Origin of the sequence: Micromonospora sp. RV43 (assembly GCF_001029515.1) — a bacterium.
In the GTDB taxonomy this organism is placed as follows: Bacteria; Actinomycetota; Actinomycetes; order Mycobacteriales; family Micromonosporaceae; genus Micromonospora; species Micromonospora aurantiaca.
Genome location: NZ_LEKG01000013.1, coordinates 1 through 54,146, shown reverse-complemented (window position 1 = coordinate 54,146; position 54,146 = coordinate 1). Strand labels below are relative to the sequence as shown.

The 54,146-nt window shown below is 69.7% G+C and carries 70 protein-coding genes (1 of these 70 running past the window's edge); 55 read left to right on the top strand and 15 right to left on the bottom strand.

Annotated elements, in window-relative coordinates:
• From ABD52_RS05560 to ABD52_RS05505, 12 genes are all read left to right on the top strand, one after another.
• Positions 1-1,633: the 3' portion of a type IV secretory system conjugative DNA transfer family protein gene (locus tag ABD52_RS05560; RefSeq protein WP_047891014.1), read on the top strand. Its footprint begins 833 nt before the window's first position; 1,633 of the gene's 2,466 nt are visible here — the last part of the coding sequence; its start codon lies off the left edge, out of view; it ends in the stop codon at positions 1,631-1,633.
• 206 nt (positions 1,634-1,839) lie between these two features.
• The gene (locus tag ABD52_RS05555) at positions 1,840-2,697 is read left to right on the top strand and encodes a replication-relaxation family protein (RefSeq protein WP_235437356.1); all 858 of its coding nucleotides are present in this window, start codon (positions 1,840-1,842) and stop codon (positions 2,695-2,697) included.
• Positions 2,698-3,008: 311 nt separating this feature from the next.
• Positions 3,009-3,719: a hypothetical protein gene (locus ABD52_RS05550; RefSeq protein WP_047891013.1), complete on the top strand. Its 711-nt coding sequence runs from the start codon at positions 3,009-3,011 to the stop codon at positions 3,717-3,719.
• Between the two features lie 83 nt (positions 3,720-3,802).
• The gene (locus tag ABD52_RS05545; RefSeq protein ID WP_047891012.1) at positions 3,803-4,510 is read left to right on the top strand and encodes a hypothetical protein; all 708 of its coding nucleotides are present in this window, start codon (positions 3,803-3,805) and stop codon (positions 4,508-4,510) included.
• Positions 4,511-4,519: 9 nt separating this feature from the next.
• A complete protein-coding gene (locus tag ABD52_RS05540) occupies positions 4,520-5,110 on the top strand; it encodes a hypothetical protein (protein ID WP_047891011.1) in 591 nt (196 codons plus the stop codon).
• Positions 5,111-5,295: 185 nt separating this feature from the next.
• The gene (locus ABD52_RS05535; RefSeq protein WP_063778293.1) at positions 5,296-6,756 is read left to right on the top strand and encodes a helix-turn-helix domain-containing protein; all 1,461 of its coding nucleotides are present in this window, start codon (positions 5,296-5,298) and stop codon (positions 6,754-6,756) included.
• 104 nt (positions 6,757-6,860) lie between these two features.
• Positions 6,861-7,850 carry a DUF932 domain-containing protein gene (locus ABD52_RS05530; protein WP_047891010.1) on the top strand — a complete coding sequence of 330 codons (990 nt, stop codon included), beginning with the start codon at positions 6,861-6,863 and terminating at the stop codon, positions 7,848-7,850.
• 66 nt (positions 7,851-7,916) lie between these two features.
• Positions 7,917-8,354: a hypothetical protein gene (locus ABD52_RS05525; RefSeq protein WP_047891009.1), complete on the top strand. Its 438-nt coding sequence runs from the start codon at positions 7,917-7,919 to the stop codon at positions 8,352-8,354.
• A complete protein-coding gene (locus ABD52_RS05520; RefSeq protein WP_047891008.1) occupies positions 8,351-8,791 on the top strand; it encodes a hypothetical protein in 441 nt (146 codons plus the stop codon). Before ABD52_RS05525 ends, ABD52_RS05520 begins: the two co-directional genes overlap by 4 nt.
• Positions 8,792-8,875: 84 nt before the next feature.
• Positions 8,876-9,205, top strand: coding sequence for a hypothetical protein (locus ABD52_RS05515; RefSeq protein ID WP_047891007.1), 330 nt, complete (start codon positions 8,876-8,878; stop codon positions 9,203-9,205).
• An 87-nt stretch (positions 9,206-9,292) separates the two neighbouring features.
• On the top strand, positions 9,293-9,634 hold the full coding sequence (locus tag ABD52_RS05510; RefSeq protein WP_047891006.1) for a hypothetical protein: 342 nt from the start codon (positions 9,293-9,295) through the stop codon (positions 9,632-9,634).
• Positions 9,635-9,714: 80 nt separating this feature from the next.
• A complete protein-coding gene (locus ABD52_RS05505) occupies positions 9,715-10,734 on the top strand; it encodes a C40 family peptidase (protein WP_047891005.1) in 1,020 nt (339 codons plus the stop codon).
• Between the two features lie 223 nt (positions 10,735-10,957).
• Here the strand turns inward: ABD52_RS05505 and ABD52_RS05500 are convergent, their stop codons facing one another.
• Entirely contained in the window at positions 10,958-13,675 is a 2,718-nt protein-coding gene (locus ABD52_RS05500; RefSeq protein WP_047891004.1) for an ATP-dependent RecD-like DNA helicase, read from the bottom strand.
• Between the two features lie 679 nt (positions 13,676-14,354).
• Positions 14,355-15,167, bottom strand: a complete 813-nt coding sequence (locus ABD52_RS05495) for a hypothetical protein (RefSeq protein ID WP_047891003.1) — start codon at positions 15,165-15,167, stop codon at positions 14,355-14,357.
• A gap of 277 nt (positions 15,168-15,444) precedes the next feature.
• Here ABD52_RS05495 and ABD52_RS40635 point away from each other — a divergent pair, with 277 nt between their 5' ends.
• Entirely contained in the window at positions 15,445-15,891 is a 447-nt protein-coding gene (locus ABD52_RS40635; RefSeq protein WP_152748188.1) for a hypothetical protein, read from the top strand.
• Positions 15,892-16,077: 186 nt separating this feature from the next.
• On the opposite strand, the gene ABD52_RS37375 is transcribed toward ABD52_RS40635, so the two are convergent.
• The 12 genes from ABD52_RS37375 to ABD52_RS05430 form a co-directional block, all read right to left on the bottom strand.
• Positions 16,078-17,457, bottom strand: coding sequence for a hypothetical protein (locus tag ABD52_RS37375; RefSeq protein WP_053065295.1), 1,380 nt, complete (start codon positions 17,455-17,457; stop codon positions 16,078-16,080).
• 42 nt (positions 17,458-17,499) lie between these two features.
• Positions 17,500-18,219, bottom strand: a complete 720-nt coding sequence (locus tag ABD52_RS05480; protein ID WP_047891001.1) for a prepilin peptidase — start codon at positions 18,217-18,219, stop codon at positions 17,500-17,502.
• The gene (locus ABD52_RS05475) at positions 18,216-20,960 is read right to left on the bottom strand and encodes a BTAD domain-containing putative transcriptional regulator (RefSeq protein ID WP_053065294.1); all 2,745 of its coding nucleotides are present in this window, start codon (positions 20,958-20,960) and stop codon (positions 18,216-18,218) included. Before ABD52_RS05475 ends, ABD52_RS05480 begins: the two co-directional genes overlap by 4 nt.
• 10 nt (positions 20,961-20,970) lie before the next feature.
• Positions 20,971-21,399 carry a pilus assembly protein TadG-related protein gene (locus ABD52_RS05470; protein ID WP_047891000.1) on the bottom strand — a complete coding sequence of 143 codons (429 nt, stop codon included), beginning with the start codon at positions 21,397-21,399 and terminating at the stop codon, positions 20,971-20,973.
• Positions 21,396-21,764, bottom strand: coding sequence for a hypothetical protein (locus ABD52_RS05465; protein ID WP_053065293.1), 369 nt, complete (start codon positions 21,762-21,764; stop codon positions 21,396-21,398). Before ABD52_RS05465 ends, ABD52_RS05470 begins: the two co-directional genes overlap by 4 nt.
• A gap of 152 nt (positions 21,765-21,916) precedes the next feature.
• Entirely contained in the window at positions 21,917-22,309 is a 393-nt protein-coding gene (locus tag ABD52_RS05460) for a TadE/TadG family type IV pilus assembly protein (protein WP_047890999.1), read from the bottom strand.
• Positions 22,306-22,500, bottom strand: coding sequence for a hypothetical protein (locus tag ABD52_RS05455; protein WP_047890998.1), 195 nt, complete (start codon positions 22,498-22,500; stop codon positions 22,306-22,308). The genes ABD52_RS05460 and ABD52_RS05455 overlap by 4 nt, the downstream gene beginning before the upstream one ends.
• Positions 22,501-22,554: 54 nt before the next feature.
• Entirely contained in the window at positions 22,555-23,463 is a 909-nt protein-coding gene (locus ABD52_RS05450; protein ID WP_047890997.1) for a type II secretion system F family protein, read from the bottom strand.
• Positions 23,460-24,284, bottom strand: coding sequence for a type II secretion system F family protein (locus ABD52_RS05445; protein WP_047890996.1), 825 nt, complete (start codon positions 24,282-24,284; stop codon positions 23,460-23,462). The genes ABD52_RS05450 and ABD52_RS05445 overlap by 4 nt, the downstream gene beginning before the upstream one ends.
• A 2-nt stretch (positions 24,285-24,286) precedes the next feature.
• Positions 24,287-25,615: a CpaF family protein gene (locus tag ABD52_RS05440; RefSeq protein WP_047890995.1), complete on the bottom strand. Its 1,329-nt coding sequence runs from the start codon at positions 25,613-25,615 to the stop codon at positions 24,287-24,289.
• A complete protein-coding gene (locus ABD52_RS05435; protein ID WP_053065292.1) occupies positions 25,612-26,310 on the bottom strand; it encodes a hypothetical protein in 699 nt (232 codons plus the stop codon). The genes ABD52_RS05440 and ABD52_RS05435 overlap by 4 nt, the downstream gene beginning before the upstream one ends.
• 1 nt (position 26,311) lies before the next feature.
• Positions 26,312-26,962, bottom strand: coding sequence for an SAF domain-containing protein (locus tag ABD52_RS05430; protein ID WP_053065291.1), 651 nt, complete (start codon positions 26,960-26,962; stop codon positions 26,312-26,314).
• 457 nt (positions 26,963-27,419) lie between these two features.
• Between ABD52_RS05430 and ABD52_RS05425 the strand changes: the two genes are divergently transcribed.
• The 6 genes from ABD52_RS05425 (at position 27,420) to ABD52_RS40625 (ending at position 33,229) form a co-directional block, all read left to right on the top strand.
• Entirely contained in the window at positions 27,420-27,662 is a 243-nt protein-coding gene (locus ABD52_RS05425; protein WP_152748186.1) for a hypothetical protein, read from the top strand.
• Positions 27,663-27,760: 98 nt separating this feature from the next.
• A complete protein-coding gene (locus tag ABD52_RS05420; protein ID WP_047890993.1) occupies positions 27,761-28,345 on the top strand; it encodes a hypothetical protein in 585 nt (194 codons plus the stop codon).
• Positions 28,333-29,208, top strand: a complete 876-nt coding sequence (locus tag ABD52_RS40630; protein WP_235437355.1) for a hypothetical protein — start codon at positions 28,333-28,335, stop codon at positions 29,206-29,208. The genes ABD52_RS05420 and ABD52_RS40630 overlap by 13 nt, the downstream gene beginning before the upstream one ends.
• Before the next feature lie 263 nt (positions 29,209-29,471).
• Positions 29,472-29,729 carry a hypothetical protein gene (locus tag ABD52_RS38085; RefSeq protein WP_235437354.1) on the top strand — a complete coding sequence of 86 codons (258 nt, stop codon included), beginning with the start codon at positions 29,472-29,474 and terminating at the stop codon, positions 29,727-29,729.
• Positions 29,726-31,783: a recombinase family protein gene (locus ABD52_RS05410; protein WP_235437353.1), complete on the top strand. Its 2,058-nt coding sequence runs from the start codon at positions 29,726-29,728 to the stop codon at positions 31,781-31,783. The genes ABD52_RS38085 and ABD52_RS05410 overlap by 4 nt, the downstream gene beginning before the upstream one ends.
• Positions 31,784-31,936: 153 nt before the next feature.
• Complete coding sequence (locus ABD52_RS40625) at positions 31,937-33,229, top strand: tyrosine-type recombinase/integrase (RefSeq protein WP_235437352.1); 1,293 nt, start codon at positions 31,937-31,939, stop codon at positions 33,227-33,229.
• 8 nt (positions 33,230-33,237) lie between these two features.
• Here the strand turns inward: ABD52_RS40625 and ABD52_RS05400 are convergent, their stop codons facing one another.
• On the bottom strand, positions 33,238-33,783 hold the full coding sequence (locus ABD52_RS05400; RefSeq protein WP_047890991.1) for a hypothetical protein: 546 nt from the start codon (positions 33,781-33,783) through the stop codon (positions 33,238-33,240).
• A 116-nt stretch (positions 33,784-33,899) separates the two neighbouring features.
• Between ABD52_RS05400 and ABD52_RS05395 the strand changes: the two genes are divergently transcribed.
• The 36 genes from ABD52_RS05395 to ABD52_RS05235 all read left to right on the top strand — a co-directional run.
• Positions 33,900-34,262, top strand: a complete 363-nt coding sequence (locus ABD52_RS05395) for a helix-turn-helix domain-containing protein (protein WP_047890990.1) — start codon at positions 33,900-33,902, stop codon at positions 34,260-34,262.
• On the top strand, positions 34,259-34,573 hold the full coding sequence (locus ABD52_RS38080) for a hypothetical protein (RefSeq protein WP_082171217.1): 315 nt from the start codon (positions 34,259-34,261) through the stop codon (positions 34,571-34,573). The genes ABD52_RS05395 and ABD52_RS38080 overlap by 4 nt, the downstream gene beginning before the upstream one ends.
• Positions 34,574-34,758: 185 nt before the next feature.
• A complete protein-coding gene (locus ABD52_RS05390) occupies positions 34,759-35,103 on the top strand; it encodes a hypothetical protein (protein WP_047890989.1) in 345 nt (114 codons plus the stop codon).
• Entirely contained in the window at positions 35,100-35,459 is a 360-nt protein-coding gene (locus ABD52_RS05385; RefSeq protein WP_047890988.1) for a hypothetical protein, read from the top strand. Before ABD52_RS05390 ends, ABD52_RS05385 begins: the two co-directional genes overlap by 4 nt.
• Entirely contained in the window at positions 35,456-35,617 is a 162-nt protein-coding gene (locus ABD52_RS39710; protein ID WP_161801607.1) for a hypothetical protein, read from the top strand. Before ABD52_RS05385 ends, ABD52_RS39710 begins: the two co-directional genes overlap by 4 nt.
• On the top strand, positions 35,614-36,015 hold the full coding sequence (locus ABD52_RS05380; RefSeq protein WP_047890987.1) for a DUF3307 domain-containing protein: 402 nt from the start codon (positions 35,614-35,616) through the stop codon (positions 36,013-36,015). The genes ABD52_RS39710 and ABD52_RS05380 overlap by 4 nt, the downstream gene beginning before the upstream one ends.
• Positions 36,012-36,206: a hypothetical protein gene (locus ABD52_RS05375; protein ID WP_047890986.1), complete on the top strand. Its 195-nt coding sequence runs from the start codon at positions 36,012-36,014 to the stop codon at positions 36,204-36,206. The genes ABD52_RS05380 and ABD52_RS05375 overlap by 4 nt, the downstream gene beginning before the upstream one ends.
• Positions 36,203-36,718 (top strand): hypothetical protein, encoded by a 516-nt coding sequence (locus tag ABD52_RS05370; RefSeq protein ID WP_047890985.1) that lies wholly within the window; start codon positions 36,203-36,205, stop codon positions 36,716-36,718. The genes ABD52_RS05375 and ABD52_RS05370 overlap by 4 nt, the downstream gene beginning before the upstream one ends.
• On the top strand, positions 36,715-37,080 hold the full coding sequence (locus ABD52_RS05365) for a hypothetical protein (RefSeq protein ID WP_047890984.1): 366 nt from the start codon (positions 36,715-36,717) through the stop codon (positions 37,078-37,080). The genes ABD52_RS05370 and ABD52_RS05365 overlap by 4 nt, the downstream gene beginning before the upstream one ends.
• On the top strand, positions 37,077-37,268 hold the full coding sequence (locus ABD52_RS05360) for a hypothetical protein (RefSeq protein WP_047890983.1): 192 nt from the start codon (positions 37,077-37,079) through the stop codon (positions 37,266-37,268). Before ABD52_RS05365 ends, ABD52_RS05360 begins: the two co-directional genes overlap by 4 nt.
• Positions 37,265-37,588, top strand: a complete 324-nt coding sequence (locus tag ABD52_RS05355) for a hypothetical protein (RefSeq protein ID WP_047890982.1) — start codon at positions 37,265-37,267, stop codon at positions 37,586-37,588. The genes ABD52_RS05360 and ABD52_RS05355 overlap by 4 nt, the downstream gene beginning before the upstream one ends.
• A complete protein-coding gene (locus ABD52_RS39705; protein WP_161801606.1) occupies positions 37,588-37,746 on the top strand; it encodes a hypothetical protein in 159 nt (52 codons plus the stop codon). Before ABD52_RS05355 ends, ABD52_RS39705 begins: the two co-directional genes overlap by 1 nt.
• A complete protein-coding gene (locus tag ABD52_RS39700; protein WP_047890981.1) occupies positions 37,743-38,039 on the top strand; it encodes a transcriptional regulator in 297 nt (98 codons plus the stop codon). Before ABD52_RS39705 ends, ABD52_RS39700 begins: the two co-directional genes overlap by 4 nt.
• Positions 38,032-38,334, top strand: a complete 303-nt coding sequence (locus ABD52_RS38075; protein ID WP_053065290.1) for a winged helix-turn-helix domain-containing protein — start codon at positions 38,032-38,034, stop codon at positions 38,332-38,334. The genes ABD52_RS39700 and ABD52_RS38075 overlap by 8 nt, the downstream gene beginning before the upstream one ends.
• Entirely contained in the window at positions 38,327-38,722 is a 396-nt protein-coding gene (locus ABD52_RS05340; RefSeq protein ID WP_047890980.1) for a hypothetical protein, read from the top strand. The genes ABD52_RS38075 and ABD52_RS05340 overlap by 8 nt, the downstream gene beginning before the upstream one ends.
• The gene (locus tag ABD52_RS40085) at positions 38,715-39,170 is read left to right on the top strand and encodes a hypothetical protein (RefSeq protein ID WP_047890979.1); all 456 of its coding nucleotides are present in this window, start codon (positions 38,715-38,717) and stop codon (positions 39,168-39,170) included. The genes ABD52_RS05340 and ABD52_RS40085 overlap by 8 nt, the downstream gene beginning before the upstream one ends.
• Entirely contained in the window at positions 39,167-40,183 is a 1,017-nt protein-coding gene (locus ABD52_RS05330; protein ID WP_047890978.1) for a YqaJ viral recombinase family protein, read from the top strand. Before ABD52_RS40085 ends, ABD52_RS05330 begins: the two co-directional genes overlap by 4 nt.
• Complete coding sequence (locus ABD52_RS05325; protein ID WP_047890977.1) at positions 40,180-41,115, top strand: recombinase RecT; 936 nt, start codon at positions 40,180-40,182, stop codon at positions 41,113-41,115. Before ABD52_RS05330 ends, ABD52_RS05325 begins: the two co-directional genes overlap by 4 nt.
• Positions 41,102-41,668, top strand: coding sequence for a hypothetical protein (locus ABD52_RS05320; protein WP_235437351.1), 567 nt, complete (start codon positions 41,102-41,104; stop codon positions 41,666-41,668). Before ABD52_RS05325 ends, ABD52_RS05320 begins: the two co-directional genes overlap by 14 nt.
• 1 nt (position 41,669) lies before the next feature.
• Positions 41,670-42,080, top strand: a complete 411-nt coding sequence (locus tag ABD52_RS05315) for a DUF6205 family protein (protein ID WP_047890976.1) — start codon at positions 41,670-41,672, stop codon at positions 42,078-42,080.
• Positions 42,077-42,472, top strand: coding sequence for a hypothetical protein (locus tag ABD52_RS05310; protein WP_047890975.1), 396 nt, complete (start codon positions 42,077-42,079; stop codon positions 42,470-42,472). Before ABD52_RS05315 ends, ABD52_RS05310 begins: the two co-directional genes overlap by 4 nt.
• Positions 42,469-42,993, top strand: a complete 525-nt coding sequence (locus ABD52_RS05305; protein WP_047890974.1) for a hypothetical protein — start codon at positions 42,469-42,471, stop codon at positions 42,991-42,993. Before ABD52_RS05310 ends, ABD52_RS05305 begins: the two co-directional genes overlap by 4 nt.
• Positions 42,986-43,810 (top strand): hypothetical protein, encoded by an 825-nt coding sequence (locus ABD52_RS05300; RefSeq protein ID WP_235437350.1) that lies wholly within the window; start codon positions 42,986-42,988, stop codon positions 43,808-43,810. Before ABD52_RS05305 ends, ABD52_RS05300 begins: the two co-directional genes overlap by 8 nt.
• Complete coding sequence (locus ABD52_RS05295) at positions 43,803-44,834, top strand: DUF5131 family protein (RefSeq protein WP_047890973.1); 1,032 nt, start codon at positions 43,803-43,805, stop codon at positions 44,832-44,834. The genes ABD52_RS05300 and ABD52_RS05295 overlap by 8 nt, the downstream gene beginning before the upstream one ends.
• Positions 44,831-45,040, top strand: a complete 210-nt coding sequence (locus tag ABD52_RS05290) for a hypothetical protein (protein ID WP_047890972.1) — start codon at positions 44,831-44,833, stop codon at positions 45,038-45,040. Before ABD52_RS05295 ends, ABD52_RS05290 begins: the two co-directional genes overlap by 4 nt.
• 185 nt (positions 45,041-45,225) lie before the next feature.
• The gene (locus ABD52_RS05285; RefSeq protein ID WP_047890971.1) at positions 45,226-45,597 is read left to right on the top strand and encodes a hypothetical protein; all 372 of its coding nucleotides are present in this window, start codon (positions 45,226-45,228) and stop codon (positions 45,595-45,597) included.
• Entirely contained in the window at positions 45,594-46,724 is a 1,131-nt protein-coding gene (gene dnaN / locus ABD52_RS05280) for a DNA polymerase III subunit beta (protein ID WP_047890970.1), read from the top strand. The genes ABD52_RS05285 and dnaN overlap by 4 nt, the downstream gene beginning before the upstream one ends.
• Positions 46,725-46,749: 25 nt before the next feature.
• Positions 46,750-47,202, top strand: a complete 453-nt coding sequence (locus ABD52_RS05275; RefSeq protein ID WP_047890969.1) for a single-stranded DNA-binding protein — start codon at positions 46,750-46,752, stop codon at positions 47,200-47,202.
• Positions 47,203-47,246: 44 nt separating this feature from the next.
• Positions 47,247-47,930, top strand: coding sequence for a hypothetical protein (locus tag ABD52_RS05270; RefSeq protein WP_047890968.1), 684 nt, complete (start codon positions 47,247-47,249; stop codon positions 47,928-47,930).
• 125 nt (positions 47,931-48,055) lie between these two features.
• Positions 48,056-48,442, top strand: coding sequence for a hypothetical protein (locus tag ABD52_RS05265; RefSeq protein ID WP_047890967.1), 387 nt, complete (start codon positions 48,056-48,058; stop codon positions 48,440-48,442).
• Positions 48,439-49,041, top strand: a complete 603-nt coding sequence (locus ABD52_RS05260) for a hypothetical protein (RefSeq protein WP_047890966.1) — start codon at positions 48,439-48,441, stop codon at positions 49,039-49,041. The genes ABD52_RS05265 and ABD52_RS05260 overlap by 4 nt, the downstream gene beginning before the upstream one ends.
• Positions 49,038-50,567: a hypothetical protein gene (locus tag ABD52_RS05255; RefSeq protein WP_047890965.1), complete on the top strand. Its 1,530-nt coding sequence runs from the start codon at positions 49,038-49,040 to the stop codon at positions 50,565-50,567. Before ABD52_RS05260 ends, ABD52_RS05255 begins: the two co-directional genes overlap by 4 nt.
• Before the next feature lie 9 nt (positions 50,568-50,576).
• A complete protein-coding gene (locus ABD52_RS41570) occupies positions 50,577-51,593 on the top strand; it encodes a TerD family protein (RefSeq protein ID WP_304413816.1) in 1,017 nt (338 codons plus the stop codon).
• 86 nt (positions 51,594-51,679) lie between these two features.
• Positions 51,680-52,456: a VWA domain-containing protein gene (locus ABD52_RS05245; protein ID WP_053065289.1), complete on the top strand. Its 777-nt coding sequence runs from the start codon at positions 51,680-51,682 to the stop codon at positions 52,454-52,456.
• 6 nt (positions 52,457-52,462) lie between these two features.
• Positions 52,463-53,557, top strand: a complete 1,095-nt coding sequence (locus ABD52_RS05240) for a DUF475 domain-containing protein (protein ID WP_047890964.1) — start codon at positions 52,463-52,465, stop codon at positions 53,555-53,557.
• 98 nt (positions 53,558-53,655) lie between these two features.
• On the top strand, positions 53,656-54,146 hold a 491-nt coding region (locus tag ABD52_RS05235; RefSeq protein WP_047890963.1), incomplete at its 3' end, for a DUF1643 domain-containing protein.

The following is a 54,146-nucleotide window of genomic DNA, read 5'->3' as shown; positions in this document are numbered from 1 at the left end:
CAAGGCGATTCGGGTGCCGCACTTCGAGATCGCGATCCGGTTCGCCGTCGCGGCCGACGCGGGCAAGACCCCGCCGGACAAGGCACGCACGAAGCAGATCCGCGAGCGCCTCGTCGGGCTCGGGCACACGATCGCCTCGGCCGCCGCGGCGTACACCGGCCCGAACCGGCTGCGCAGGATGAAGATGCCGCAGCCGGTGGCCACGATCGCCGGAAGGCGTCTACGGCGGGGGTTCCTGGCCACCGTGCCGGAACTCGCCGCCATGGCGGCGCTGCCCCAGGACGTGGCGGTGCCGGGCCTCGATCGGGCTCGGGCCAAGGCCGTGCCGGCGCCCGTGGCCGTGCCCTCCGGCGGGCGCGGGGTGAAGGTGCTCGGGCGTTCGCAGATCGGCAACCACTCGGTCGGTCTGAACGTGACGGACGCTCGTCAGCACGTTCACGTGGTCGGCAAAACCGGTGTCGGCAAGTCCACGCTGATGCTGAACATGATCCTGGCCGACATCAAGGCCGGGCGCGGAACGGTGGTAATCGACCCGCGAGGGGACCTGATCACCGACATCCTCGACCGGCTCCCCGCCAGCTACGCGGACCGGATCGCGATCATCGACCCCGACCAGGAGAACCCGGCCTGCTTCAATCCGCTCGACGACCGGGGCGACCCGCATCTGGCTGTGGATAACTTGGTCGGGATCTTCGCGAAGATCTTCCAGGGGCAGTGGGGTCCGCGTATGGACGACACGATGCGGGTGGCCTGCCTGACGCTGATGCGCCACGCGAAGCCGACCCTCAGCCTCGTCCCGTCGCTGTTGCAGGACAAGGACTTCCGGGCCAGGTTCACCAACGGCCTGGACGACCCGGACGGCCTGGGCGGGTTCTGGCTCTGGTACGACGGCATCAACGAGCAGTTCCGGGGCCAGGTCATCGCCCCCGTCCTCGCGCGCCTGCGGGCGTTCCTGCTGCGGGACTTCGTGAAGTCGGTCATCGGGAACACGAACAGCTCGTTCGACATGGGCAAGGTGCTCGACGGCGGCGTACTGCTGTGTCGGCTGCCGAAAGGCATCCTCGGTGAGGAGACCAGCCGCATCCTGGGTTCGCTGATCGTCGCCCGGGTCTGGCAGGCCGCTATCGCACGAGCCAGCGTGCCCGAGGACCAGCGAAAAGACGCCAGTCTTTACGTCGATGAATGTCAAAACTTTTTGACGCTACCGGGCAGCGTGGCGGACATGCTGGCCGAGGCGCGCGGGTTCCGGCTCGGCCTGGTCCTGGCTCACCAGGATCTGGCGCAGCTGCCCAAGGACGTGGCGTCGGCGATCTCGGCCAACGCCCGCTCGAAGCTGTTCTTCAACGTCGACCCGGGCGACGCCCGGGAGCTGTCGCGGCACACGAAGCCCGAACTGGACGAGCACGACCTCGCCCATCTCGACATCTACACCGCTGCGGCCCGGCTGCTCGTCGGCAACCGGGAGCTTCCCGGGTTCACCTTCCTCACCAACCCGCCCGCGCCGACCGTCGGCGAGGCCACCGCGATCCGGCAGGCCCATGCCGCCGCCCACGCCGTCGACGGCGAGGAGCCACCGATGCACCGGCTGGCCAAGACGGTCATGAAACGGCGGCTCGACAAGCGCGAACGCTGATCAAGCCCGCTCGCCTGGGTCCTCGGCCGGGTGCGGCATTGGGGGCTCGTTTGGGGGTGTCTGCGACACGAGACCCCAGGCGAGCCCCCCGACCAGCGCCTGTCAGGTGTCTGAGCTGCCCAAACCTGGCCTGCCGCAGCCCTGAAATCAAGATCAACCTATCCAGACTCCTTACAGGGTTTCTCTCTCCCCGGGGGTATCTACCTATGCCGCAATCGCGCTCTGATGGCCTGCTGGCCATCTACCCGCACATCACCTCTCGTGACCGTCAGCTGCTCCAGCTGCTCGACGACCACCAGGTCCTCACCACCGACCAGATCCACGCCCTGTTCTTCCTGGCCCGGCGTACCTGCCAGATCCGCCTCGGTGAGCTGTACCGGCTGGGGCTCCTGGACCGGTTCCGGTTCGCCCGCGACGGCGGCGGCTCGCAGCCCTGGCACTGGACCCTCGGCCACAACGGACACCGGTTTCAGGCCGCAGCCCAGAACCGGCCCGAGCCCACCGCTCGCACCAGCCGCCAGCAGATGCAACGGCTGTCAGCCAATCCGAACCTGACACACCTGCTCACGGCCACCGAGTTCGGCGTCCGGCTGTCGGCGTACGCCCGCAGCCACCCGGCCGCCGAGCTGTCGCGGTGGTGGCCGGAGACGAAGACAGCGGCGCGGTTCTCACCGGTCACCCCGGACGGGCATGGCCTGTGGAGCGAGGATGGCACGACGGTCGGGTACTGGCTGGAGGCCGACACCGGCACCGAGCCCCTGGGCAAGCTGGCCGCCAAGCTGGACAAGTACGCGGCCCTGGCCCGCAAGGGCGGCCCGCGCTATCCGGTGCTGTTCTGGCTGCCGACCGAGGAACGTGAAGAACACCTCCACGCGTACCTGCGCGGCCGGCGGCCCGAAGGCGTACTCGTCGCCACGGCGACCCACAGCAGCGATCCCGCCGACGCCGTATGGCTTCCCGTAGGCGATACGCAGCGCATATGCCTGGCCGGGCTGCCCAGCGACCACGGCCGCGTGGTCGCCGCCAACTCGAACTACGACGAGAACGGCGTCTTCCTGACCTGACACAACCTGGCAGCCCCAGGCCCGAACCTGTCAGAGCAGGTCAGAGGCATGGTCGGCTTTCCTGACAGGGGTTGTGCTGACAGGTCGCCTCGCTACGGTGCAGCTTCTTCTCTTTCCTCTTGCTTGCACCGTCGCCCGTCTGTCCTTCCTGGACCTGCCCGCGCCAGCGGGATCGAACAGCCCACCTTCTGGTCGGCTCCGATCCCCGCCCCGCGCCTCTCCCGGCAGCACCCAGGCCAGACGTCGCGATCCGGTGGCACCACCAGCACGGCAAACCCCAACCCACTCCTTCGCGAAGGGAGCACCCCGCCATGCCCACCAACACCCCGCTCACCGACCAGGTCGTCACCGTCGTGTTCAACCCTGGCGAGGACGCCGACTGGTTTTCCGCCTCCGAGAAGGTCAACGACCTCCTCAACGCCAATGGCACCCCCGCCCGACGTTTTCACGTCCGGCACCGCCGGTTCATCGGCTGGATCACCCGGTTCCTCGACTACTACCTCCTCGACACCGCGCGCCGGTTCGGCGCCATCACCAAGGCCGCCGGAGGCCGCAAGAGCCGCCTCGACCTCAACGGAGCCGCCGCAGCCGCCGCGACCCAGGCCCGCCTTCGCTGGCACGCCTGGAACCGGTACATGAACTCCACCCCGGCCACCGCTCGGCCCGCCCGACCGTGGGAGGACTACCTCGCCCAGCACCAGGCCGACCCTTCCAAGGTCACCCTCAACGAGGCCCGCCGCCGGTTCCACGCACAGCCTCGCGTCATCGCGATGCTCGCCAGCGCTGGCAACTACGAGTTCGACCCTGCCGAGCTGACCGCCTACCAGGCCGGAGAGCACGCCTACGCCGGACTGCACTGGCGCATGGCCATCGTCGGCGACCTGCTGATCACCGCCGAAGGCAAGGTCCTCAAGCCGTCCAGCGACACCATCGCCGACCGGCTGCGCTTCCTGAACGAGGCCATCAAGTACCTGCGGACGCTGAAGCCCAGCGCCCGCCTGTGCGCGGTCACCATCGCCTAACCCATCCACCAACTCGAGGACCGGTCGCAGCCCAGCTGCGACCGGCCTTCGCCATGCCCACCCCATCCCACGAAGGAGACGACATGTTCCTCGCCGACCCGGCTCTGCGGCTGATCGCCGCCTCCACCAACGACGTGCTGCCCGAGCAGCTGTGGCGCTACGACACCGGCACCGAGGACGCCTTCGGCGACCTCGCCCGTATCCTGCACAAGACCGCCATGGCCTACAACACCAGCAGCGCCGACCTCGACAGCCCGGCCCCGCGGAGGTCCCTCGGCATTCGGCCCGCCGGCACCGGCGCGGCGATGCAGGACGTGCTCGCCACGATCGACCAGCGCGTCGCCCTGGAGCGGCACACCGTCATCACCGGCAGCCTGCTCGACCTGTACCGGGCCTGGCGGCGGCACCGCCCGCTCAACGACGGCGAGCAGCGCCACCTGCTGCTGTGCTCCGGCGACCCGGGCCACGGCGTGGCCACCATGCAGCGCTTCACCCACCGCCAGTGGCGGGTGACCGCCGACGCCGAGGCCGCGCAGGCGTTCGCGGTGCCGTACCCGAACCGGATGGTCGGCGTGCTCGTCGAGACCGAGGACGGGATCTGGCAGCCGATCGCCTGCACCGACGCGGCCCAGATCGCCTCCGGGATGGCCTACCGGCTGCCGGTCCGCGACGACCTCGCCACCGCCTGCCGGTCGCTGCTGCGCTGGTGGGCGCTGCGGCACTCGACCGCCTGGCGCAGCCGCAACCCCGACCAGCTCACCCCAACCGAGCTGGACCAGCTCGCCGAGTAGGAGGCCGCCATGCTCAACACCGACTCGGTCGGCCGCTGGATCGCCCGGCTCACCGGCCGCACCCTCGACCAGCACGCCACGGACCCGGTACCGGCAGCCGCCGATCTCCCCAAGGCCGCCGACACGATGCGCCGTCACCGGCTGGAGCTGCTGCTCACCGTCGACCGGCTACGGACCGCGCTGATCAACGAGGACGACCTGTCCTTATCGATCACGGCGCTGACCGGGCCGCTGGACGCCATCGCGAAGCTGGGCCGCGAGTACCGGTACGCCCGCAACTGGGCCGAAAACCTGCTCGGCGACGACGAGCGCACCGCGTACGCCGACGCCAACCCCGGCGCGGTGCTGCGGCGGCGCTTCGTCAACCCGGGCGACACGATCCTCGTCGTCCTGCCGCACACCGATGCCTGCCGCAAGCAGCACCTGGCCGGGCGGCGCACCCGCGTGCGGATCGGCCGGGCAGACGCCGAACTCGACCTGACGGTCGGCCCCGGCCAGGTGCGCCTCTCCCACGCCGACGCCGGGATCTACCACGACCCGGCCCACGGCTTCTACGTCCTGGAGCCCGCCGCCACCGAGGCCGCCGCCTCCGGCGACTGATCCTCCCCGGCGGCCACCGACCGCCATCCCAGGCCACCGGGCCGCCCCTCGCAGCACCCCATCACGGCAGCGCACCGCCCCACGCGCCTGCCGCGATACCGGCTGCCTGCGACCCGGCGCACCACAGCACGGCACAACGACGTGCCGCGCTGCCAACCCATAAGTCCCAGAAAGGGGACCCCACCATGCAACACGACCTGTCCACCATGACGCCCGCCACCCAGGCGGTCTTCAACGCCCTGCACCACCTCGGCCAGGGCAACGTCCACGAGCTGGCCAACCAGTCCGGTAAGGCCCGATCGACCGTCGACAAGGCGATCAAGACCCTGTCCGACGCCGGTCTGATCGTCCCGGTCGACACCGACGCCGACGCCGCCGAGGGCGTCCCCACCCGCTGGACCATGGCCGAGGGCGTCACGGAAGCCGTCACCTCCGACGAGGCCGACCCGGACCTCGGGCAGGGCGACGACATCAACGACACCGGCCTCACCGGCGACACCGAGGCCGACATCACCCCGGGCCTCGGGGCCGGCGAGGCCGGCGACCCGGAGCCCGGCACGGAGCTGGACGGCGGCGACTCCACCGGCCAGGACGGCGCCGACGACCAAGCCGCCAGTAACCACGGCGAGGACGAGAACCCGGACAGCGCCGACGCCGGGGCGGACAGCGACAGCCAGGACTCGGACCACGAGGACCAGGACGACCACGAGAGCACGGAATCCGACGAGGACACCGACGACGAGGACGACGACCAGAACTCGGACGACGAGGACGACGACGGGTCGGAGGGCCAGCCCGTCCGGGCGGCCGTCACGGTCGTGCAGCAGAGCCGTCCCGGCGACCGCAAGATCATGACGATCAAGGCGGTCATCGCCGAGTACGGCGACGACGGCGCGACCCTCGACGAGATCGTCAACGAGAGCGGCATCGGGCATCCGACCGCCTCCCGGCTGCTGGCCACGATGGAGCAGGCCGACGCCGCCCGCCGTCTGCCCGGTATCCCGCGCCGGTGGATCGCCGGACCGACCAAGGCCAGCGAGGTCGACCCGAACCCGGAGCCGCCCCGCTGCCCGGTCTGCTTCCAAGTAATCAAGGGCGTCACCGAATCGCCCGAGGCGGTCGCCCTGGTGCAGTCCCTGATCCGCCCCGACGGCACGATCCACGTCGTCGCCGAGGACGGCACCGGGCACGTCGTGAAGCTGCCCAAGCGGCTGCCGCCCCGTACGGCGAGCACCGCAACGGCCGGAGCGATCCGCCGCACCGACCTGACGGTCAACGGCGACGGCAGCCAGCCGTTCGCCAAGGGCGAGCTGGAGAAGCTGACCCTGGCCGTGCTGGCGGCCAACCCCGGCCGCTCAATGTCGCCGCAGGAGATCGCCACCACGATCAGCGCCCAGCTCGGCGGGCGCAACGTCAGCTCCGGGGCCGTGCGCAACAACTGCACCAAGGCTGCCGCCAAGGGCGACATCGAGATGGTCTCCGACGCCCCGCTCACCTTCGCCTACCCGGCCCCGGCCGGCGATGGCGAGACGGCCGAGGCCGAGACCTCGAACACCACCGCACAGGCCGACGCCACGACCGAGACGGCCGACGCCCAGGCCAGCAACACCACGGCCGAGAACTCCTCGGACGGCGAGCGGTCCTGATGACAACGCCGGGGCCGGGCAACGCCCGGCCCCGGCCGCGCCGCCACCCATCCCTGGGCCGAGCCATGTGGCTCGGCCCTTCCCATTTCCGAAAGGAGAACCCTGTGGCACACGAACTAGAGACGTTCGCCAACGGGCAGACCGCCTTCGCCTCCGCCCGCGTGTCCGCCTGGCACCAGCTGGGCACCGTCACTCAGGCCACGATGAGCGCCAACGAGATCATGGGCGCCGCCCTGCTCGGCAACTGGGGCGTTCGCACCATCCCCGTCAGGGGCATCGACGTCGTGGACGGGATCGAGGTCCCGATCCTGGCCGACGACCGGCGCATGACCGTCCGCCGCAACCCGGTGACCGGCCAGACCGAGTATCTGGGCATCGTCGGCAACGACTACGAGGTCATCCAGAACGAGCAGTGCGCCGACATGCTCGACCAACTCGTCGACCAGGCCGGGGGCGCCCACTTCGAGACCGCGGGCAGCCTGCGGCGGGGCAAATCGGTGTTCGTCACGATGAAGCTGCCGACCGCGATGGAGATCGCCGGAGTCGACCGGATGGACCTCTATCTCATCGGCACGACCTCCCACGACGGCACCGCCGCGCTGCGCGTGGACGCCAGCCCCATCCGCGTCGTCTGTGCCAACACCCAGCGGGCGGCGTTCGCCCACGCCGTGGGGCACTACACGTTCCGCCACACCTCCAAGGTCGGCGAGCAGATCAGCCAGGCCCGCGAGGCGCTGGGCCTGATGTGGCGCTACATGGGCGAGTTCGAGAAGGCCGCCGAGCGGATGCTGCAGACCGCGATGACCACCCGCGAGTTCGAGAAGATCGTCGCGCAGGTGTGGCCGGTGGCCGACAACGCCACCGACAAGACCAAGGCCAACGCCAGGGAGCGGCTGGGGACGCTCAAGTACCTGATCACCGAGGCCGACACGCAGAAGGCCATCAAGGGCAGCCGGTGGGCCGGATACCAGGCCATCACCGAGTACCTCGACCACTACCAGGCCGCGAGGGACGCCACGACCCGCGCCAACCGGGTGATCACCGGCAAGACCGGTGACCTCAAGTTGACCGCCTTCGACCTGCTGAAGGTCTGACTGCATTCCGCCCTGTGCCGGGGCGGCGGTCACCTGCCGTCCCGGCCCGTCACGAACGGACCACCCATGACCGAGACCAATCCCGTGCCGCCGCAGCGGCCGACGGTCCCGCACATCCGCCATCCCCGCGACGAGCGCCAAGCCGTCTGCGGCGTACCCGCCACTGACGTGACCCGGTGGGAGACCGAGGACCCGCCGCGTCCGGGCTACGCGTGCGAGGACTGCCTGACGCTGCTGGAGGACGCGGCCCGGCCCGACGACTACACCCACCCGATCGGCGACGCGGCTCTCATCGACTCGCTGCGCGCGATCGTCGCCGAACGCCAGCACGCCAAGATTAACGGCGTTCTGGTGGACCTGTGGTCGGCCAGCGTCACCGTCACGATCTGGGACCAGCTCAAGCAGGACAAGCGGGACCGGCTCCTCACCTTGCCCGCCTACCAGCTGATCCTGCGATGCGTCGCGATCTACAGCCGCCTCACCGACGAGGGGCACCGCCGATGACCACGCCGCACCGGGAGCAGTGGTTCCACTACCACCTCTGGGTCTTCGCGGTGCACACCGCGATGTCGCTGATCGACGCCGCACCCCGACCCACCCGGCCGCTCGACGTGCCGACGTGGGCGCAGGCGTTCGGCCTGGCCCGCATCGACAACCCCGATACGGACACGATCGCGCTGCTCGGCCCGGCGCCGGACGCCTTCGACCGCGACTACGCCATGAGCACCGACCTGGCCAAGCCGGTCATCGTCACCCACCTGCTCATCGACGGCGCGGTGCCCTCGCCGCTGCTGATCGACGGCACCCACCGGCTGTACCGGGCCTGGCGCGAAGGCGTGCCGCAGCTGCCCGCCTACCTGCTCACCGTCGCCGAGAGCCGTCAGGTGCAACAGGACCGGTGGCTCGGCCCCGGCCGCACCTGGCGCATCGGGCCGCGCTGACCCCTTCACCCCTCGTACGCCTCGGTGAGCCGCCCCGCCGGCGGCCACCGAGGCGTACCCACCGCACCCTCTGGGAGAAAGCACATGTCCTACACCGCCCCGTGGCGCAAGCTGTGCAACTGCCGCTGCCCGCTGCACCACGGCTTCCCGCGCACCGACTACTTCCAGCCCGGCTGCGCCTGCACCATCACCTGCGACACCCAGCCCATGACCCTCCTCGCTGAGCAGTGGGGCTGCGCCCTGTTCCTCGACCAGCACGGCGACCTGTGGCACGTCAACGCCATGGCCAACGGCCAGTGGGACTGGGAGCACGGCGGCGAAATCGACACCCGCGCCGACACCTACGACGACAGCGTGCACATCGAGCGCCTGCTCCGCGAGGCCGCCCGCGTCCTGCGACGGCAGGCCGCCTGACACAACCCCGACCGGTTCAAGGTGGGCCGCCCGCGTGGGCGGCCCACGACCCTTTTTGCGTTTCACCACTTTCTCAAGGAGACAGCTATGTACCGCACCTACCGCAGCCCCTACGAGCGGCACTGCGACTGCCGATGCCCCGTCCACCACGGGCACCTGCGCACCGACTACACCGACCCGGGCTGCCACTGCCTGGCCACCTGCGCCAGCCAGCCCATGACCCTGCTCGCCCCGCAAATCGGCGGCGCGCTGTTCCTCAACTGGCACGGCACCTTGTGGTTCGTGCCCGCGCTCGAACCCGGGCACTGGGACTGGCGCTACGCCGCACCGGTCGACCTCGGCCACCCCGTGGACCCCGCCGCCGACGTGATCGCAGACTTCCTCCACCAGACCCACGCGGAGCTGCTGCCGCTCATCCACCGCATGTAGCCCGAGCTTTTCTCGTTCCCGCCGGCCGCGCACCCGCGCGAAGCCCGGCCTTTTTCGTTTTCACCGAAAGGCAGGTCGTCATGACCAAAGCCATCATCGGCATCGTCACCGTCGTCATCATCGGCTGCTTCGGCCTACCGATGCTCCTGCTGTCGGCCGTCATGGGCGGCCCCGGCGGCTGCGGCAGCACCACCGGCGTCTCGGTACTGGCCTCCGGGCAACCGCCCGGCGCCGGCAGCTGGGACACCGAGCAACTGGAGATCGCCGCCACCATCATCGACGTCGGCGTGTCCAAAGGCGTACCCCAGTGGGGCTGGACCGTCGCGCTGGCGACCGCCATGCAGGAGTCCGGCCTGCGAAACCTGCCGTTCCTCGGCGACCGCAACGACCACGACTCGATCGGGGTGTTCCAGCAGCGCCCCAGCCAGGGCTGGGGCACCGTCGAGCAGCTGGCCAAGCCCGACTACCAGGCCGGGAAGTTCTTCGACAAGCTGCTGACCATCCCGGGCTGGCAGACCATGCCCCTGAGCACGGCCGCCCAGGCAGTGCAGATCTCGGCATTCCCAGACGCGTACGGCAAGTGGACCGACGACGCCACCCAGCTCGTCCAGCAGCTGACTAGCACCCTGACCGACTGCACCACCGACGCCCTCACGGCCCTGCCGGACGGGTTCACCCTGCCGGTCAACACCCCGCCGCAGGTGATGACCGCGATCTCCTGGGCGGTCGGGCAACTCGGCACGCCCTACCACTTCGGCGGATCCTGCACCGACCCGCACTCCGGCGACCCCGACAAGCAATGCGACTGCTCGTCGCTGATGCAGGCCGCCTACCGGGCCGCCGGGGTCTCCATCCCGCGCGTCACCCTGGACCAGGTCAACGCCGGGAAGGAGATCACCGACCCGGCCATGCTGCTGCCCGGAGACCTCATCCTCATCCCCGGCAGCGAAGGCACCATGTCCAACCCGCGGCACGTCGGCATGTACCTCGGCCAGGGTCTGATCATCCAGGCCCCGAGGACCGGGGACGTCGTGAAGATCACGCGACTCTCGTCATGGATTGACCAGGTGGCAGCGATCAGAAGGGTCGTCGCCTGGTAGCTGTAGGTTCTCATCAAATCTTGCGCCGTCTCACCAGACTTGCCGCCTGAAATCGCCTGCGGCAGATCGGTGAGACGGGTCTACGGCATGTCATCGGCCGCATCCTGCCCGACGGTATCACCATCGACGGTTGTTGCCGGCTTCGGCTGCAGCGCGGCTTCGGCCCTACTCTTGATCGGTCGCGGCCAGTTACAGTAAGTGAGCAGTCCCTCGATTACGATCGTCAGGGGCGTCGAGACCGACCAATCGGCGTAAGGCCGCGGCGATTCGAGAGCAGCGCTACATCCTTCTGGCTGGTGCTTCGCTGGAGACTGCCGACAACAGCTTGCTGGGTCTCGGGTGTCCAGAAGATCCGCAGATCCTCACGTGCCCGGGTGACGGCTGTGTAGAAGATGCTGTGTGTGATGTCATCTTCGTTGGCGTCGGTGATGACGACCTTGACGGAGTCGTACTCGAGGCCCTGCGCCTTATGGATCGAGACAGCGTAGGCGACTTGGAACGGCACGGTGGTGTTGAGCGAGTCATCGTCTTCGTCGCTGGTGTCGTGGTCGTACACGGGGAACCGCACTGTTGAACCTCCTACCCATTCCAGCTCTCCGCCGACGACGTCGACATCGAATTCGCTGAGCGGTCGGTCAAGCTCAACGTCAAACTGAATCTGGCCAGTGGCGTAGGCGATATTGACGATCCGGCCCTTCAAGTTATTGTAGATCACCGGCCGAAACCGCTCGGTCTCGTTGAACAAGACCGGATCGCCCACCTTGTAGGTGGAGACACGCCAGGTGCGCGATGGGTTCGGGTTGCTGCTCTGGAGGAATCGGTTGACGTTGTTAATGCCGTAGAGCCCGTCGTAGTTGAGGCATAGGATGATCTCATCGTCGCGCTGGGCCTTAAACAGGGACTTGTCGAGCACAGTCGAATAGCCGTTGCGCGCGATGACCTCGGCGATGTCGTCGTCGATGTTTCGGACCTTGCCCCAGAAACCTAGAAGAGACTGGCTCTTGGTTCTATACGGCGTGGTCAACTCGAACACCGACGTGCTCGGGATGAACGACCGGATGATATTGAACCAGTTGCCGAACTGGATCGATTCGATCTGGTAGACATCGCCGACCAGCACGAGCAGCTTGAAGGACGTCCGCTCCAGCACCTTGAGCAGATCAGCGTTGCTGACGGTGCTGCACTCGTCGATGACCAGGAGATCGTACTCCGGCTCAGAGGCGGTCCGGTGGATATGGCTGCTGATGGTCCGGAAGGTCGAGTCCTGCGCGGTGACCTTGCGCTTGAGGTTGTCGATCGCTGGGTTGGTGTGGGCTAGGAACAGCTTCGACTTGTCGTTGAAGTAGCTCGCTATGTGGTCCACCATCGTGGACTTTCCCGTGCCGGCCGCGCCGTAGATCAGCGCGACCTTCGACTGGCTGAACAACTGCTTCAGCGCATCCTTCTTGAGTTCGTCGTCAATATCGCGAGGCGTCGCGTCGAGCCAGCGCTCGACGGCCTGGGTGTAGCCGGCGATCCCGGAGGACGAGAACGCCTTGAGCTTCTCGACGATGGCGAAGGTGTCGTCCTCGTACCCCCGCACGAACACATGACCGTTATCCAACAGAAGTTGTCTTGCTGTGTGCAGGTAGTAGAGCTTCCTGTTGTAGGTGGCGATCAGCGTGCTGACATCTCCGAGCTCCTGCAGGTCGGCCACTGGCGTATAGAGAACGCCGTGGCGCTCGACATTGTTCTTCACTCGCCGGGCGAGCAGCTCATGGCTGCGTTGGGATACGTCGAGGCTCTCGGCAAGGTCCCAGTACCGCGGGTTGTGTCCCGGCAGCGAGGTACAGAAGGGCATGTCGTCGAACGGGATGCACCCGTACTGCAGATTCATTCCGGACAGGCGGTTGCAGCTGTCCCAGTTGTACTGAGGCTTTAGAACTTTGTTGTGCATCCGGAGCATGAGGTAACGGATGACGTTGTGGCCCGGCAAACCTGAGCGCACGATGCGGCGTGCTTCGTCAAGGGCGGCGAAGATCTGCGGCTTGGAGACACGGGCTGTGCCTGCAGCCCTCGTCGCCTCGTATTGGTCGTCGGACATATCGATCAGGTCTAGCAGACTGCCCGAGCCCACCGTCAGCCCCCGCATCAGGTAGCCATACTCCGCGGAGCTGGCTCGGACGTAGGTATCGATGCCCAGGAGACGCGCGAAGTTATCGAACTCGCATGGGCGAATCGAGACCTCCCAGCCGCGAATGATCGTGATCGGCATCGTCTGGTCGAGCACCTCGATCGCATCATGCTGGAGCGTCAGCATCGCGGAATACTTGTCGGTCATGTCGATGTGAGTGAATGCGATGATGCGATCGAACTTGCTGACCTTGTTGATCGCTCTGTAGAAAGTGACCTCGTAGTAGATCCGCCCTCCGACAAAGAACGGCCGCGTCTTGTGGATGTAGTAACGGGCACTTGAGCTGCCGTCCGTCCGCGTAGAACGAACCGCCTCGATCCTCGCGGCAATCTTCTCGTGGTACTCCCGCAGCGACGGATCCAGATCGACCGGAAACGACTCGAGGTTGGCCAGGACCGAGATCCCGCAGCTGTCCTGAAGCAGGGTGCGAATGCGGTGAAGGTACTCGTAGTACTTGAGCATCAAGCGCTCCGAGGCGTCGCTATCCAGGGTGTAGTGGGAAGCGACGATCTGGATGAGCTTGTGAAACTTGCCGAGGAAGTTCAGCTTGCCCTTGGCCCTCACGAAGTCGAGACCCGGGTCCACCGCCGCATAATTGAACTCAGCGTCACCACTACCCGTGTGGAGGCGGACGGCGACACCTTCGACCAGGTTCCGGAGCTGGGCAAGGACATTCTGCGAGAGCAGACCGCGCTGACCAACGAGCGATTCGATGTTTTGGCAGATCGCCCCATCCGCTCGCTGGATCTGTTCGTAGACCGTGGTCATGAAGTATCCGTCTCCATGGTGGAAGGTGAGTCCAAGGAATCGCTCAAGGCAGCCGTGAGCTTATCGAGCTTCGCCAGCACCAGGCGAGGACCTATCGGCCGGCGTGGTCACGTTTCGAGCTGCTACCCGACACCAGGCTGAACCCGACGCGCCTTGTTCAGTTCAGAGCGCGAGACACTCGCGCCACGTCGTACCATGATCATGGTAGGTCTGGACTTCCGGGTCAGGGATACGACCTGGTTCGGATATGGACACTCCGCCCGGCCCGCAACGCCCGGGCGACCAGCTCGTCGTCGCCGGTTTGACCTTCTGTAGGTTCTCATCAAATCTTGCGCCGTCGACGACTCCACCGCGCGCTGGACCAGTTTCCAACGAGTCGCCGTCACGATGGCACAACCCACCAGCACGCCGCCGCGCGCACCATCGACATCAACCGCACCACACCCATCGGGCAACTGCACCGCCTCGAAACCAACCTCGGTCAACTCTCTACCACCGGACCACGGCTGACGGCGAACCGCAACACCCCCCGAGACCGGCGCTGCACTGCTCCAAACCCTGGCCCAGCCGAACATCGAGGCACTGCACGCCGCACGCACCAGGCGCTCGCGCACCGCCGCCACCTGATTTACCGCCCAGTAGTCCGGCAACGTCAGGGCAGCGGCCAACAGTTGCAACGTCAGTACGGCGGCCGGTTACGGATGTCGCGGAGCAAGAACGCGGACTTAATGACGGCCACCGCCTCAACCACCATCGTGGTCAGAACGTTCGTGGAGGCGGTCGTCCTCAACGTGACCACATCGTTTACCCGGCTGGCCTCCTCGCGGTCGTGCAGGCTCAGCACCGCCCAGGTGTCGCCATGGGCGGCGGCACTGCACGCCCGCCACACCACTTCCGCGTGTCCGGCGTCGCCAGCGATGTATTCGCCGGCGGCGCGAACGATCTCCCTATTCGATGGCGGCTTCACCGCAGCCTCAGGCGAAATGTTCCATCTCTGTGCAATCTCCTCAACCCGCTTCAACCGATCGGCTTTGGGCTTCTTCCGAGGAAGGCCACCAACCTCGCAGAGCCCGTCCGACTGGATGACGTTGCCGGCCTGAAGTCGCAGCCGGCGCAGTACACGCCCGGGACGCTGCTCCGGAGCAAGCAGCCAGATCGCCCGGGCGGCGTTCTCCATCGCGCCGCGCAGCAGCGAGTAATACGAGTTCAGCAGCAGCGTGAGTTCGCTCGGGGCGCATTTCGCGCAACCCTCGATCGAGCGACGGAGGCAATGCGCATGGTCCACAGCAACGACGAGCGCTGACGCCACCGCGTGGGACACCTGGAACGGGTTAGACCATCGATCGTCGCCAGCCAACGGGGTGCCCGCAGCCACCGGCATGAGCCCAGGTCCAGATCCCAGCCGAGACAACCACCCGTCCACCAGCGACAGCTCCCGCATGAGCAGGCCAAGCTGCTCCTGCTCCTCGTCTCGCTCTCCGCGCGCAGTCACGGCAACGGACGGTACGCGCTGACCCGGGCTACCCGAAACCAGATTCAGCACCGCAGCGGTAACACCGACGCCACCGCAGCGCCACCGTCAGCGTCGCCAAGCGACCTCCTGGCGAAGGTACACAAGGCGCGTCGGGCCGACGCACACCAGGATCTGTTTTTCCTGGTCATTCCTAGGTTCACGGTGGTGCATGGGTTCGGCTTGACGTGCGGCGCGGATGGAGCGGGAATCGGGGCCGTCTATCTGCCCGTACCATCCAACCCCGGGGGGCCTGATCATGACTGATCGCCACGATGCACCGGCCGTAGCCGACGCCCTAGCGGCCGTACGCGACGCTGTAGACCGGTGCCGTGTCGTACTGGCGCAACCGGGCCTCCACCCGGTCGCAGACCTGCTCGACACCGCCGCCGCGACGGGCGACCTGACGGCGAAGATCCTCCACCTGGCCGCGCCGCTGGCCGACGAGGACGAACCTGGCACGGAACTGCCGTTGGAGCGGGCGGCTGACCTGGCAGCCGACACGCGGCATCACATCATCACGGCTCTGCACCTCATCGCCGGTGCTCGTGCCATCGCCGCGATGGTCGTCACGCTGCGTCAGGCAACCAGCCCTCCCGCCCGGAGGCGCTGGTGGCCAGGATGGACGGCGCTGCGGTCGCGGGCGGCACGCCTCTGGCAGGAAGCCTGTATGCCACCTGATCCCGATCTGAGCCGGGCACCATGAGCCTCGGCCCATTCGGCCGACAGCCGGTCCTCCGCGCGAGGGACAGACGTCACACCTATTGCCGCTATCGTTGAGCCGAGCCCTACGCCGGTCTTCCCCCGTGGATCGACGTAGGGCTTTCCGGGCCTCGCTGTCGGGGTGGTCAAGGTCGCGCGCGGTCCGCGCTCGATGCACCAGGCCAGGGCTTTACCGGCTGTCACCGGAGTGGGCGAGCGATCGGCGTAGGTGGTCGGGCAGTTCTGCCTCCCAGGCGCGCCGCTTGCGCCGTCCCAGACCTGTGGCGGGCGGTACGCCAGCCGCGCGGGACAGCTCCGCACCGGTGGGGATGCGGCCTTGGCTGGTCTCGGTGTCCCAAAACCGGCGCATCGCCGCGACGGCCGACAGGTCGTCCTGGGTCTCGTCGTCGTCCTCGTCCCCGGTGTCGTCGTCGCGGTCGTCGATCGCCTCGTCATCAGGCTGGCGGCCAGCGGTTGCTCCATCGGGTGTGCTTCCGGATGCGCCTGGGCCGGGGTCTTCGGCGGCTATGGCTGTTACGACGATCTCCGGGGTGTCGTCGCCTCCGAGGTCGGTGCCGGTGGCGTCGGTAGCGGGTATCGCGTGGCCGTGGACTCGCTGCGCCAGCTCGGCAAGTGCCGGTGCGGCCTCGGGACGGTGGTCGTTGAGTCTGGTCGCCTCGTGGGCTGGTACGGCCTGGGGGTTGGCCCAGGCGTTGAGGTGCGCGACTGCCTCGGGGGTGGTGGCGTCGATGATGCCGTAGATGGTGGCCATGTACATCTGGACGGCTTCGCGCTCGCTGGCCGCCTCGGGGATGTCGGCCAGGCCGATGTGCTCGGCGGCCTGCATCGCCCGCCGGATTACCTTGGTGTGGGCGCGGCGTAGCCGCCACGCGGAGGTCTTCTTCTTGTTCTGCAGCAGGTAGAGGTGGAGGCGGGCTCGTCCGAGGCGGGCACGCCGACGTACGCGGTCGACCTCGGTCACGTCACGGCCTTGGGCCTCGGCCAGGCGGAGCCAGACCAGGACGCGCTCCAGGGTGAGGGTCAGGTGGATGCGCCGGGTTGCGGTGCCGGTGCGGGCGTTGCGTTCGGCGGCGAGCGCCCGCTCCCACATCCACGCGGCGACCAGCGGCGCGGCCAGCCGTAGGCAGACCTCGCGGAAGCTGTCGGCGTCCGTGGCGGACAGGGACGCGGTGAGGGCGGCGAAGACCCAGACGGCGATGCCGTCGACGCCGGTGCTGGCGTTGGCCGGGTCGCGCAGCAGCCGTGCGCGGGCCAGCAGAGCGCTCGCGAACAGGGCGACTTCGATGAACCAGAAGAACGCGTACCGCAACGGTGAATCGCCGAGGATGTCGGTGAAGAACTTCCACATTCCCGAGGCGCTAACGGCGGTGGCCAGACCCGCCGCGACGATCGTCAGCAGGTTCGCGACGAGCAGGGTGGCGCGGTGGGCGGTCATCTTGCGCATCCGGTTGGCGGTCAGCAGCAGCAGGCCGACCAGGACCAGCAGCGCCAGGCCGGTGATGACGTTCTGGTTGGCCTGGTAGAGCGCGGTGAGGTCGTCGAAGTTCACGACCGGATTCCTTCCCCGTGGTTCGATTGCGGTGCAACGGCCTTACGGCCAGACGGCGACGGTGTAGGCGGCGGCGATCAGGAACGGGCCGAGCGGCAGCGAGGTTCCGGGAGCCAGGCGGCCGAGGTGGCGCAGGGTGATCGCGGTGAGCGCGGCTGTGCCGAGGCCGAGCAGGACGCCCGCGTAGACGGCGGTCCAGCTGTGCCAGCCGAGCGCGGCGGCCAGTGGCACGGCCAGGGTGACATCGCCCCAGCCGAGCTGCCCGCGCGAGACGGCGGCCAGCACGGCGAAGAACGCGGCCAGGAGGAGCCCTGCGGCCACGGCCCGCACCCATGCGCCTGCCGGGCCGCCGAGGGCGAGCAGGCCGAGGAACCCGGCCGTGGCGGCGGCGGTGATCCGGTGCGGCAGCCGCATCACGGCCGCGTCCACGAACTTGAGAACGATCATCGCGGCGGTCCATACCGCGTACCCGGCGAGGGTGAAGCCGCCGAGCCCGGAGACCGCCAGCCCGGCCGCCCCGGCGAGCGTGGCGGCTTCTACCGCGTAGGGCGGTGCGCCGACCCGCACGCCGCATCGGGCGCAGCGGCCGGACGGTCCGATGGCGTAGGGCCACAGCGGTTTCCCGCACGGGCAGGCGGTTCGCCACGGCTGGTCGTCGGGCACTGCGTGCACGGCGATGGTGTGGCGTAGCAGCGGGACGACGGCCAGCGCGGGCAGCGCCATGCGTATGCCGATTCGGCGGGCGGCGGTCGTGGTGGTCATTTCTGCTCCAGGCTGGTGCGGAGCTTCGCCGCCAGGGTCCGGGTGTCGTCCTGCGGCTCGGCATCCAGATCCGCGAGCGCCTTGGTCAGGGCGCGCAGTAGGGTCCGGATGCCGTCGGCGTCACCGAGCCCGTGGCGGGCGTGCATCGCCCGCACGTACAGGGCCTCGTTGTAGCGGTCCAGCCCGATTGCCTTGTCGAGCAGGTCAGATGCCTCCTGCGCGTGGTGGTCGGCGAGCAGGTCGTCGGCCAGCAGCAGGTGGGCTTCGGTGCCCCAGCGGCGCACCGTCTCGCGGTGCGGGGCCAGCCACTCGTAGTCCTCGCCTTCGGCCAGCGGCGCCGTGTAGAGGTCGCAGGCCGCGGTCAGCAGCTCGCGGCGAGCCGGGCCGGAGGCGATGGCGGCTTTGCGCATCAGGTCGCGCAGCGTCCACACGTCCACGTCCACGGTCGCCGGGTCGAGCTTGTACCCTCCGCCGCCTTTGACGACGTACGCGTTTTGCGCGTCGGGGACCGCGGCCCGGCCGAGCACGTGCCGGAGGTTGCTCGCGTTGGTGTGCACGCGCTGGGCGGCCTGGCTGATGCGGGCGTCGAGTTCGATGTTGTCACCGATGGTTCTGGTCTCCACGCCGTCTGGATGCACGGCCAGGAACACCGCCAGTTCCTTGGCTTTGGCGCGCAGCGCACGGCCGTCGTGGACGATGCCGTCGATACGCGGCGGGCCGATGACCCGCAGCTTCGCCTTCACCGGCCCGGTCGTCGCGGTCGGATCGTCGGCAGGCGGACGCGGCTGCTTCTCGCCGGAGCGCTGCGGCTCGTCGTCGGCCGCGACGGTGGTGCGGCTGGCGTGCAGGGGCACGACGGTCAGCGGCACGGCCGGGGACACGATCGCCGGGGGCTCGCCGGTCTGCGCCTCGCGCAGAGTGGTCAGGATCTGGATTGCGGTGGCCGGATCGAGGACGGGCAGCCGGGCCGGGATAGGGTCGGCGGACTGCCCCGCGACGAGCTTGGTGTGCCCATCCGGGGCGACTTCGATGGTGGCGCCGTGCGCCCACTCGCCCAGCAGCAGCCCGGTCACCTGAAGGCCGCCGCCCAGAGCGAGGGCGACCTTCGCCCGCATCCGGGCGCCGGCGGGCGGGGTTTCGGTGATGAGCATGACCGGGGGCAGCGCCTCCTCGTCCGGGACGTGCTGGCGTAGCTCGTCCAGGTCGGTCAGGGCGTGTTCGTCGAGGATGCGGCTGCGGTGCAGCAGCCACCCCTCGATGACGGTGAGGGCCTCGTCGATGCTGTCGGCCACGTGCAGGCGCGGCCACGCGCCGAGCGTCACGACGTCCGGGCCGAGCAGGGTGGCCAGGGTGGCGGCGTCGATGATGACCTCGCCGCGTGTGTCGGGATCGTGGGGACCGCCCGAGGCGAGCACAGCGACCAGCGCGGCCCGTGCGGCGGCGGATGCGCCGTCGCCGGTGATTCCGGTCCCGCCCGGTGGCAGCGGCGCGAGGTCCGGCACGAGCGGAGGCTGTTGGGTTTCGGTGTCCTCGGGCACGGCCAGTTCCGGGCGGCGGGCGACCGCGCGGCGTACCCGCACAACCGGCTCGGGCAGCATGGTCGGTGGATCGTCGTCGGGCTGGCCGGTGAAACGCCTGCGGCGCTGCAGCCACACCAGGACCACGGCGGCGCTGATCGCCAGGGCGAGCCCCCAGGGCAGCCAGCTCGACGGCGAAAGCTGGACCCCGTGCTCGTCGACCGAGTCCGGGCTTTCGGCGTCGCTGGCGGCCGGCGACACCGAAGCCGAGGAACTCGAAGACGCTGCCGGCGACGGCGACCCGGATGCCGACGTGCTCGGCGAAGGCGACGCGGGTCCTGTGGTGGGCACACCAGGGGGCACGACGACCAGGCCGTCCACGCCGGGGCTGGCCGTGATAGCCGGACTCGCCGTGATCCTGGGGCTCGGGGTGACGGCCGGGGCCGGGCTGCTCGGCGACGTTGACGGGGTCGGCGTGGTGACGACCGGCGGCGGGGTCTGGGTGACAGGTGGCTTGACCGGCGTGGCTCCGTGCGGGGGCCGGGCGTCGGCGGGCAGCCGAAGGTCCCAGCCGGGGTAGATCAGGTTGCAGTCGCGCAGCGTCCCGCCGGCCTTCGGGAAGTGGCGGTGCCGGTTCATGTCGCAGATCTCCGGCCACCTGTTCGCGTCGCCGAGCCACGCCTTGGCGACCTTGGAGAGGTAGTCGCCGCGTTTGACGGTGTAGACGTAGCGCTCGTTGCCGACGTGCACGGTCGTCGGGCCTTCGGCGGCCTGGGTGAGCGCCGGAGCGGCTTGCGCGGTCGCGGTGATCGGGGTCGCGGGGAGGGCGCGGACTTGCTGCGGGGTGGCGGTGGCGGCGGTCGCGGTCAGGACGCTGCCGAGCAGCATGGAGCTGATCAGCAGCGATGCGGCGGTACGCATGGGGTTGCGGTGGCGGCGCGGGTGCAGGTCTTTGACCCCGCGGCCGATGTCGCGCAGCTCGGCGAGCACCGCTTGGGCGAACAGCGCCCAGACGAGCCAGATCGCGACGGCGAGCAGGTTCAGCACCATGCGGTCGGTGACCTCGTCGGTGAGGAATCCGGTCAGCGCCTCGCGGTCGGGCACGGCGTGCGGCAGCGGCCAGCCGATCGCCAGGGTCAGGAAGGCCGGGATTCCGCCCAGCGCGGCAACGAGGGCAGTGCCTGCGCTGGCGCGCACCAGCCAGCGGCCCAGCCAGGACAGCATCACGAACCTCCTAGGGGATGACCGCTTCGGCGGTCGCGGTGGCGTGGAGGGGGATGCTGTCGATCCCCGCGAGGTTGAGCAGCTGCGTGCGCTGCGCGGTGGTGACCTCGACGGTGACGGTCGTCGCCGTGACGGTCACCGTGCCGCGAAGCCCCGCACGAGCGATCCAGCCAGTAGCGGCGGCGCGGGCCTTGACTAGGTCCAGGCGCGCGACTCCGGTGCGGCGCAGCGTGGGCACGTCGAGCTCGCGGGCTCCGGCGCGGGCGGCGGCTTGAGCCGTCGACCGGGCGCTGACCTTGGTGGACACGGCGAGCCCGGCGTCCAGGACGAGCCCAGCCAGCAGCAGCGCGGTGGCGACCCAGACCACGGTGAACGCGGTGACCGTGCCCCGATCGCGGCGCAGAAGACGGCGGAAGGTGTAGCGGCGGTTGGCTCTCATGTCCCAGCTCGATAGGTGTCGATCGGCTCGGTGGCCGAGGCGTGCGCGGTTTTGGTGGTGCCCACACCGGGCAGGCCGAGGTCGTCCAGGCGCATCACGCAGGCCACGTTCACGGTGACCGAGCCGCCCCGGCGGAACTGGCCGGTGTCGGTGTTGGCGGTGCAGCGGAACTGGCTGCCCGAGGCCATGGCGTTGGCGGCGCTGTTGGCGGCGGTGCGGGCGGCGGCGGGGGTCGGCGCGTCGGCGGCGGCTCTAGCCGCCGCTGCGGCCACGGCCCGCGCGTCGATCGAGACGGAGGCGGCTCGGGCGGCCACGACGATGAACATGGCCAGCAGGATCAGGAACGGCACGACAAGGACCGCCATCTCGGTGGTGACCGAGCCGCGGTCGCCGGCCGCGCGAATGCGGCGGGGGCCGCCTGCACGAGGCAGGCGGCCGTCACGGTTTATGCTCAACAATGGACACCTCCTTCGGCCCGCGCCGATGCGGGCGCATGCGTTGCGCCGCAGCGCAATGGCTATGTGCCGGGCACTCGCTCCACGGGTGCGGTGACGGTGACCCGGATCGGGAACGTCAGGCCGGGGATGATCGACGACGCGCGGCCGGTGATCGTGACCGTGGCGGCGGTGGCGCTGCGGCTGGCAGTCACGGCGGTACCGGTCAGCGAGCCGCCGGACAGGTCGTGTAGCAGCGCCTCGGTGTCGGCTTTCCCGGCGGCGGCGCTGCTCTGGTAGGCCCGCGCGGACTGCACGCCCTCGTTGGCAGCAGCCTGCGCCATATGGCGGGCGTGCGCCCACAGCGCGAACTGGACGCCCGCCATGATCAGCAGCAGGAGCAGCGGGGTGGCCAGCACCAGCTCGACGCTGGCCGCCCCTTCGTCCCTGCGACGACGCCGCCGCAGTCCGGTCACAGGTTGATGCCCCGCACCTTCGCCATCACCTTTGGCCCCAGGATCGCCAGCGCCGCTAGGGCGAGCGCGACCAGGAACGCCGTCACGGCGATGGACTCGGTGGAGTAGCCGCCGTCCGGGGTACGCCGCCGGGCCCGGTCGCGCAGCTCCATGCCGACGACCGTGGTGTACGCATACAGCTGGTGGATCATCTTTTCCTCCCGTGAGGTAGTGCCGGAGCGGCCTCTCCGTTCCGGCGCAGGGGCCTAGAGAGCGCCCAAGATCGACGCAAATGCCGGATACATGAGGAAGATCATGAAGCCGCCCAGGAGCAGGACCAGGGGCAGCACCATGCGCTCGGTTGCCGACGCGGCGGCGGCCTCGGTCTCGGCGAGCTGGTGGGTCATCAGCGCCGCCGACCGGGCCGACAGGGTGGCCTTGATCCGCGCGCCTTCGCTGCCTGCCATCGACAGCGCCGCCGACAGCTCGGCCAGCGCGGTCATGCCCGCGGTCTCACCGAGTTCACCGAGGGTCTGCCACGGCGGCCGGCGCCGCAGATGGGCCGCCTGCACCGCCTGGCGCAAAGCCGCCTGAGCCCAGCCTTCGGCGTCGTCGGTCGCGTCGCGCAGCGCCTGTTCGACCCCGGCGCCGCCCGCGAGGGAGATGACGACCAGGTCCAACATGCCCGACACCGCGTTGCGCAGCTCGGCGCGGCGCTTGACGGCCTCCGACGCTAGGGCGAGGTCGGGCACGAACGCTCCGAGCCCGGCCAGGATCAGCGATGCCCACACCGGCAGCTGCCAGCCGATCGGTGTACCGCCGAGAGTGACCACGGCGGCGAACGCGGGCGGGATGAGGAACCCGAGCAAGGCCATGGACGCCTGCTCGGCCAGGTGCCGCGACGGGTCACGGCCGCAGATGCCGAGGTCGGCGCGCACGCTGGCCCGGGGCAGGCCGAGGCGGGCCAGCAGCGGAACGAAGGGTTGGCCGACACCGGCCAGCCGCCCGCCCGGCTGCACGGCGATGGCCGGGCGCGCAGGCGCGGTCATCACCGACGCGGGCGGGTGCAGCGCGGCGAACGCCTGCGCCAGGGTGAGTCGCGGCGGGAACGCGTACGCGGCCAGCAGCGCCAGCCCCAGGCCGGTCGCCAGACCGAGGATGACCGCGGTCGTCATCGGGGACCTCCCTCGGTGACGCCGACCTTCGCAAGGCGCGCGATGCCGAGGAACCCGGCGGCGAAGACGACGCCCACGACGAGGAGGACCAGCTGCCCGGTGACGCTGGAGTACGGGGCGAGGAAGGCCGGGTTGAGCACGATCAGGCCGACCGCCATCGCGATCGTGAAACCGGTGATCACCCTGGCGTTCGTGCGGATCTTCGCGTGGCCCGGTGCGATCTTCAGCCGCAGCGTGGCACGGGCACGGGCGCGGCTGGCCAGCTCCGACAGCAGCTCGGCCAGCTGCCGGGACTGACGAGTCGACGCCTGGATCAACGCCCGCACCACCAGACGCCCGGTCGGGTCGTCCAGGCGCGTACGCAGCTCGCCCAGCGCGACAGGAAGGCGCTGGCCGAGCCGCACCGCGGCGGCCAGCTCGGCGACCTCGTCGCGGATGGCGGCCGGCGCGTACGGAGCGGTCACGAGGATGGCCTGCTCCAGACCGGCGGCGGCAGACAGGTTGTCGCGCAACATCTCCGCCCACATCGCAATCGCCTCCGTCCGCGCCAGAGCGCGAGCGGCGTGCTTGTCCGTGCCGAGGGCGATCGGCAGCGCGTACGCCCCGATCCCGGCCAGGACCGCCCCGACCGGCCAGCCGGTGAGCAGCCCCGCGAGCGCGGCGACGACGAGCGCGACGGCCAGGCGGATGACCTGCTCGCGGGTCACCCGCACGCCAGCGGTACGCGGCCGGTCGGTGGCGGCGCGACGGCCCAGCCCGGCGAGCATAGCGATCAGCCCGAGGCCGAAAGCCGCGCCGAGCAGTGCGGACAGTGCGGTCATGGCTACCACCCGACCCGGCCGATGACGGCAGGGTCGAGCCCGGCTGCTTCGAGGCGTTCGATGGTGTCGGCCCGCAACGGGGTGTTGGGCACCGCCCGCTGCCCGGGGCCGGGCTTCCACACCTCGTTGCTGATGACGTCCCTACCGTCGAATCCGACGACTTCCCGAACGCTGCTGATGACGCGGGTCTTGTCCGGCGACCAGGACAGCTGGACGACGAGGTTCAGGCTCTCCGCGATCAGCATCGCCGATGCCTCGAAGCTGAGCCGTTCGGGCGCCTGGACGGCGTACATCATGAGGCGGCTGAACGCCTGCGCCGACGAGCTCGCGTGCACCGTGGCGAAGGAGCCGTCGTTGCCCTGGCTCATGGCCTTGAGCAGGTCGATCACCTCGTCGCCGCGCGCCTCGCCGACGATGACCCGGTCGGGGTCCATCCGCAGCGCGGTACGCACCAGCGCCGACATCGACACCGCCCCCACGCCCTCCAGATTTGGGCGGCGGGCCTGCAACGCCGTGACATTGGGGTGCGCCACCGGATCGTGCAGCTCCAGTTCGTAGCTGTCCTCGATGGTGATCAGACGCTCATTGGGCTGGATCGCGCGGGCAGCGGCCCGCGCCAGGGTGGTCTTGCCGGTGTTGGTGCCGCCCGAGAAGATGATGTTGAGTTTGGCGCGCATGGCGGCCTGGATCACCCGGCACAGCGACTCATCGAGGGTGCCTTTGGCCACCAGGTCTTCCAGGTCAGCGTTGATCATTGTCGGGCGGCGGATGGACAGCGACGGTCGGCGCGACACCGACATCACCGCGCACAGCCGCGACCCGTCGCGAAGCCGCAGATCCAGGACCGGGTTGGTGCGGTCGAAGGTGCGCTCCTCGCCGTGGCCGGAGAAGTCGTCGCCGAACGCGGCTTCGGTGGCCAGCGTCCGGATCATCTCGATCAGCGCCTCGTCGGATTCGGCGATTGGCGGCCCGATCTCCGACTTGCCCCCGGCGTAGCGGATGAACACCTCATCGCAGCCGTTGGCGTGCACGTTCTCGATGTCGGGGTTGTCGAGCAGGTGCTGCAGCCCGCCCGCGCCGACCAGGTGGTCGATCACGGCGCGGGCGACGCGGGCCTCGACGCTGGCAGACAGCGGCGCCCGCCCGGCCCCCAAAGCCTGCTGGGCGTGGGCGTCGAGGGCCTCGCCGGTGTACTGCTCTGCCAGCCGGCGGCGCTCGGCGGCGGGCAGCGGCCCGCCCCCGGCGTGCCCGGCCAGCGCCTGGCTGACCTGGGCGCGCAGGTCGGCGACGAGCGCGGCCTCCGTGTCTGCGAGTTCCGGCGGCATGGTCATCGGGGGTCACCTCCTGCGGAGATCGTCGGTGTGGCAAGAGTTGCGGCTAGGGCGCGGGCGGTGGCGGGCAGACCCACGCGGGTCCACGCCCGCCGGGGCCTGCGGGTACCGGCGATGACCTCCGCGCTGTGGCGGTCCCACGGCATCTCGGCCACCAGCGGCAGCGGCAGCAGCCCAGCCAGGTCTTCACGCGGATGGGCCAGCGGCCCGACCGTGACCAGGCCAGCTCGCCGGACCGGGATGTCGGCGAGGGAGACCCGCAGAAGGGACAGCACGTCGCCGCCGGCCACGACTAGGACCATGTCGGCCAGCTCCAGCAGCGGCAGCGCCGGGGAACCGGGCTCCAGACGGCCGACGTCGAGGACAATCGGGCGTTCCTTTGCCCAGCGTGCGGGTTCGGTGTCGGCAAGGAGCCCGATCGCGGCGCTGGCCTGCGGGCGACCGGCGGCAGCGAGCACCACGTCGACGCCGAACGGGAGCCGCGTGGCGTGCTCGGTCAGATCGGCCTGCCCAGTGCGGCACGCGTTGGCCAGCGACGCCAGCCCCGGGGCATCCGGCAGACGGTGCCAGCCGCCGAGGTCACCACCCGCCGGATCGGCCTCGATCAGGCACGCGGGCTCGGGCCAGACGGCGGCGAGCGCGGCGGCGACGCTGGTTGCTCCGCCGGACTTCAAAGAGGTGACAGCGATCAACATGTCAGCTGCCACCCACCACGACCAGGGACACCGCCGAGCCTGAACCAGCGACCTTGGTCGCATCGTCACGGCGCAGAAGCAGCGACACCACGGTGGTGTCCGCGCCGTCAGCGCCTGGCACGACCTCGACCACCGTGGCCGGAACCGACACCGGTGCGGACGGCAGCGCAGGGTCGGCGGGACCGCCGTCCTTGGCGACCATGACCACCAGGACACGGCTTCCCGGTGCGATACCCGCTGGGACCTGGCCCGGCTTGAGCGCCGTGGCCACCACCGCCTGCCCGGCGTCGGGCCAGCTGGCCGGGCCGAGCTGCGACTCGGTCAGCAGGACACCCTCGGCCAGTGGAACGGCGGGCGTGCGGCCGACGATCTGCTGCGCCTGCCTCGCCGCGACGAGCTTGATGGTCGGGTCGGGAACCACCCCGACGGTCCGAAGATCAGCAGCGCTGATAGGTTGCCCAGCGGCCACCGGCCGCGCGACCGCGAGCACCTGAAGCCGGGCATCACGGCCCAGCTGGATCACGGCGAAGACGCCTGCGGACAACAGAACAAGCAGCAAACCGCCGACCAGTAGCGACCAGCGCCGCTTCGGCTGCGCCGTGCTGATGCTCGGCCGTGCCGGTGTCTTGGTGCGTTCAGCGACCGCGGTCATGGTTCCTCACCCCCGTTGCAAAAGTCCGAATCTTTGTCGTACCTGAGTGCGAAGGATCGCCGCCACGGACATGGGGGTACGTAGACTGCGTACGTACACGGTGTGCGTACGACGTGCAGGTAGAGCCGCACACGCGCGGTGCTTTTCGCAGGTCATGACATGTCAGGACTAGGCATCGCGCAAAGAGCCCATGGTTACCAGGCCAAAGAGCGCAAATGTGTGATCTCTCAGGGCATGCGGCTCAATATCATTTGCCGCTCCAAGTCCTCCGTGGCAGGTTGGTAGCTCGTCTGCAACTTGCATCCATGGGGGAACAAAGATTGACATCGATGCCCTAGTCCGGATTGCCGACCTGTTCCGCCACCGCTTGGATCCAGCGGTCGTCGCGGTGCTGGCCGAACGGCCCTACAGGTACCGGGCGCTTCACACACGGCTGGAAACGCACCTCGGTGAGCACGTGGACGACAACGCAGTGTCGCGCAGCCTCCATCGCCTCACGAAGATCGGCGTAATCGGCGCCGACAGCAAGCACTTCGGAAGCCGCATCATCAAGACCTACGCCCTGGCCGACAAGGGCGAGAGCTACCTCGTCACCTACGAGGCCCTTGCTCGCGTCTTCGCGCACGTCAACATGTCACGCGACGACTGCGACGGAGTCTGCCCAGTCCACGATGGACGCCGTGGCAAGCGCGTAGCTTGACGCGCTACTGACAGCATGTACGTACACAACTGTCGGTAGCGCGCCCCGCCGACCGTGCGGTACGACTGATCTACGGGGCCTCTCGCGTTGGAGGACAAGTGAAACGCACTGTCACCCGCACAGGACTCATGGCGGCAGCGGCACTGGGAGCGCTGCTCGCCGGCTGCACCCATAGCGACAAGACACCGACCACACTTCCGAGCTCGGCCGCGCCGGCACCAGCGTCAGCGAGCCCTTCGGCTTCGCCGTCCGCGACGGCCGTGACACCGGATCAGGCCAAGCGGTACGCGATCGACGCCTACCTCGGGTTCCAGACCGCGTTCCAGAAGGCTGGCGCTGCCGGTGACCCTGAGTTCCCCGATCTTGCCAAGTACGGCACCGGCGATGCTCTGAAGTTGTTCACGAACGGTCTCAAGTCGGCCAAGACGCAGGGTCTACTGTCGCGCGGCAAGGCTGTCTTCCATCCGAAGATCGCGTCGCTGTCGCCCCCGGCCGCGCCGACGAAGGTGTCCGTGCAGGACTGCATGGACACCAGCAAAACCGAGCGCTACAAGGTGGATGGCAGTCCCTACAAGGACTCGCCCGGCGGCATGCGCCTCGTTCTGGCGGACGTGGAACGCATCGGCGACGAATGGAAGGTGACAGGCATCGGCATCAGAGAGGTGGGATCATGCAAGCTCTAGCGCTGCGCCTGCTCACCGTCGCCGCCGCGTCATTGACGATGGCGTTCGCAGCGGTAGCCCCGGCGCACGCGGACTCCTACGGAGACACCAACTGCACCGTCACCCCGGACGCCCCGCAATGTGTCGTCACGGTGACCTACACCGGCGGCGGCAACGGCAGCGACAACAGTGGAGGAGGCGGCGGGAACGTCGTCTGCAAGGTCGGCGGCAACGTCGTCGAGTGCCACAACGCCTTCGGCTGGCTCGGTAAAGATGGCTGCTACTACGGCAAGGACGGAAGCAACTTCCTGCCCGCCAATCAGTGGATCAAGACCTGCCTCGATCCTGCTACCGGTGATCCCATCCCCGGGCTGAGCATCGTCACGCTGTTCCAGCCGCCAGCGGCTCTCGGCGTGGTCACACAGCGAGCCGTAGACAACCTCACGATTCCCCGACCGGTCATCGCCGCCAACCCCTCCTTGACCGCGACGCAGTTCGTCCACGTCCCCGTGTGGTGGTGGGTGCAGCCCGGCTGGTGGCAGACCCAGACCGCACGCGCTTCGGCCGGTGGGCTCACCATTGAGGCCAAGGCGGCACCGCGAAAGATCACCTGGTATGCGGGGGACGGCTCCTCCGTCGTGTGCAACGGGCCGGGCACGCCCTGGACGACCTCGGCCAACCCCCTGTCGGCCTCGCCGACCTGCGGGCACACCTACACGAAGACCTCCGCGGACAGTCCCGGCGGCAAGTTCACCCTCCGGGCCGTCGCCACCTGGGACGTGTCGTGGAGCGGCGGTGGCTTCTCTGGTACCGAACCCGCGATTACCACCACGACGACGGTCAGCGTCACCGTCACCGAACAACGAGCCGTGGTAGTCCGCTGACCGGAGCCACGCTCGCCCCAGACAGGCCCCTGAGCCGAGATCCCCCGTTCTCGACTCAGGGGTCTTCGCTTCTTCCGCAAACAACCTAGTTCACAGGAAGCCCGCAGAGCGCGCGCTCTGCGGGCTTCCTTCTTGCTCGAATTCAGAGCGGCTTTATTTGAGCGTTCACAAGGAGTTCTTGCCTCGTCATTTGAAAGGGGGTTCCCCATGGCTGATTCGCGATTCAGTGCACCGCAGTGCGCTGCGAAAACAGGGGGAACAGCGTGGTTGACGCCACTGCCCACGAATCCAATGAAATGTACGATGAACAGGCGGCGGAACGGTCTCCAATCAACGCGATTAGGGATCGGGACGACAGCAATTCGGCCGAAGGTGGCATCTCGTTCCGCCTCGAAATAGTCGCTATTCCGGGGCGCGAGGGGGAGAAGCTTCAGGCGATACAAGCTCGTGCCATTCGCGGCGCCCTGCTGTGGGCCATCGAGCAGCAGGCCCGCAACGACAACCCTCGGGAGGGAAAATGACAGCAGTCGCAGATGAAGCCGGTAACTTGGACGTCGGCATCCTTGACTGGCTCATGCAGATGGCCGACCAGCACCGGCCGAACGACGACGTTCCGACGATCGTGCCAGTCGCCTTCCTCGCCCGTACCTCGACCGAGGATAGGCAAGATCCGACGCTCGCCATCCCGCGTCAGTTGGACAGCGTGAACGTCAAGCTGCCGCCCGGCTTCGTGATCGTGGCCCACTTCTATGACATCGAATCTGGCCGGACGCTCCTGGACCTGCGCGGTCAGAGCGATGCGTACCAAGCCTTCGACATCCCTGTGCCGCGCGACGGCAGCATCGCTGACCTGCTCGCAGAGGCCCAGCGGCCCGACCGGCGATTCGTCGCGGTCGTCTGCGAATCCATTGAGCGCATCGCTCGCACGACCTACTACGGCACGAAGATCGAGCACGAACTCGAACAGGCCGGTGTCGCCCTGCTCGCGGCCGACGAGGGCATTGATCGAGACGCGGTACGCCCGACCGGAACTGGTGGTCCGAAGAACGCCACCTCCGTCCTGACCCGGCGGGTCAAGCAGGCCATCGCCGAGTGGTACGTCCTGCAGATGCTGGAACTCTCGTGGAAAGGCTTCATGCAGCACACCGCACAGGGCTGGAACATCGGCAAGCCGCCGTACGGATACATCGGAGAGCGCCATCCGCACCCGGTCAAGGCCAAGCGCGAAGAGGGCATCACCAAGCACCGGCTCGTGAGAGATCCCGCTTGCGGGCCTGTGGTGACGCAGATCTTCGCGTGGCGAGCGCTGGAGCGACTGTCGCACCAGCACATCGCCGACCGGCTGAACACCGACCTCGACCGGTACCCGCCACCGGTGCCAGTCAAGCGGGAGTCCTACAACACCGCTATCGGTGCATGGACCTCAACCGCCGTACGGGACATCCTCAACAACCCCAAGTACACCGGATACATGGTCTGGAACCGGCGCAAGCGCTCGCGGCCGGATCGAGGAGTGAAAGGCCGTGTCAACCCGCCCAGCGAATGGGTTTGGTCGCCGAGCGTTACCCATGAGCCTCTGACGACTCGCGCCTATTTCGACGCAGGAAGTCCGGTCGGGCGGTACCGGCAAGGGTCTCGCTCGAAGGCCAGCACAAACACCCACCCCAACACCAAGCGCAGCTACCGATACCGGTCCTACATCAAGTGCGACATCTGTTCACGACGCATGTTTGGAAAGACGCACCAAAGGAAGACCCGCCCCGACTACACGTACTACGCCTGCGTCACCAAACGCGAGCACCACAAGAATGAGATGTGGTACGAAATTCACCCACCCGCTCTCACCGTGAACCAAGACATCGTTGACACCTTCGTCGCACGGTTCTTCAACGAGAGGGTGTTCGGCGCCCATCGGCTGGACTACCTGGAGGGACCGGCAGACGAGCCCATCCGGTCCGGCACGGAGGCGACGGCTGCCGCGTACGCCCGGCAGATCAACGATCTTGATGCGGCCAACAAAAACCTGATCTTGTCACTTCAGCAGATGACAAGTTCGGGCGACCCGGAGATCGACGCGCAATGGCGGACCGGCATTCAGCAGCAGTTCGCCGACAACGCGAAACGGAAGCAGGTACTCGCTGCTGAACTCCAGGAGCTGGCCAAGGCCGCACAGCCGAAGGGGGCGGGAACACGCGAACTGGTGGACCAACTACCGCACGTTGATCTGAACGTGCTCGACCTGCCCGACGAGATGCAGAGGCAGCTGTTCGACGCCTTCCAGCTGGAGATCCGGTACGACCGACACCTCCAGCGGATCACACTGCGCGTGGCCGTACGCGCCGAGATGATCGATGTCATCAGCCAGGCTGCTGCCGACGCCACGGGCAAGGCCCCGAAGGTTCCGAGGCAGCGGCAGCCCGAACGCGAAGCAGAAGGGGCGGACGCGCTGGCGTCCGCCCCTGTCGGTCAAACCCGTTCCCATGTTCTACGTGCCCCCGGCAGGATTCGAACCTGCGACACACGGTTTAGGAATCGGACTCCAAAGACGAGTCCGACCAGGGGCGGAAGGCGTTAACGCAGGTCACAGCGTTTTGCGCAGTGGCATGTAGAGGCATGCAGAAGCCTCCAAGACGCACTTCGTGATGCCATGGCATCACGCGTTTCGACTATCGTCCGGCCCGTGGCAACAATTGTTGAGCGCAGGGGAGCTACTGGCACCGCGTACAAGGTGCAGTGGCGCCTGGGCGGTAGCCGGGACGGCGCGTGGCAGTCCGCGACGTTCACCGCCGAGGACCCGGCCGCGGCGGAGCAGCTCGCCGGTCTGGCCAAGGTGCTGGTCGAGTCGCGAGGGCACCGACTCACCCGTGACGAGGTGTACGCCCGAGTGCTCGACGACGGCCCCAAGGCGCAGAGCGCGCTGACGCTCGCGAAGTGGGTGAAGCTGTGGGCTGAGGATCGCAAGCCGGTTCGTCCCGACCATCCGGGCGTAGACGAGATCCAGGAGGACACCCTCGCCGGATACCTCGGGGTCCTCAAGCTCCGCGTTCTGCCGTTCATGGGCCACATGCTGCTCAGTGAGATCGACGAGGACACCATCCGGGACTGGGTGAAGTGGCTGAAGGCGACCCGTGTCCGCCGCACGAAGGCGAACCCCACCGGGCGCCCCATCTCCGCGCAGTCGGTCCGGCGCGCGCACGGCGTGCTGCACCAGGTGCTCGGCGCGGCTGTACCGAAGCACATCCCCTACAACCCGGCAGCGCGGCCGCACGGCACCCGCAAGAACCGGGTCGGCCTGCCGAAGGTGATCCCGTTCGAGGGAATGTTCCTGACGCCGTACGAGGTCGACCTGATCTACGCCAACTGCGATGCGTCGGTCAAGGACCTGTGGTTCCTGCTCGTTCGGACCGGGCTTCGGCTCGGCGAAGCGCTCGTTCTTCGGGTTCAAGACGTGACCCTCGACGGCGCTCACCCGGAGATCCGCGTTCGACGTGCCCTCAAGAAGGGGCAGCGCATCGGCCTGCCAAAGAGCAGCAAGTCCCGGCGCGAGGTGTCGATCTCTGCGGCCGTGGTGAAGATGCTGCGCAAGCGCTGCAAGGACAAGCGGCCGGGTGATCTGCTCTTCCCGTCGACGGAGGGCTACGTGTGGAGAGAGAACAACCTTCGGCGGCGCCACTGGTTGCCGGCGGTTGCCGAAGCGCAGCGGTGCGCTGAGCATCCGCCGGCTCTGCCGCCGAAGCCGAAGGCGGGGCCGCGGCGGAAGCTGCGCCCCGATGAGGTGTCGACGTGCGCCTGCCCTGGACGGTTGAAACGTGCTCCCCGGTTGCACGACGGGCGGCACACACATGTGTCGCAGCTCATCAGCGAGGGTTGGGATCTCTTCAAGATTCAGCGGCGGTTAGGCCACCAGTCGTACTCCACGACCGTGAACATCTACGGACACCTGGACAAGAGCAACGACGCGGCGAACCTCGACGCGCTGGACCGCCGGCTAGCAATGATGCACGACGAGCAGGCGGCGTAGGCCGTCGGTCATCCCGCGCGCTTGCGGCGCAGCTCGTCGCTGGCGGCACGCTCGGCGTCGCGGATGGCGTGGAGCTGGTCGACCAGAGAGCCGGCCCACTGGCGTAGGTGGTGAGGCAGCTGGTCGTTGTCGCGGATGGCGCAGAGCTCTTCCTCATTGACCGGTTGGTCTTGTTGGGGAGCGGCGGCCGCTTCCTCCGACAGTAGGTCTAGCAGGATGTGTGCCGCGTCCTCTCGGCCGGCGTTGGCGAGTTGAGCCGGGGTGACGCCGACGAGCTTGGCGAGCTGGGCGACCCGGATCGCCTTGCCGATGACAAGGCGGAACTGCCCCTGGCCGAGCGCTTGGTAGCCATTGACGATCTGGCGTAGGCGACCTTCGCTCATGCCGAGTTGGATGGCCGCAGCGCGGGCGGTGAGGCCGCGACGTTCCATGGCGCGGCTGATAAGGACACCCTCAGCGCGCGGTTCGGGTTTCTCGGTCAGGATGCCGGGTTCGTCGTGGCTCGGCCGTTCGGGCATACCTGCAGTATGCGCGCGAACATTCGCGAAGTCCATTAACGAACGGTTAAGCGTTGCGAAGATTCGCGAACCCGCTTCTTATGCTCGACATCTTCGCGACAACTCACGTCAGCATCACTTGACTTCGCACTTCTTCGCGGTAATCTTCGTGCATGCTCCTGAAGGCGGCCCGTCAACCCCGACACCCTCTTCACCACGACCCCGCCGCAGTCCGCCAGGCCCGGATCGCCCGCAACCTGTCCCAAGCCGAACTGGCCAAAGCCATCGGCCTACGCAGCGTCGGGCACATCTCCGAGATCGAGGGCGGCACCCGCAACGCCGGCCCTGACCTCCTTCGCAGCATCGCCGAGGCACTGAACTGCGGCGTCGCCGCCCTGGAGAGGCAGAAAAAGCACCAGTGCGAACGGTGCGGCTACGGCTACGACGAGGCCCCCAACGGCAAGGTCCCGCTGCACACCGTCCTCGACACCGACCAGTGGTGCCCCAAGGGCGGCGAAACCCGGAGCGCGGCATGACCAGCACCGGCCCCTTCACTTTGCGCGAGGTCGCGCAGATGACCGGCTTTTCTCTGCGCTCCCTTCAAGAGGGCTGCCGCGCCGGCACGATCGAGCACAACCCCAAAGGAATCGGCACCAGGCGCGTACACCGCGTCATGACCGCCGAGCAGGTCCGCAAGCTGCAAGAGGCCCGCGCGCGGGGCGTCACCGTCGCCCCGTCCGAGCAACCGGCCCCAGCACCGCGACCCAACGTCAGCGCCCTCGATGAGGCGCGAGCCCGCACCCGGGCCGGTCTGGCCCGACGCGTCCCTCGGCGACGCGTCGCATGACCTCGCCCCACCCCTTTGCGGGGGCACCGATCGCAGCCGCCCTGCGCCCCGCCAGGCGCGGGCAGGCGCCGGTGCCCCCGCACCCCCACTCGGCTGCCAACGACAAGGGCGCCCACCCCTGGCCGGGTGAGCGCCCTGCGAGTCAGCCAGCCCAACCGATCACCAGTTCGAGAGGAATCGGCGAGATGACTACCAGGAATCTTAACGCCGCGCCGGCGGTGTCCGGCATGGCGTTCCCGACCGGGTCGCTGGCGGTGTTCGTCACCGACCTGGCCGTCCGCGTCGGGGTGACCCCGCCGCTCGTGAGGGAACAGAAGGCGCTACTGGAGACCGACGGTGAGCTCACCCGCAGGCAGGCTCGTCTGCTCGGCCTCCTGGAGAGCGCCCTCATCTCGATCGCCCGGGTCCACGGGGTGTGCAGCCCGGCCGGTTGCCAGACCTGCCGGCCGGTACGCAGGGGCATGGCGGCGCTCGTCGCCGACGCCGAGGTCGCGCAGACGCGCATCAACCGGGCGGGAGCCGCGGCATGAGCGCCGGGGACCTGCTGGCGGGGCTGCCGAGCATGTCCGCCGCCGAGTGGAACGACGCCCGCACGGTGCACCAGATCGCGGTCCGGCAGAACTCCACGCTGCTGTGCTTCTACTGCCACAAGCAGCTCTTGCAGCACACCGGACCGGCCCGGGTCATCCCGGACGACGACAACCCCGAGTCGCCGAAGGTGTTCGGCAGCCCGCAGTGCGAGGCGACCTGGCGGAGCTGGCAGGAGCACACGGCACGGCAGCCGTCCTCGCACGACGTCACCGGCCTGACCATCGGCACGTACGAGGTCGACGGCGTGCACTACCTCGCCTCGGACGTCCCGAACAACAAGCGGGCGCGCCGGTGAACCCGCACGGCGACCCAACGGCCCAGGAGGCGCGCGAGCGCGCCGAGGCCGCCGACCGGCACGCGGTGCGTGACCGGCTCATCGACATCACCATCGGGCTGATCCTGCTGATGCTGGCGGTCGGCGCGGTGGTCCTGGCCCCGGGGGTGATGCCGTGACGGGCGGAACCGCGCTGGGGATCCTTCTGGCCCACCTCGTCGGCGACTACATCATCCAGAACGACTGGATGGCGCGGCTGAAGACGGTGTCATGGCTGCCCGCCGTGGTGCACGGGGTGACGTACACCCTGCCGCACCTGTTCGTCACGCAGTCGGTGTGGGCGCTGCTGATCATCGGCGGCACCCACATCGTCATCGACCGGTACCGGCTGGCGAAGTACGTGATCTTCGCGAAGAACCTGGTGGCTCCGGCCGCCCACCGGACCGGCTGGGCGGGCTGCTCGAAGGAGACCGGTTTCCCCCTGGCCACGCCCGCCGGGCTGGCCAGCGGCCTGCTGTTCATCATCGACAACACGCTGCACCTGCTGATCAACGTCGGGGCGGTGGTGTGGCTGTGACCCGCTACCTCGTGCACAGCGTGCAGCCCTGGAAGGACACCGGCCGCGCCCGCGTGTTCTGCGTAGCCGACGACAAGCCGATGGCCGAGCTGATGTGCCGCGCCGAGCAGGCCGCCACCCACGTCGAGGTGGCCATCACCCCGGTCGACCAGATGCCCGACCGCGGGGCTATCCGGACGGAGGCGGCATGAACGAGATGGTGCTCGTCTCCGTGGCCTCCGGCGTGGTCGGCGCGGCTGGCGCGACCGTTGTCTGGGGTTCCGCGTGGCTCTACCGGATCGAGCAGGTCAGCCGTGAGACCGAGCAGGCGGTGTTCGACTCCGCCGGCCAGCAGTTGACCAAGGTGATCGGTCGCTCGGCGGTGCCGGTGTACGACCTGTGGGAACGCGACGTGCTCAACGGCCCCACGATGGAACTGCCGGTAACCGTCGCCCGGCCCATGGTCGTCGCGGCGGTCGAGGTGCCGCCGTGCCCGGTGCCGTCGCTACTGGGCACTCTGCTGCTCCTGGTGCAGTACGCCGGTGAGCAGGGCCTGCGATGGGTGCGTTCCTACGCGGTCGCGCGGCCCCTAGCCGCGCGGCGCGCGTGGGAGCACCCCGGCTGGGACACGCCGGAGGGGCTGGCCGAGCTCCAGCGGGTTGCCGGCACGCGCGGCGGGCGGCACCGCGCTAAGCAGCCCACGTCTGCCGGGGTGGCGCGGTGATCGGGCAGAGCAGCGACGCCGGCTTCGAAGTCCTGGACTGGGTGCTCACACAGGTGTGGGCGGTCGGTCCGCTGCCCGCATGGATGTACCCGCTCGGGTGGGCGTGCATCGGACTCGGCGCGGCCGCGCTGGCGTTCCTCGCCGGCGCGGCCTGGGGCAGCGGTCACCGCGACGACACCGCGCCGCCCGCCCCTTCCCGCGACGTTACGGCCGTCCTGCCGCGCGTCGAGCATTCCCCCGTCCGCCTGCACCGCCGGGGCCCGCGTTTCGCGCTGCCCCGGCGCGCCTCCACTACCCGGGCGTTGTCCGGGACCTCCCGATCCACCAGCTATGCACCAGGCAAGGCGGCACCACGTCGATGACCACGCTCGTCCCTCTCACCTACGCGGCCCTGGCGCAGCTTCCCGCGCGCATCGGGGCGCGGGTCGACTTCAACGGCCCCGTCCCGCCGGACCCGTTGCGGCCCATCACCGCCCCGTGCCGCAAGCGTGGTCACGACTGGACCAACCCGCGCAACGTCCGCGGCGGCGGCATGCGGGTGGCTGCGTGAGCGGGGACGTGCCGGAGCTGAACCGGGAGAAGTCGGCGTTCCTGGTCGAGGTCGACAAGGGGCGCGTCACCGAGCACCGCGTCGGGGCGAAGTTCGAGTCGCGGCGCGATCGGGCCAACAACGGTCAAGGCTGGCGGTTCGTGCGCTGCGGGAAGCTCACCGGCCCGCTGGCCGCCGCCGAGCTGATCGCGCTGCCCGAGCGCGCCGCCGACGACCCGGGCCCGTGGACCTGGGCGCTGACCGACCTCGGCCGCCGGGCTCTCACCGCGTACCAGGCCGCCGCCGGGCAGGCCCGGCCGAAGCTGGGAGGGCGGTCCTGATGCTCGCACGCCTCGTTCGGCGTTACCAGGCGCACCTCGCGATCATCGCGACGTTGGTCCTGCTGGTGGCCGCCTGGACGCTCATCGGGCTGATCGGCTACGGGATCTGGACCCTGGTCATGGCCGGGCTCAACGCGCTGGCGGGAGCGCTCGCGTGACCGCCCGCCCCGTCCCCCCGCCGATCACCGCGCCGGCCGGTGGGGCGTGGACGTTCGACCCGGCCGCGCTGGCCGCCGCGATCACCGAGCGGCGCCGCGAGCTGAAGATCAGCCGCCGGGAGGTCGTCCGGCAGGCCGGCGCCGGCACGCCGTCGACGCTGACCCGGCTTGATGAGGGCCGACACATCAGCGTGGACGTGTTCCTGCGGCTGCTGCTGTGGCTGGGCTGCACCGACGTCCGTCCGTTCCTGGCCACCATCCCGGCTTCCGCCGAGGAGGCCACCGGTGCGTGAAACGTTCACTGTCAACGGCCAGATCCGCAACCGGCTGCGGCCGCTCGCCGCCGGTGACGCCCGGCCGGCAAAGGAGCAGATCGCCGAGCGGCTGCGGCAGGCCATCGCCGAGGGCCACTACCAGCAGGGCGAGCGGCTGCCCGGCACCAGCGCGCTGGCCCGCTACTACCAGGTCGGCGCGCACATCTCCTACGAGGCGTTGTTGCTGTTGCAGCACGAGGGCCTGGTGCGTGTGGTGCGTCGCCGCGGAACCTTCGTGCGCGGCTGCGGCGGTGGGGAGGCCCGCCATGGCTGAGTACCGGCACGACGAGGACTTGGTGCGGATCGTCGCTGACGCGTTCACCGCGCAGACGCGCCGGGCGGCGCCGGACCCGAGGAACCTCTACAGCTCTCGCCGGCTGGCGGCGCTGTCCAGCGACGACACGGCCGTGGCGGTGCTCGACGCGCTCGCGCGCGCTGGGCGGCTAGCCAGCCGTCGGAACCTTGAGAACTTCGGCATCCGGTTCCTGCTGCTGGGCCTCGGCATCAGCGGCGCGATCGGGCTGATCGCCGTATTCACCGACTGGCCACCGTCGGCCGTGGTCGCTATCGGCGTCGCCGGCGGCGTCGCCGGGGCGCGCTCGGTGAACCGGGCCGCCGCCCGGGGTCTGTCCGGCGCTGGACGGGGGCGCGGACGTGGCTGACCTGATGCTGACCTACCGGCGGACGGTCGCGGCGCTGATCCCGGCTGCCGGGCTGGCTCGGTGCAGCCACTGCGGCATGCCGTACGGGGAGGGCAATCGGCAGGGCCGCATCGTCTACGACCGCTTCGACGAGCAAGGCCGGGCCCGGGGCGGGACGTTCGTCGTCTGCCTGTGGTGCTGGCCGCAGGTGCCCGCCGACACGCTGCTGTTCTACGCCGCCGGTCTCGTGCTCGGGGTGTGGCCGCTCGGCGGGGTGCCGCTGATCACCTGTGTGCGGGACTGGCCGCGGATCCGCGGCGCGTATGAGCAAGCCCGACGCGAGCCGACGGCACGGTGCCCGCACTGCGGCGACCGGGTCGATGGCCTGCTCGCCGGCTGCCCGAAGCCCGCATGCCTGTCGGCCGACATCGCCGCCGACCGCCGCCAGGCCCGGCGGGAGGACGTGTGAGCGAGACCCTGACCTGCCGCGAGCCGGTGCTTCTGCTGCCCGCCGACGCTCCGCGCGAGGAGTGGCTGGCCGCGCGCCGCACCGGGATCGGCGGTTCCGACGTCGCCGCGGTGATCGGCATCAGCAAGTACGACGGACCGCTGAGCGTTTTCTACGACAAGGTCGGCGTGCTGCCGGACCGGGACACCCCGGCGATGGAGTGGGGTCGGCGGCTGGAGAGGGCGGTGCGTGGCAAGTTCGCCGACCAGCACCCCGAGCTGTACGTCTACGACGGTCCCGGGCTGATCCACCACGCCGCCCGGCGGTGGCAGCTCGCCACGATCGACGGCCTGTTCGCCGAGTGCCCGGGTGGCGACCCGCTGGGCATCGTCGAGGTCAAGACGGGCAGCGCCGGCGCCGACGACTGGGGCGACGAGCTGACCGATCAGGTGCCGCTGCCGTACCTGTGCCAGACCACCTGGTACCTGGACGTCTACGGGCTCGCGATCGCGTACCTGTGCGTGCTGCTCGACGGGCGCGACTACCGCGAGTACGTCATTGAGTACGACGCCGAGCTGGCCGCAAAGCTGCGCGGGCACTGCGGCGCGTTCTGGCACGGGCACGTCCTGCCCGGTGTGCCGCCCGACGCTGACGCGCTGGACACCACCCGGCAAGCGCTCGACGCCCAGCACCGGCCGGCGCCGAAGAGCAAGGCCGACCTGCCCGCAGAGGTCGTGGAGTGGGCGCGCATCTACGGCGTCGCCCACCAGGCCGAGAAGCGGGCCAAGGCACGCAAGGCCGAAGCCGGCAACCACATCCGCGCGGCGTTCCTGGCCGCGGGATCCCCGTGGGAGGGGCGCGTCGGTGGCCGGAAGGTCGCCAGCTACCCGATCTGCGGTCAGCCCACCAAGACCGTCACCGACTGGGATGCGCTCACCGCAGCCCACCCCGACCTCGTGGCCCAGTTCACCCGCACTGAGCCGGTAGAGCAGGAACGCCGGCTGATCCTGTCGAAGGAGTTCACGCAGGAATGAGCACCACCGCACGCACCCGCGCCCAGAAGCTCGCCGCTCAGATCCCCGACGTCCCCGCCGGGGACACGGCGACCGCCGGCAACGCGGTCGCCACGAAGAAGCCCGACTACGCGCGGGACCTGCTGGCCTCCATGGAGGAGGAGTTCGAGGCCGCGCTGCCGAGGGTGCTGCCGATCGACGTGTTTATGCGCGTCGCGCTCACCGGCTTCCGCAAGACCCCCGAGCTGCTGGAGTGCACCCGCTCGTCGCTGTTCGGGGCGCTGCTGGAGACCGCCCGCCTCGGCCTGGAGCCCTGCACCGAGTACGCGTACCTGATTCCCTTCGGTAGGGAGTGCACGCTCGTTGTCGGCTACCAGGGCTACGTGCAACTCATGTACCGCACAGGACAGGTCGACCGGGTCGAGGCCGAGATGGTCTACGAGGGCGACGAATGGGAGTACAGCCTCGGCGACGGCGGCAAGTTCTTCCACCGACCCAACATCGCCGCACCGGTGGAGGAACGCGGTCGGCCGATCTTCGCGTACTCGTACGCGGCGCTGCGCGGCGGCGGCCGCACCAAGGTCGCCTGGTGCAACCGGGCACAGGCCGAGCGGATCAAGGCGGAGTTCGCCCGGTCGGCGAAGTCGCCGTGGCGCGACCCCAATCGGTTCGACGCGATGTGGCTGAAGACGCCGGTTCGGCAGCTTCAGAAGTACGCGCCGAAGTCCGCCGAGCTGCGCCGGGCGCTGGCCGTCGACGGCGCGACCTACGACGCCAGCGGCCTCGCCATGTTCGAGGACGGGCGAATTATCGACCCGGACACCCTGCCCGGCGAGATCGTTGACGGGCCGGTGGACGAGCCGCAGCCGACCACCGACGGCGGCGCGGAGGACGGGCCGGCCTCTGTGCGGGTGCCCAACGACGAGGCCGGGACCGGCGATGCAGCGCAGTAAGGGCCTCAACCCGATCTCGGCGAAGCGCCGGGCGGCACTCGATGCCGCCGGCCAGCCGGTCACGTCCACGTTCGGCCGCCGGTCGCCGCTGGCCGGCGGGTCGACGCTGCGTCGTAGCGCGGCGATCCGCCGCACCGGCGGCCGGGCGCTGCGCACCCCCGCCGCCCGGCCGGAGTACACGGGCCCGACGCCGCAGGTGCGGGCACTGGTCGTGACCCGGTGCGGCGGCCGGTGCGAGTGGCCGGGCTGCCGGCGCGCCGCGGTGGACATCCACCACCGGCTCAACCGGAAGAACGGCGGCCGCCACGGCGCCGCCCGGGAGCGCATCAACCAGGCCGGGTGGCTGCTCGGCGTGTGCCGGCGCCACCACGAGCGGGTCACCAACCCGGTCGGCGACGTGCGGGGCGAGGTCGAGGCGCTGGGCTGGCTGCTGCGCGAGCACCAGGACGCGCTTGCCACCCCGGTCCTGACCCGGCACCGGCCCGAGCTGGTGCTGCTGGACAACGCTGGCGGATGGCGGCCGTTGCCCGTCCCGTGCGCGGAGGTGGCCTGAGATGGGCTACCGCACCCGCGTCACCGGGGCCATCCAGATCAGCCCGCCGATCCCGTGGTCGATCCTCGACGGCAGCCGCTTCGTCGGTCCGCCGCACCGCCGGATCGTGGACATGGACTGCGTGCTGCGCGTGGTCGAGCAGGTCGCCGAGGGGGGCGACGGCTCGACCGTCCGGCGTGTCGCCGTCGCGATCACCGGGGCCATGCCGGAGCGGTACTGCGCCTACAACCTCCTTGACCACGTCCAGAAGATCATCGACCTGTTCGGTGAGGGGCGCACCTTCACCGGCCGGTTGACGTGCACGGGCGACGAGCCCGGCGACATCTGGCGGGTGGAGGTCCACGACGGGCGGGCCGTCCGGGTGGAGCCGCGCATCGTCTGGCCCGACGGAACCGAGGGGCTGACGGCATGAACAGCTGGCACCACGCCGTCTCCGCCGCCCGTAAGTGGGGCGGCCGGCCCGAGGACTACATCGCCATCCACGAGTTCATCGACTCGTCCAAGCAGGTCATCGGCGACGTCCGGCACCGCTCGCTCTACCACCACACCACCGGGGTGTGGCTGTGCCAGCAGGTGTTCGGTCGAACCATCACCGTCGCCCGCACCCACGGGTCCGTCGACGTGCCGGTGCGGCTCATCGCCGAGCAGCACGTCCTGGAGGACCTCGGCTGGCTACCCAGCCCCGCCGACTACATCGGCGGTATGCCGATCCAGCCGTGGATGTCCGGCGCCCGCCGCCGCGAGGTTCCCCTGTCCCACCTGCTGACCAGCATCCCCGCCTCTGAAGGAGCCGAGAGCGCATGACCACCCCGACCCACAACTTCCTCGGCATCCCGATCGACGGGCAGATCAACCGGAGTAAGGACCGCAAGGAGCAGCGTCCGCTGTCGGAGCTGGAGCCGCTGCTGCGCGCGGTCATCGACGATCCGACCATCGTCGAGTTCGGGTGGCGGCAGTACACCCCGTACTTCAACGACGGCGACGCGTGCGAGTTCGGCGTGTGCGAGCCGTGGTTCCGCACCACCAGCGACAACCCGCCGGCCGCCGACGACGACTGGGACGCCGAGGACGACACCTACGAGCTGGAGTTCAGCACCCACCCCACCCTCGGCGAGCGGCCCGGGACGTACAACCGCACCACCCGCTCGTACGAGTACAGCGCGTACGTGGGCCCCGACGAAGCCCGCTACGACCGGGTGCGGGACCTGTCCATCGCCATCCAGTCGGGCCACTTCGACGACGTGCTCCTCGACGCCTTCGGCGACCACTGCCACGTCCGGGTCCGCCGTAGCGGCATCACCCTCACCGAGTACAGCCATGACTGAACCGGTCGCTCCGGCCGCCGATCGGGCGCTGTGCCTGCGGGTCGTGGTGTACGGCACCCCGGGCCCGCAGGGCTCCAAGACGCCGAAGGGCCGCAACCCGAAGACCGGCCGGCTCGTCATGGTCGAGTCGTCGAAGAAGGTCAAGCCGTGGCGCGCCCTGGTCAACGCCGCCGCCCGTGACGCGATCCACCGCATGCCCCGCGAGCAGCGGAAGGCGTTCCCGCTGGACGGGCCGCTGGTCGGCCGGATGGTGTTCACGATGGCCAAGCCGACGGCAGCGCCCAAGGGCCGCCAGACCTGGCCGACCACCTACCCCGACGCCTCGAAGCTGCTCCGCTCGACCGAGGACGCGTTGAAGACGGCCGGCGCGCTGGCCGACGACGCCCGGCTCATCGAGTTCGACCGGCTGGCCAAGGTCTACCCCAGGGAGGACCCGGAGGCCCTGGACCGGCCGGGCGTGCGCCTGTCGGTGCGCCGGCTCGTGCCGGCCGTCACCGGCCAGTGGTGCCACGCCGCGCGCGAGGGCCTGCCGGACCTGCCGTGCGTGCTGCGCCCGCACGCGGACGCCGCGCACCGCGACGTGCTCGGCGGCACGTGGCACGCCGGCACGCTGTTCGCCCTCGCCGACCTGGCCGGGTCGGAGGGGTGGGAGCCGCCGGTGGTGACCGGGGGGCCTGTCCACGACTTCGTACCTGGCGGCGACGACTCCAAGTTCGGCGGCCGCGGCACCTGGTGCGCGGTGTGGCTCGGCGAGGGCGACGACGCCGACCAGTGCGGGCGGCCGCGCGAGGCGCACTCGGGGGCCAGCCGTGGCTGAGTTCACCGCGATCTCCTGGGCGCACCACACCTTCAACTGCTGGTGGGGGTGCCGGAAGGTGTCGCCGGCGTGCCGGTTCTGCTACGCCGAGCGCGACAGTAACCGGTGGGGCATCGACGCCTGGGGCTCCAAGGGCGAGCGCCGGATGATGTCCGAGGCGTACTGGCGTCGGCCGCTGACGTGGAACCGCAAGGCGCTGGCCAGCGGTGAGCAGGTGCGGGTGTTCTGCGCCTCGATGGCCGACGTGTTCGAGGACCACCCGGCCGTGGTCGACGCCCGCGAGCGGCTGTGGGACCTGATCGAGCAGACCCCGGCGCTGACCTGGATGCTGCTGACCAAGCGGCCGCAGCACGTCGCCCGGATGGCCCGCTGGGACGACGACTGGCCGCCGAACGTGTGGGTCGGTGTGTCGGCGGAGACGCAGCGGTTCGCCGACGAGCGGATCCCGGTGCTCCTGCGCGTTCCCGCCGCGGTGCGGTTCGTGTCGGCGGCGCCGCTGCTGGGCGCGGTCAGCCTGGCCCGCTACCTGGCCCGGCCGCGCCCGAGCAGCCAGCAGGTCGCGGAGGTCGCGGTCCGGCACGGGATCGTCAGCCGGCAGTACACCGACGTCCGGCGCCGGCACTTCGACCCGCCCCGGCCGGGCGTGGACTGGCTGATCACTGAGGGCGAGTCGGGTCCCAAGGCCCGGCCGTCGCACCCGGCGTGGTTCCGGGCCCTGCGCAACGAGGCCATCCAGGCGGGGGTGCCGTTTCACCACAAGCAGCACGGTGAGTTCACCTGGGACATGCCGACAGCGGCCGACCCGATCTCGCCCGACGGTCGGGCGCCGGACTGGGATCGGCGGCCTAGCGCGTGGGTCTGCCAGCAGGACGGCAAGGTCGTCCGGGCCGAGGCCGACGTGCCGGACACCGGGAGCTGGCAGGCCGTGTGGCGGGTCGGGAAGAAGGCCGCCGGGCGGCTGCTCGACGGTGACCTGCACGACGAGTTCCCGGCCCCCCGGCAACTCGCGGGGGCGGGCGCGTGATCACCGGCCGGACGTACCTGGAGCGCGGCCAGCTTGTCACCGTGCTGGTGCAGTGGCGGCAGCAGCGCAAGACCGAGCGAATGCCCGCGCACCAGCTGCTGACGCTGGGCACGCACACGCCCCGCAACGTGCTGCTCCGCCGCCCGGACGGCGAGCTGGTGGTGCGGCCGTTCCGTGGGCTGCGGGTGGCCAGGGGCGTCCGATGATGGCGGGTCTCCTGCCGGCGCGACGGCGTCAGGCGTTGGGGGGTGGTCTGTGCCGTGGCCTGCCGTCGGACTGGTGGGACACCGGCGACGGCGGCAACCGCCTGGCCTTGGCGATCTGTCGGGCCTGCCCGGAACGGGACGGGACCGTATGCCGTGCTGGTCAGCGCGACGACACGCCGACCGGCGTGATCCGCGCTGGCGTGGCCTACAACGACCGGGGCACCGCCCTGCCGCTGTGCGAGTGCGGCTACCCGCAGGTCGACTACGCCGGCGGAACGGTCGCTCCCTGCGCGCGGTGCGTGGTCCCGCAGGTGCCGATCCCGGACCGGCAGGAGTTCCGGGCCCGCGCCGTGCGGCTGCTGCTGGCGGCCGGCGCGACGGACGAGGAGATCGCGGCGGAGATGCGGGTGTCGGTGAGGCAGGCCGGCAGGTTGCGCATCGCCGCAGGGGTCCGCCGGCACAAGCACCGGCCCGCTGGCGCGGCCACGGTCGCCGCGCGTGAGCCGTCTCGGTCCGCCGCACGCCGCTGTACCACCACGGAGAGGACGCTCGCATGAAGCTCCGCATCGATCGGGATCAGTTCACCGACGCGGTTGCGTGGACCGCGAAGGCGCTGCCGACGCGCCCGCACATTCCCGTCGTCGCCGGCGTGCTGCTCGAAGCCGGCGGCGGCGAGCTGCGGGTGTCCGGCTACGACTACGAGACCGCGAACCGGCACACCCTGTCGGCGGCCGTGCATGACACCGGCGCGGCGCTGGTGTCTGGGCGGCTGCTCGCCGAGATCACCAAGTCGCTGCCCAACAAGCCGGTTGACCTCGCGGCGGTCGGCGCGCACCTGGAACTGGTCTGCGGGGCGTCCCGGTTCACTCTGCCGACGATGCCGGCGGAGGACTACCCGGCGCTGCCGGCGATGCCCGGCGCAGCGGGGGCGGTCGACGCCGCCGCGTTCGCCGCGGCCGTCGCGCAGGTCTCTGTGGCCGCCGGCCGCGACGACACCCTCCCACTGCTGACCGGCGTGCGGGTCGAGGTCGACGGGGCGACGCTGCGGCTGTTCGCCACCGACCGGTATCGCGTCGCCGTGCGGGAGCTGGCCTGGGAGCCGGTCGTCGACACCAACCCGACGGCGCTGGTGCCGGCTCGGGCGCTGCACGACACCGCGAAGGTGCTCGGCCAGGTCAGCGGGAAGCTGGAGCTGTCGCTGTCCGACCTGGCGCGCGGTGAGGGCCTTGCAGGCTTCGCCGCCGGTGGCCGGCAGAGCACCAGCCGTCTGCTCGACGCGGCGAACTACCCGCCGGTGCTGAGCCTGTTTCCGAAGGCCGCCAACAGTCAGGCCCGCGTCTCCACCGCTGGGCTGGTCGAGGTCGTCAAGCGCATCGCGCTGGTCGCCGAGCGGACCGCGCCGGTGCTGCTCACCTTCGACGGTGACGCCCTTGTGGTCGAGGCCGGCGGTGTCGACGCCGCCCGGGGCAGCGAGTTCATGGACGCCGACTTCACAGGTGAGCCGCTGGCCGTCGGCTTCAACCCGCAACTGCTCCTCGACGGCCTGGCCCACCTCGGAACACCGACCGTGGCCCTGTCCTTCGTCGACGCGTTCAAGCCGGCGGTGTTCGCCCCGGTCGGTGCGGACGGCGCGACCGATCCGACCTTCCGTTACCTGCTCATGCCCATCCGCGTCAGCCGCTGACCAGCGCCAAGGAGATCACCCCGACATGGCCGGAGACACCACGATCACCGTGATCGGCAACCTCACCGACGACCCGGAGCTGCGGTTCACCCCGCAGGGCGCGGCCGTGGCGAAGTTCCGCGTCGCCTCCACCCCGCGGTTCTTCGACAAGACCGCGAACGAGTGGAAGGACGGCGAGCCGCTGTTCCTCGCCTGCACCGTCTGGCGGCAGGCCGCCGAGAACGTCGCCGAGTCGCTGCAGCGCGGCGCTCGCGTGATCGTGTCCGGCCGACTGCGCCAGCGGTCGTACGAGACCCGTGAGGGTGAGAAGCGCACCGTCATCGAGCTGGAGGTCGACGAGATCGGCCCGTCGCTGCGCTACGCCACGGCGAAGGTGCAGAAGATGTCCCGCTCCGGTGGCGGAGGCGGGGCGGGCGAGGACCCGTGGGCCCACAGCACGCCTCGCGGCGGCGGGTTCGACGAAGATCCCCCGTTCTGATCCCTCATCCCCTGCCTACTTCTGCCCGCTGAGGGAGACCCACGATGGTCATTCAGATCTCGACGTTCGACTTCACCGGCCTGCTCGCCGACGTGATCCCGTTCTCCTATCCGGAGGATGACCTGCCGACGCTGCACTGCGTCCGGCTGGAGTGGGACGGCTCGATGTTGCACGCCCTGGCCACCGACCTGAACCGCATCGCGATCTCGTCCTGGCATCCGCACGACGACACCGAGGCCGGCGACGACCGCGACCAAGGGCGCCTGCCGGTCGACCCGTGGGGCGGCAAGGACCGGCCGTGGGCGGTGGTGCTGCCCCGCCCGGACGCCGAGAAGCTGGTGCAGGTCTTCAAGCTGCCGACGAAGCGGGGCCTGACGCCGCTGGCGATCGAGTGCGACCACGGCCACCTGAAGGTGGTCCGCCCGCGCATCGGCGGGATGCTCGCCCTGCGCGCCGACGTCGAGGGGAGCTTGGAGGAGTTCCCCGATCTGCGCCGGCAGCTGTCCGAGCACGACCGGGTGGAGGCCGTCGGGGAGATCTCCTACGCCGGCGCGAACCTGGCCGATTTCTGCTCGGCGGTGCGCCAGCGCGGCCCGCTGGAGCTGGGCTTCTCGGGCCGTACGGGTATGACCCGCATCGCCATCGGTGAGCGGTTCGTCGGCGCGGTCCGGCCCGCGTCGGTGCGGATGCCGATGGGTTCGCGGTCGGATACCGGAGCGGCTTTCTGACTTCGCGAATGTGTTCCACCCCCTGACCTGCGTATAGATAATATGCGTGCCATCTGTATAGACAGTATGCTAGCTTCCTGTCTATACGGGCGGCATCGCGTCGGATCGCCGAGGAGAGCATCCCCATGCAGACCATCCCCACCCTGAAGCGGCTCTTCGCCGCCGGCACGCTCGCAGCGCTGGTCGCGTGCGGCACGCCGGACGTCGAGCCCACCGACACCACAACCCAGTCCGCCGAGGACTGCGACAAGGAGGACCTCGCCAAGCGCGAGGACGACTGCGGCCGCTACGTCAACGGCGTCTGGACCCCCTGGTCCTGGGTCAGCCAAGGCCGGCGCACCCCGCCGCGCGGCTGGACCTCGGCCCATGAGCCCCGGCCGAGCGCCACGTCCGTGCCGCAGCCGGTGCGGACCACCGGCGTGACGGCACCGAAGCCGGCCAGCTCTGCGAACACGCCCCGCCAGACCACCACGAAGAAGACCACCGTCGGCACCACGAGGCGAAGCAAGTGAAGCGGCCGCTCTGCTTCATCGACACCGAGACCACCAACACGTCCCCGCACAGGCGGGCGTGGGAGGTGGCCTACATCCTGCGCCGCCCCGGCCGGGAGGAGGAGCGCGGTTCCTGGCTCGTCGAACACGACGACCTGGACATGGCTAACGCCGACCCGGACGCCTTGAACGTCGGCCGGTTCTACGAGCGACACCCCCAGGTGAACCCGCACTCCCCCACGTTCACCGTCCACCCCGAGCGCGAGGTCATGCGCCAGGTCGAGCGGGTGACCCGCCACGCGACCCTGATCGGCTCGAACGTGCCGTTCGACAAGGAACTGCTCGGCGACCGGATGCGCGCCCACGGGTTCCTGCCGAACTGGCACTACAAGCCCGAGTGCATCGCCACTCTCGCCCGAGCAGTGCTTCTCGGGCGCCGCGTGCCCCTGACCGGCGAGGAGAAGTCCGACGACCTGTCCCGCCTCGTGGGCGTCGACCCGGCCCGCTTCGACCGGCACACCGCGATGGGCGACTGCGAGTGGTCCGCCGCCTTGTGGGACGCCTGCCACGACCCCATCCCGGCGGAGCCGATCCGCCCCGTCACTGGAGCGCTCGCATGAACCCCCGCACCAAGACCCTGCTGACCGTCGGCGGCGTGCTCCTGCTGCTCGCCGCCTGCGTCGGGCTGGCCCCCTACTACTCCACCATCCTGTGGTGGGAGGTGCGGCCGATCCTGCCGGTCCTGCTCGCCATCGCCGTGTTCGTGGCCATCACCGTTGGTTTCGCCTTGGTCGGGGGCGCGATGAGCAAGGGCGCCAGCGACCGAACCGCGATCGGCATGGCCGTGCTCGGCTGTTTCATCGGCGCCGCCGGCGCCCTGCTGTGGATCGCCCACACCCAGTACGACCAGGACCGCACGCTCATCGCGACCATGAAGGTCACCGGCGAGCCGGTGCCGACCCTCGCCGGCCGCGCCCCCTACCAGGTCGGTCAGGCGCAGGCCCGGCCGAACCTCGGCGACAGCACCGGCGACATCGCCGACACCACCTACGTTCCCGGCCAGGACCGGTACGCGACCCTGGTCGCGCGGCGAGGCTGGCTGTCGGGCTACGAGGTGGCGCTCACGCAGCAGATCCCGTTGCAGGGCCGCGGTGAGGCCGACAAGAAGTGCGCCTTCGACCGCAACCGAGCGGACGCCCGGATCAGCGGCAACTTCAGCCACAACCTCGGCCGGAAGATCGCCCAGCAGCAGCGGTGGGTCCGGTTCTCCGACCAGGACGCCTACGCCTACTGCGACGGGGACACCCCGATCGTGGTGGTTCCCCTGAAGCGGCAGGTCGGCATCCTCGTCGTCACCGAGAAGCCGGCCGGGGTCGCGCTCTACAACGGCAAGACCGGCGCGGTGACCATCACCACCAACACGTCGAAGGTTCCGGGCCCGTCGTACCCGCTCAGCCTCGCCGCCCAGCAGCGGAAGGCTACGGCAGGCAGCGGCTCGTTCCCAGACTGGGTGTTCAACCGCGCCGGGTGGGAGACCCCGGACGACGACACCAACTCCGGCAACGACAGCGAGTTCACGCTCGACGCCGGCGGCCAGCCCACCTACGTCACCCCGCTGACCGGACGCGGGTCGGCCACCGCGATCTCCGTGGTCACCACCGTGCCGGCCCGGCACTCCGGGCTCGGGCTCGCCCCGCTCACGGTGCACAAGCTGAATCCGGTGTGGGTGTCCCCCGGCGCGATCCTCGACAAGATCAAGGCCGACTACCAGGACATCCCGAACTGGCAGACGTTCCGCGTCTACGAGGTCATCCCCACCGGCGGCGACTCCTGGGTGGCCACCCTCGGCACCGGCCAGAACATTCTCTACCGCGCCACCGGAACCGGGAACCTCAAGGGCGACAAGGCGACCTGCCTGCTGCGCGCCGACGGCAGCATCTACCGCTGCGGCACCGCGGCCGCCGTCGGCGGCAACGGCGTCGGCAGCCAGTACGGCCCGACCGGCACTCCGGGAGCGCCGGGCAGCACCGGGCCCGCACCGAGCGGCGACCTGCGCGGCATGTCGAACGAGGAGTTCGCCGAGCTGCAGCGGCGCATCGCCGCTGAGTCCGCTTGCCGGATCAACCCCGCCAGCTGCGGCCGGTAGGGGCACGAGATGTCGACGTGGTGGCGGCCGGCCCGTCGCGCGGACCTCGGTCTGCGCGACGGTGACCTCCCGGCGGCGCCGTTCGCGGTCACCAACCGGCGCTGGTACTTCCTGCACCGGTTCCTGGCGACCGCTGGCGCCCGCCGCGTCGAGCTGATGGCCGGCCGGGACGCGTACGTCAGCGCCCGGCTGGCCAACCAGTGGGGCGACGCGATCACCGTCGCCGGCCTCGACGACTGGCTCCAGGTCGGCCGGTTCAACGGCACGGCGGTCGTGGCCGCCGGCATCGTGCACGCCTCACGAGCAGATCAGTTCGCCGACACGTGCGAGCTGACCCCCCTGCGGGACACACCCGCGAATCAGTGGCTGCAAGCCATCGGCGTGCAGCTGTCCACAACCCCAACCGGACTCGTCATCAGCGGCGAGCCCAAGAAGGAGAACAGCATGTCCGTGAACCTCACCAAGGGCGGCAAGGTCAACCTCGACAAGGAGGCCGGCGGCACCCTCACCCGGGTCCGGGTCGGGCTGGGCTGGGACGTCCGCAAGACCGACGGCCCGGACTACGACCTCGACGCCAGCATCATCGCCCTCAACGACGCCGGCGTCAGCATCGGCAAGGACTGGTTCGTCTACTACGGCAACCTCAAGTCCCCCAGCGACGCGATCGTCCACCAGGGCGACGAGCTGACCGGCGCGTCGCAGGGCGACGACGAGCAGATCCTCATCGACCTGACCAAGCTCCCCGCCGACGCCACCGACCTGCGGATCGCGGTGACGATCTACGAGGCCGGCAAGCGGGGTGGACAGTCCTTCGGCGTGGTCGAGAACGCCTTCGTGCGCGTCATCGACGAGTCCACCGGGACTGAGCTGGCCCGGTTCGACCTCACCGAGGACGCCGACAACGGCGTCAACGCGCTGATCTTCGGCAAGCTCTACCGCCACAACGGGGCGTGGAACTTCCGCGCGCTCGGTGAGGGCTTCAAGAACGAGATCGAGGGCCTCGTCAACGCCTTCAAGATCGCCTGACCCTTCTCCTGACCGGCGGGGCCGGGCACAGGCTCGGCCCCGCCATCCCCACCCGGTTGCACCTCATCCCCACATCGGAGACCACAGTGTTCGGATCGAACCGCACCAGCCGCCCGGCGCCCGCCCACCCCGTCAAGCTCACCAAGGACCCCGCCGGGGCTCCGGCGATCAACATCTCCAAGGTCCGCGAGGCCGGGCACATCGAGCTGGCCAAGCGGGCGGACAAGGCGGGGCTCGCCCTGTCGAAGAAGGGCCTCAACGGCATCCGCGCCCAGGCGGTGCTCGTGCTCGACCATTCCGGGTCCATGCTCAACGACTACTCCAACGGCAAGGTTCAGACGCTGGTCGAGCGCGTGCTCGGGTTCAGCCTCCAGATCGACGTCGACGGCACCGTGCCGGTCGTCCCCTTCGACCACCGGGTGCTGCCGACCGTCGAGGTCACCGTCGACACCTACCGCGACGTGGTCAACCGGAAGATCTGGCGCGGCATGGGCGACATGGGTAGCACCCGGCTGCACGAGGCGCTGCGCGTCGTCCGGGACATGGCCGTCATCACCGATGCCCCGCTGTTCTGCGCGGTCGTCACCGACGGCAACCCGGACTCGCGGCCGCCGACCACCGACATCGTGGTCGACCTGGCCCGCTACCCGGTGTTCCTGAAGTTCATCGCGATCCGGGAGGTGCCGTACCTGCAGGAGCTGGACGACCTGCCGGCCGACCGGCGGCTGCTCGACAACGTCGACGCGAAGTTCTTCAACGACCCGTCCGCCGTCAGCGACCTGGAGTTCGCCGACGCGCTGGCCGACGAGTGGGACACCTGGATCAGCGCCGCGCAGCGCGCGGGCGTCGTGCAGGGGGCCTGACCGCTGATGAGCAGCACCGTCCTCGATACCCCGGGCACCACGGCGCAGCCAGCCAAGGTGTCCCTGATCCGGATCTACTGGTTCTCGGCCCTGGTGACCCTGGTCGCGTGGGGCGCGGTCGCTTTCGGCGCAGGACCGGCAGCGATGTTCACGGCGATCGTCCTGACCGCGCTGGAGATCACGTTCAGCTTCGACAACGCGGTCGTCAACAGCAAGCTCGTGACTCGCCTGTCCCCGTTCTGGCAGAAGCTGTTCCTGACTGTCGGCATCTTCGTCGCGGTGTTCGTCGTGCGTTTCGTGCTGCCCATCGTCATCGTGCAGCTGGCGGCCGGACTGGGCTTCGTAGAGGTCATCGACCTCGCCGTCAGCCATCCCGAGGAGTACGCACATCACCTCGAAAAGGCTGGCCCGATGATCGACGCGTTCGGCGGGACGTTCCTGCTGATGATCGGCATCGCGTACTTCATGGACGCCGAGAAGGACGTGCACTGGATCGGCTGGCTGGAGCGGCGGCTCGCCCCGCTGGGCCGGTTCGACAACCTGACCATCTTCGTCATGGTTCTCGCGGCCATCGCGGCGTACTTCACCGTCGGCGGCACGCTCGAACAACGGTCGATGGTCCTCGCTGCCGCGATCATGGGTATCGCTCTGCACGTCGGCCTCGATCTGTTCGGGACGGCTTTCGAAGGGGGCGAGGACGGCAAGGCGAAGATGACCGTCCTCGTCGGCGGGGCCGCCGCGGTGATGTTTCTGCGGCTGGAGGTCCTCGACGCCAGCTTCTCCTTCGACGGTGTGATCGGCGCGTTCGCGATCACCACGTCCGTGCTCGTCATCATGGCCGGCCTCGGTGCCGGCGCGATGTTCGTGCGGTCGATGACCGTGCACCTGGTCCGGGCCGGGACGTTGGGGAAGTACCGCTACCTGGAGCACGGCGCCCACTGGGCGATCTTGTTCCTCGGCGTCGTGATGCTGCTCAAGCTGTACGGCGTCCACCCACCGGAGTGGGTCACCGGCTCCCTGGGCCTGGTCTTCATCGGGCTGTCCGTCGCCACGAGCGTCCGCCAACGCCGCAAGGCCGACCGCGCCGCCGTCGCCGCGTAGTCGCGGCCTGACTGCACCACCGGCGCGGCCCGTCCATCACGGCGGGCCGCGCCGCTCAATTCCATTCCGGTGATTCGCGAAGCTGGATAGGGGCGTCTATGCACACCGACCTGGTCACCGACCAGCACGCGGCGACGCTCGACGAGCAGGCCACCGCCACGTTCTCACCCTGCCGAACGTATCGGTACGCGCTGACCCGCCGCTGGCACCCCGATCGGCCACTGACCGTCTTCGTCATGTGCAACCCGTCGACCGCCGACGCTTTCCGCGTCGACCCCACCGTGGCGCGCTGCATCGCCCGGGCCCGGACCTGGGGCACGGGCGGACTGCTGGTGCTCAACCTGTTCGCGCTGCGCTCCACCGACCCGAAGGCCCTCTACGGCCACCCCGACCCCGTCGGCCCAGACAACGACCGCGTGATCGCCGAGCACTTCACGCTCGCCGCTGATCCGCTCGGGCTCGTCGTCGCCGCGTGGGGGACCCACGGCGCGCTGCACGACCGCAGCCGCCACGTCGACGCGCTGCTGCGCGCCCGCGGAGTCCGCCCCCTGTGCCTCGGTGTGACCCGGGCCGGCTTCCCCCGCCACCC

Excerpts from the sequence above, each read along its gene's own strand:
- ABD52_RS05270 (WP_047890968.1), top strand. The coding sequence starts at position 47,247 with ATGGTCATTCAGATCTCGACGTTCGACTTCACCGGCCTGCTCGCCGAC.
- ABD52_RS05520 (WP_047891008.1), top strand. The coding sequence starts at position 8,351 with ATGACCACGCCGCACCGGGAGCAGTGGTTCCACTACCACCTCTGGGTC.
- ABD52_RS05255 (WP_047890965.1), top strand. The coding sequence starts at position 49,038 with ATGAACCCCCGCACCAAGACCCTGCTGACCGTCGGCGGCGTGCTCCTG.
- dnaN (WP_047890970.1), top strand. The coding sequence starts at position 45,594 with ATGAAGCTCCGCATCGATCGGGATCAGTTCACCGACGCGGTTGCGTGG.
- ABD52_RS05400 (WP_047890991.1), bottom strand. The coding sequence starts at position 33,783 with ATGGACTTCGCGAATGTTCGCGCGCATACTGCAGGTATGCCCGAACGG.
- ABD52_RS05500 (WP_047891004.1), bottom strand. The coding sequence starts at position 13,675 with ATGACCACGGTCTACGAACAGATCCAGCGAGCGGATGGGGCGATCTGC.
- ABD52_RS41570 (WP_304413816.1), top strand. The coding sequence starts at position 50,577 with ATGTCGACGTGGTGGCGGCCGGCCCGTCGCGCGGACCTCGGTCTGCGC.
- ABD52_RS05240 (WP_047890964.1), top strand. The coding sequence starts at position 52,463 with ATGAGCAGCACCGTCCTCGATACCCCGGGCACCACGGCGCAGCCAGCC.
- ABD52_RS05555 (WP_235437356.1), top strand. The coding sequence starts at position 1,840 with ATGCCGCAATCGCGCTCTGATGGCCTGCTGGCCATCTACCCGCACATC.
- ABD52_RS05275 (WP_047890969.1), top strand. The coding sequence starts at position 46,750 with ATGGCCGGAGACACCACGATCACCGTGATCGGCAACCTCACCGACGAC.
- ABD52_RS40635 (WP_152748188.1), top strand. The coding sequence starts at position 15,445 with ATGACTGATCGCCACGATGCACCGGCCGTAGCCGACGCCCTAGCGGCC.
- ABD52_RS05475 (WP_053065294.1), bottom strand. The coding sequence starts at position 20,960 with ATGCTGTCCTGGCTGGGCCGCTGGCTGGTGCGCGCCAGCGCAGGCACT.
- ABD52_RS05395 (WP_047890990.1), top strand. The coding sequence starts at position 33,900 with ATGCTCCTGAAGGCGGCCCGTCAACCCCGACACCCTCTTCACCACGAC.
- ABD52_RS05390 (WP_047890989.1), top strand. The coding sequence starts at position 34,759 with ATGACTACCAGGAATCTTAACGCCGCGCCGGCGGTGTCCGGCATGGCG.
- ABD52_RS05535 (WP_063778293.1), top strand. The coding sequence starts at position 5,296 with ATGCAACACGACCTGTCCACCATGACGCCCGCCACCCAGGCGGTCTTC.
- ABD52_RS05470 (WP_047891000.1), bottom strand. The coding sequence starts at position 21,399 with ATGAGAGCCAACCGCCGCTACACCTTCCGCCGTCTTCTGCGCCGCGAT.
- ABD52_RS40630 (WP_235437355.1), top strand. The coding sequence starts at position 28,333 with ATGCAAGCTCTAGCGCTGCGCCTGCTCACCGTCGCCGCCGCGTCATTG.
- ABD52_RS05540 (WP_047891011.1), top strand. The coding sequence starts at position 4,520 with ATGCTCAACACCGACTCGGTCGGCCGCTGGATCGCCCGGCTCACCGGC.
- ABD52_RS05385 (WP_047890988.1), top strand. The coding sequence starts at position 35,100 with ATGAGCGCCGGGGACCTGCTGGCGGGGCTGCCGAGCATGTCCGCCGCC.
- ABD52_RS05435 (WP_053065292.1), bottom strand. The coding sequence starts at position 26,310 with ATGTTGATCGCTGTCACCTCTTTGAAGTCCGGCGGAGCAACCAGCGTC.
- ABD52_RS05440 (WP_047890995.1), bottom strand. The coding sequence starts at position 25,615 with ATGACCATGCCGCCGGAACTCGCAGACACGGAGGCCGCGCTCGTCGCC.
- ABD52_RS05410 (WP_235437353.1), top strand. The coding sequence starts at position 29,726 with ATGACAGCAGTCGCAGATGAAGCCGGTAACTTGGACGTCGGCATCCTT.
- ABD52_RS05515 (WP_047891007.1), top strand. The coding sequence starts at position 8,876 with ATGTCCTACACCGCCCCGTGGCGCAAGCTGTGCAACTGCCGCTGCCCG.
- ABD52_RS05325 (WP_047890977.1), top strand. The coding sequence starts at position 40,180 with ATGAGCACCACCGCACGCACCCGCGCCCAGAAGCTCGCCGCTCAGATC.
- ABD52_RS05545 (WP_047891012.1), top strand. The coding sequence starts at position 3,803 with ATGTTCCTCGCCGACCCGGCTCTGCGGCTGATCGCCGCCTCCACCAAC.
- ABD52_RS05360 (WP_047890983.1), top strand. The coding sequence starts at position 37,077 with ATGACCACGCTCGTCCCTCTCACCTACGCGGCCCTGGCGCAGCTTCCC.
- ABD52_RS05480 (WP_047891001.1), bottom strand. The coding sequence starts at position 18,219 with ATGACCACCACGACCGCCGCCCGCCGAATCGGCATACGCATGGCGCTG.
- ABD52_RS05450 (WP_047890997.1), bottom strand. The coding sequence starts at position 23,463 with ATGACGACCGCGGTCATCCTCGGTCTGGCGACCGGCCTGGGGCTGGCG.
- ABD52_RS05300 (WP_235437350.1), top strand. The coding sequence starts at position 42,986 with ATGACTGAACCGGTCGCTCCGGCCGCCGATCGGGCGCTGTGCCTGCGG.
- ABD52_RS05505 (WP_047891005.1), top strand. The coding sequence starts at position 9,715 with ATGACCAAAGCCATCATCGGCATCGTCACCGTCGTCATCATCGGCTGC.
- ABD52_RS05310 (WP_047890975.1), top strand. The coding sequence starts at position 42,077 with ATGAACAGCTGGCACCACGCCGTCTCCGCCGCCCGTAAGTGGGGCGGC.
- ABD52_RS05455 (WP_047890998.1), bottom strand. The coding sequence starts at position 22,500 with ATGATCCACCAGCTGTATGCGTACACCACGGTCGTCGGCATGGAGCTG.
- ABD52_RS05320 (WP_235437351.1), top strand. The coding sequence starts at position 41,102 with ATGCAGCGCAGTAAGGGCCTCAACCCGATCTCGGCGAAGCGCCGGGCG.
- ABD52_RS05305 (WP_047890974.1), top strand. The coding sequence starts at position 42,469 with ATGACCACCCCGACCCACAACTTCCTCGGCATCCCGATCGACGGGCAG.
- ABD52_RS05510 (WP_047891006.1), top strand. The coding sequence starts at position 9,293 with ATGTACCGCACCTACCGCAGCCCCTACGAGCGGCACTGCGACTGCCGA.
- ABD52_RS05370 (WP_047890985.1), top strand. The coding sequence starts at position 36,203 with ATGAACGAGATGGTGCTCGTCTCCGTGGCCTCCGGCGTGGTCGGCGCG.
- ABD52_RS05430 (WP_053065291.1), bottom strand. The coding sequence starts at position 26,962 with ATGACCGCGGTCGCTGAACGCACCAAGACACCGGCACGGCCGAGCATC.
- ABD52_RS05550 (WP_047891013.1), top strand. The coding sequence starts at position 3,009 with ATGCCCACCAACACCCCGCTCACCGACCAGGTCGTCACCGTCGTGTTC.
- ABD52_RS39705 (WP_161801606.1), top strand. The coding sequence starts at position 37,588 with ATGCTCGCACGCCTCGTTCGGCGTTACCAGGCGCACCTCGCGATCATC.
- ABD52_RS05465 (WP_053065293.1), bottom strand. The coding sequence starts at position 21,764 with ATGGCGGTCCTTGTCGTGCCGTTCCTGATCCTGCTGGCCATGTTCATC.
- ABD52_RS05340 (WP_047890980.1), top strand. The coding sequence starts at position 38,327 with ATGGCTGAGTACCGGCACGACGAGGACTTGGTGCGGATCGTCGCTGAC.
- ABD52_RS05525 (WP_047891009.1), top strand. The coding sequence starts at position 7,917 with ATGACCGAGACCAATCCCGTGCCGCCGCAGCGGCCGACGGTCCCGCAC.
- ABD52_RS05265 (WP_047890967.1), top strand. The coding sequence starts at position 48,056 with ATGCAGACCATCCCCACCCTGAAGCGGCTCTTCGCCGCCGGCACGCTC.
- ABD52_RS05445 (WP_047890996.1), bottom strand. The coding sequence starts at position 24,284 with ATGACCGCACTGTCCGCACTGCTCGGCGCGGCTTTCGGCCTCGGGCTG.
- ABD52_RS38080 (WP_082171217.1), top strand. The coding sequence starts at position 34,259 with ATGACCAGCACCGGCCCCTTCACTTTGCGCGAGGTCGCGCAGATGACC.
- ABD52_RS05315 (WP_047890976.1), top strand. The coding sequence starts at position 41,670 with ATGGGCTACCGCACCCGCGTCACCGGGGCCATCCAGATCAGCCCGCCG.